The sequence below is a fragment of the [Actinomadura] parvosata subsp. kistnae genome, from assembly GCF_900323885.1.
GTDB classification, from domain to species: domain Bacteria; phylum Actinomycetota; class Actinomycetes; order Streptosporangiales; family Streptosporangiaceae; genus Nonomuraea; species Nonomuraea composti.
In genome coordinates, this window is the sequence record NZ_OOHJ01000030.1 from 619,695 (window position 1) to 675,321 (window position 55,627).

At 71.3% G+C, this 55,627-nt stretch carries 55 protein-coding genes and 2 pseudogenes (2 of these 57 only partly in view); 24 read left to right on the plus strand and 33 right to left on the minus strand.

Annotation, left to right across the window (positions count from 1 at the left end):
• Positions 1–639: the 3' portion of a vWA domain-containing protein gene (locus tag KIS93_RS58610; RefSeq protein ID WP_080039689.1), read on the plus strand. The gene continues 918 nt to the left of window position 1, outside the view; the window shows 639 of its 1,557 coding nt (coding positions 919–1,557); its start codon lies beyond the left edge, outside the window; the stop codon is at positions 637–639.
• Between the two features lie 28 nt (positions 640–667).
• On the opposite strand, the gene KIS93_RS58615 is transcribed toward KIS93_RS58610, so the two are convergent.
• Complete coding sequence (locus tag KIS93_RS58615; protein ID WP_246005534.1) at positions 668–1,363, minus strand: response regulator transcription factor; 696 nt, start codon at positions 1,361–1,363, stop codon at positions 668–670.
• Between the two features lie 478 nt (positions 1,364–1,841).
• Positions 1,842–2,516, minus strand: a pseudogene (locus KIS93_RS69450) (DUF7134 domain-containing protein); the annotation flags it as partial.
• A 165-nt stretch (positions 2,517–2,681) separates the two neighbouring features.
• Between KIS93_RS69450 and KIS93_RS58625 the strand changes: the two are divergent.
• Positions 2,682–3,506, plus strand: coding sequence for a class I SAM-dependent methyltransferase (locus KIS93_RS58625; RefSeq protein ID WP_080039692.1), 825 nt, complete (start codon positions 2,682–2,684; stop codon positions 3,504–3,506).
• Between the two features lie 367 nt (positions 3,507–3,873).
• Here the strand turns inward: KIS93_RS58625 and KIS93_RS58630 are convergent, their stop codons facing one another.
• On the minus strand, positions 3,874–5,283 hold the full coding sequence (locus KIS93_RS58630; RefSeq protein ID WP_080039693.1) for an MATE family efflux transporter: 1,410 nt from the start codon (positions 5,281–5,283) through the stop codon (positions 3,874–3,876).
• A 155-nt stretch (positions 5,284–5,438) separates the two neighbouring features.
• Here KIS93_RS58630 and KIS93_RS58635 point away from each other — a divergent pair, with 155 nt between their 5' ends.
• The 3 genes from KIS93_RS58635 (at position 5,439) to KIS93_RS58645 (ending at position 8,287) form a co-directional block, all read left to right on the plus strand.
• Entirely contained in the window at positions 5,439–6,215 is a 777-nt protein-coding gene (locus tag KIS93_RS58635; RefSeq protein ID WP_080039694.1) for a methyltransferase domain-containing protein, read from the plus strand.
• 302 nt (positions 6,216–6,517) lie between these two features.
• On the plus strand, positions 6,518–7,252 hold the full coding sequence (locus KIS93_RS58640; RefSeq protein ID WP_080039695.1) for a phosphotransferase enzyme family protein: 735 nt from the start codon (positions 6,518–6,520) through the stop codon (positions 7,250–7,252).
• Between the two features lie 732 nt (positions 7,253–7,984).
• Positions 7,985–8,287, plus strand: coding sequence for a hypothetical protein (locus KIS93_RS58645; RefSeq protein WP_080039696.1), 303 nt, complete (start codon positions 7,985–7,987; stop codon positions 8,285–8,287).
• Positions 8,288–9,077: 790 nt separating this feature from the next.
• Here the strand turns inward: KIS93_RS58645 and KIS93_RS58650 are convergent.
• Positions 9,078–9,590: a transposase gene (locus KIS93_RS58650; RefSeq protein WP_080039697.1), complete on the minus strand. Its 513-nt coding sequence runs from the start codon at positions 9,588–9,590 to the stop codon at positions 9,078–9,080.
• Positions 9,587–10,615 (minus strand): ISL3 family transposase, encoded by a 1,029-nt coding sequence (locus KIS93_RS58655; RefSeq protein ID WP_080039698.1) that lies wholly within the window; start codon positions 10,613–10,615, stop codon positions 9,587–9,589. The genes KIS93_RS58650 and KIS93_RS58655 overlap by 4 nt, the downstream gene beginning before the upstream one ends.
• A gap of 614 nt (positions 10,616–11,229) precedes the next feature.
• Here KIS93_RS58655 and KIS93_RS58660 point away from each other — a divergent pair.
• The 6 genes and pseudogenes from KIS93_RS58660 (at position 11,230) to KIS93_RS58690 (ending at position 15,331) form a co-directional block, all read left to right on the plus strand.
• Entirely contained in the window at positions 11,230–12,204 is a 975-nt protein-coding gene (locus tag KIS93_RS58660) for a hypothetical protein (protein ID WP_080039699.1), read from the plus strand.
• Positions 12,205–12,455: 251 nt separating this feature from the next.
• Positions 12,456–12,959 (plus strand): SAF domain-containing protein, encoded by a 504-nt coding sequence (locus KIS93_RS58665; RefSeq protein ID WP_186405093.1) that lies wholly within the window; start codon positions 12,456–12,458, stop codon positions 12,957–12,959.
• A 343-nt stretch (positions 12,960–13,302) separates the two neighbouring features.
• Positions 13,303–13,779, plus strand: a pseudogene (locus KIS93_RS58670) (ATP-binding cassette domain-containing protein); the annotation flags it as partial.
• On the plus strand, positions 13,674–14,198 hold the full coding sequence (locus tag KIS93_RS58675) for an SDR family oxidoreductase (protein WP_080039701.1): 525 nt from the start codon (positions 13,674–13,676) through the stop codon (positions 14,196–14,198). The pseudogene KIS93_RS58670 and the gene KIS93_RS58675, both read left to right, overlap by 106 nt.
• Position 14,199: 1 nt before the next feature.
• Entirely contained in the window at positions 14,200–14,889 is a 690-nt protein-coding gene (locus KIS93_RS64130) for an antibiotic biosynthesis monooxygenase family protein (protein WP_222108104.1), read from the plus strand.
• Positions 14,882–15,331, plus strand: coding sequence for an anthrone oxygenase family protein (locus KIS93_RS58690; RefSeq protein WP_080039702.1), 450 nt, complete (start codon positions 14,882–14,884; stop codon positions 15,329–15,331). The genes KIS93_RS64130 and KIS93_RS58690 overlap by 8 nt, the downstream gene beginning before the upstream one ends.
• A gap of 109 nt (positions 15,332–15,440) precedes the next feature.
• Here the strand turns inward: KIS93_RS58690 and KIS93_RS58695 are convergent, their stop codons facing one another.
• Entirely contained in the window at positions 15,441–16,304 is an 864-nt protein-coding gene (locus KIS93_RS58695; RefSeq protein WP_080046845.1) for a carbon-nitrogen hydrolase family protein, read from the minus strand.
• A gap of 35 nt (positions 16,305–16,339) precedes the next feature.
• Complete coding sequence (locus KIS93_RS58700; protein WP_080039703.1) at positions 16,340–17,338, minus strand: saccharopine dehydrogenase family protein; 999 nt, start codon at positions 17,336–17,338, stop codon at positions 16,340–16,342.
• Between the two features lie 39 nt (positions 17,339–17,377).
• Between KIS93_RS58700 and KIS93_RS58705 the strand changes: the two genes are divergently transcribed.
• Both KIS93_RS58705 and KIS93_RS66920 read left to right on the plus strand, forming a co-directional pair.
• The gene (locus KIS93_RS58705; protein WP_246005536.1) at positions 17,378–17,920 is read left to right on the plus strand and encodes a TetR/AcrR family transcriptional regulator; all 543 of its coding nucleotides are present in this window, start codon (positions 17,378–17,380) and stop codon (positions 17,918–17,920) included.
• Positions 17,842–18,060: a hypothetical protein gene (locus tag KIS93_RS66920; protein ID WP_246005537.1), complete on the plus strand. Its 219-nt coding sequence runs from the start codon at positions 17,842–17,844 to the stop codon at positions 18,058–18,060. Before KIS93_RS58705 ends, KIS93_RS66920 begins: the two co-directional genes overlap by 79 nt.
• A 9-nt stretch (positions 18,061–18,069) precedes the next feature.
• Here KIS93_RS66920 and KIS93_RS58710 read toward each other — a convergent pair whose 3' ends face one another.
• Positions 18,070–20,604, minus strand: a complete 2,535-nt coding sequence (locus tag KIS93_RS58710) for an aminotransferase class I/II-fold pyridoxal phosphate-dependent enzyme (RefSeq protein ID WP_186405094.1) — start codon at positions 20,602–20,604, stop codon at positions 18,070–18,072.
• An 82-nt stretch (positions 20,605–20,686) separates the two neighbouring features.
• Between KIS93_RS58710 and KIS93_RS58715 the strand changes: the two genes are divergently transcribed.
• On the plus strand, positions 20,687–21,241 hold the full coding sequence (locus tag KIS93_RS58715; protein ID WP_222108105.1) for a CGNR zinc finger domain-containing protein: 555 nt from the start codon (positions 20,687–20,689) through the stop codon (positions 21,239–21,241).
• Between the two features lie 6 nt (positions 21,242–21,247).
• Here the strand turns inward: KIS93_RS58715 and KIS93_RS58720 are convergent, their stop codons facing one another.
• The gene (locus KIS93_RS58720) at positions 21,248–21,832 is read right to left on the minus strand and encodes a DUF305 domain-containing protein (protein WP_246005538.1); all 585 of its coding nucleotides are present in this window, start codon (positions 21,830–21,832) and stop codon (positions 21,248–21,250) included.
• A gap of 106 nt (positions 21,833–21,938) precedes the next feature.
• On the minus strand, positions 21,939–22,331 hold the full coding sequence (locus KIS93_RS58725) for a DUF6153 family protein (protein WP_080039708.1): 393 nt from the start codon (positions 22,329–22,331) through the stop codon (positions 21,939–21,941).
• A 241-nt stretch (positions 22,332–22,572) separates the two neighbouring features.
• Between KIS93_RS58725 and KIS93_RS58730 the strand changes: the two genes are divergently transcribed.
• Positions 22,573–23,451, plus strand: coding sequence for a F510_1955 family glycosylhydrolase (locus KIS93_RS58730; RefSeq protein ID WP_080039709.1), 879 nt, complete (start codon positions 22,573–22,575; stop codon positions 23,449–23,451).
• 16 nt (positions 23,452–23,467) lie between these two features.
• Here the strand turns inward: KIS93_RS58730 and KIS93_RS58735 are convergent, their stop codons facing one another.
• Complete coding sequence (locus KIS93_RS58735) at positions 23,468–23,821, minus strand: ArsR/SmtB family transcription factor (RefSeq protein ID WP_080046847.1); 354 nt, start codon at positions 23,819–23,821, stop codon at positions 23,468–23,470.
• 163 nt (positions 23,822–23,984) lie between these two features.
• Between KIS93_RS58735 and KIS93_RS58740 the strand changes: the two genes are divergently transcribed.
• Positions 23,985–26,105, plus strand: a complete 2,121-nt coding sequence (locus KIS93_RS58740; RefSeq protein ID WP_080046848.1) for an HAD-IC family P-type ATPase — start codon at positions 23,985–23,987, stop codon at positions 26,103–26,105.
• Between the two features lie 439 nt (positions 26,106–26,544).
• Here KIS93_RS58740 and KIS93_RS66925 read toward each other — a convergent pair whose 3' ends face one another.
• Genes KIS93_RS66925 through KIS93_RS58755 form a run of 4 tightly spaced genes read right to left on the minus strand, consistent with a single transcriptional unit; the run spans position 26,545 to position 28,598 of the window.
• Positions 26,545–26,961: an MFS transporter gene (locus KIS93_RS66925; protein WP_246005539.1), complete on the minus strand. Its 417-nt coding sequence runs from the start codon at positions 26,959–26,961 to the stop codon at positions 26,545–26,547.
• Positions 26,916–27,728 (minus strand): MFS transporter, encoded by an 813-nt coding sequence (locus KIS93_RS66930; protein ID WP_246005540.1) that lies wholly within the window; start codon positions 27,726–27,728, stop codon positions 26,916–26,918. Before KIS93_RS66930 ends, KIS93_RS66925 begins: the two co-directional genes overlap by 46 nt.
• Positions 27,725–28,285, minus strand: a complete 561-nt coding sequence (locus KIS93_RS58750; RefSeq protein WP_080039710.1) for a Chromate resistance protein ChrB — start codon at positions 28,283–28,285, stop codon at positions 27,725–27,727. Before KIS93_RS58750 ends, KIS93_RS66930 begins: the two co-directional genes overlap by 4 nt.
• A gap of 31 nt (positions 28,286–28,316) precedes the next feature.
• Entirely contained in the window at positions 28,317–28,598 is a 282-nt protein-coding gene (locus tag KIS93_RS58755) for a metal-sensitive transcriptional regulator (protein WP_080039711.1), read from the minus strand.
• 325 nt (positions 28,599–28,923) lie between these two features.
• On the opposite strand from KIS93_RS58755, the gene KIS93_RS58760 reads away from it, so the two are divergent.
• Positions 28,924–29,853, plus strand: a complete 930-nt coding sequence (locus KIS93_RS58760; RefSeq protein ID WP_230466264.1) for a C40 family peptidase — start codon at positions 28,924–28,926, stop codon at positions 29,851–29,853.
• Between the two features lie 22 nt (positions 29,854–29,875).
• Here KIS93_RS58760 and KIS93_RS58765 read toward each other — a convergent pair whose 3' ends face one another.
• The 9 genes from KIS93_RS58765 to KIS93_RS58805 form a co-directional block, all read right to left on the minus strand.
• Complete coding sequence (locus KIS93_RS58765) at positions 29,876–31,243, minus strand: NADH-quinone oxidoreductase subunit N (protein ID WP_155127730.1); 1,368 nt, start codon at positions 31,241–31,243, stop codon at positions 29,876–29,878.
• Between the two features lie 5 nt (positions 31,244–31,248).
• Positions 31,249–32,721, minus strand: coding sequence for a complex I subunit 4 family protein (locus KIS93_RS58770; protein ID WP_230466265.1), 1,473 nt, complete (start codon positions 32,719–32,721; stop codon positions 31,249–31,251).
• The gene (locus tag KIS93_RS58775) at positions 32,718–34,517 is read right to left on the minus strand and encodes an NADH-quinone oxidoreductase subunit 5 family protein (protein WP_080039714.1); all 1,800 of its coding nucleotides are present in this window, start codon (positions 34,515–34,517) and stop codon (positions 32,718–32,720) included. The genes KIS93_RS58770 and KIS93_RS58775 overlap by 4 nt, the downstream gene beginning before the upstream one ends.
• Positions 34,514–34,819, minus strand: coding sequence for an NADH-quinone oxidoreductase subunit NuoK (nuoK, locus tag KIS93_RS58780; RefSeq protein ID WP_080039715.1), 306 nt, complete (start codon positions 34,817–34,819; stop codon positions 34,514–34,516). Before nuoK ends, KIS93_RS58775 begins: the two co-directional genes overlap by 4 nt.
• Positions 34,819–35,367 (minus strand): NADH-quinone oxidoreductase subunit J, encoded by a 549-nt coding sequence (locus KIS93_RS58785; RefSeq protein WP_080039716.1) that lies wholly within the window; start codon positions 35,365–35,367, stop codon positions 34,819–34,821. Before KIS93_RS58785 ends, nuoK begins: the two co-directional genes overlap by 1 nt.
• Entirely contained in the window at positions 35,367–36,251 is an 885-nt protein-coding gene (locus KIS93_RS58790) for a complex I subunit 1 family protein (protein ID WP_186405095.1), read from the minus strand. The genes KIS93_RS58785 and KIS93_RS58790 overlap by 1 nt, the downstream gene beginning before the upstream one ends.
• Positions 36,244–37,254 carry a hypothetical protein gene (locus KIS93_RS58795; RefSeq protein ID WP_080039717.1) on the minus strand — a complete coding sequence of 337 codons (1,011 nt, stop codon included), beginning with the start codon at positions 37,252–37,254 and terminating at the stop codon, positions 36,244–36,246. Before KIS93_RS58795 ends, KIS93_RS58790 begins: the two co-directional genes overlap by 8 nt.
• A complete protein-coding gene (locus KIS93_RS58800; protein ID WP_080039718.1) occupies positions 37,245–37,592 on the minus strand; it encodes an NADH-quinone oxidoreductase subunit A in 348 nt (115 codons plus the stop codon). The genes KIS93_RS58795 and KIS93_RS58800 overlap by 10 nt, the downstream gene beginning before the upstream one ends.
• 70 nt (positions 37,593–37,662) lie before the next feature.
• A complete protein-coding gene (locus KIS93_RS58805; protein WP_155127733.1) occupies positions 37,663–39,375 on the minus strand; it encodes a VanW family protein in 1,713 nt (570 codons plus the stop codon).
• Positions 39,376–39,543: 168 nt separating this feature from the next.
• Here KIS93_RS58805 and KIS93_RS58810 point away from each other — a divergent pair, with 168 nt between their 5' ends.
• On the plus strand, positions 39,544–40,563 hold the full coding sequence (locus KIS93_RS58810) for an LLM class flavin-dependent oxidoreductase (protein ID WP_080039720.1): 1,020 nt from the start codon (positions 39,544–39,546) through the stop codon (positions 40,561–40,563).
• 15 nt (positions 40,564–40,578) lie between these two features.
• On the opposite strand, the gene KIS93_RS58815 is transcribed toward KIS93_RS58810, so the two are convergent.
• The 4 genes from KIS93_RS58815 to KIS93_RS58830 all read right to left on the minus strand — a co-directional run bounded on the left by KIS93_RS58815 (position 40,579) and on the right by KIS93_RS58830 (position 44,641).
• The gene (locus KIS93_RS58815; protein WP_080039721.1) at positions 40,579–41,379 is read right to left on the minus strand and encodes an ABC transporter ATP-binding protein; all 801 of its coding nucleotides are present in this window, start codon (positions 41,377–41,379) and stop codon (positions 40,579–40,581) included.
• A complete protein-coding gene (locus KIS93_RS58820) occupies positions 41,355–42,179 on the minus strand; it encodes an ABC transporter permease (RefSeq protein ID WP_080039722.1) in 825 nt (274 codons plus the stop codon). The genes KIS93_RS58815 and KIS93_RS58820 overlap by 25 nt, the downstream gene beginning before the upstream one ends.
• The gene (locus KIS93_RS58825) at positions 42,179–43,216 is read right to left on the minus strand and encodes an ABC transporter substrate-binding protein (RefSeq protein WP_230466267.1); all 1,038 of its coding nucleotides are present in this window, start codon (positions 43,214–43,216) and stop codon (positions 42,179–42,181) included. Before KIS93_RS58825 ends, KIS93_RS58820 begins: the two co-directional genes overlap by 1 nt.
• Before the next feature lie 84 nt (positions 43,217–43,300).
• Positions 43,301–44,641 carry an LLM class flavin-dependent oxidoreductase gene (locus tag KIS93_RS58830; protein ID WP_080039724.1) on the minus strand — a complete coding sequence of 447 codons (1,341 nt, stop codon included), beginning with the start codon at positions 44,639–44,641 and terminating at the stop codon, positions 43,301–43,303.
• 183 nt (positions 44,642–44,824) lie between these two features.
• Between KIS93_RS58830 and KIS93_RS58835 the strand changes: the two genes are divergently transcribed.
• From KIS93_RS58835 to KIS93_RS58845, 3 genes are all read left to right on the plus strand, one after another.
• Positions 44,825–45,883, plus strand: a complete 1,059-nt coding sequence (locus tag KIS93_RS58835) for an LLM class flavin-dependent oxidoreductase (RefSeq protein ID WP_080039725.1) — start codon at positions 44,825–44,827, stop codon at positions 45,881–45,883.
• 474 nt (positions 45,884–46,357) lie between these two features.
• Positions 46,358–47,080 (plus strand): hypothetical protein, encoded by a 723-nt coding sequence (locus KIS93_RS58840; RefSeq protein WP_080039726.1) that lies wholly within the window; start codon positions 46,358–46,360, stop codon positions 47,078–47,080.
• A 200-nt stretch (positions 47,081–47,280) separates the two neighbouring features.
• A complete protein-coding gene (locus KIS93_RS58845; protein WP_080039727.1) occupies positions 47,281–48,123 on the plus strand; it encodes an SDR family NAD(P)-dependent oxidoreductase in 843 nt (280 codons plus the stop codon).
• Positions 48,124–48,130: 7 nt separating this feature from the next.
• On the opposite strand, the gene chrA is transcribed toward KIS93_RS58845, so the two are convergent.
• From chrA to KIS93_RS58860, 3 genes are all read right to left on the minus strand, one after another.
• Positions 48,131–49,489, minus strand: coding sequence for a chromate efflux transporter (chrA, locus tag KIS93_RS58850; RefSeq protein WP_080039728.1), 1,359 nt, complete (start codon positions 49,487–49,489; stop codon positions 48,131–48,133).
• 61 nt (positions 49,490–49,550) lie between these two features.
• Positions 49,551–49,982, minus strand: a complete 432-nt coding sequence (locus KIS93_RS58855) for a chromate resistance protein ChrB domain-containing protein (RefSeq protein ID WP_080039729.1) — start codon at positions 49,980–49,982, stop codon at positions 49,551–49,553.
• A complete protein-coding gene (locus KIS93_RS58860) occupies positions 49,979–50,458 on the minus strand; it encodes a Chromate resistance protein ChrB (RefSeq protein ID WP_222108108.1) in 480 nt (159 codons plus the stop codon). Before KIS93_RS58860 ends, KIS93_RS58855 begins: the two co-directional genes overlap by 4 nt.
• 98 nt (positions 50,459–50,556) lie before the next feature.
• Between KIS93_RS58860 and KIS93_RS58865 the strand changes: the two genes are divergently transcribed.
• Positions 50,557–51,339, plus strand: coding sequence for a helix-turn-helix domain-containing protein (locus KIS93_RS58865; RefSeq protein ID WP_080039731.1), 783 nt, complete (start codon positions 50,557–50,559; stop codon positions 51,337–51,339).
• Here the strand turns inward: KIS93_RS58865 and KIS93_RS58870 are convergent.
• Positions 51,321–51,899, minus strand: coding sequence for a dihydrofolate reductase family protein (locus KIS93_RS58870; RefSeq protein ID WP_080039732.1), 579 nt, complete (start codon positions 51,897–51,899; stop codon positions 51,321–51,323). The two genes, KIS93_RS58865 and KIS93_RS58870, sit on opposite strands and share 19 nt — an antisense overlap.
• A gap of 179 nt (positions 51,900–52,078) precedes the next feature.
• Positions 52,079–53,170, minus strand: coding sequence for a glycoside hydrolase family 53 protein (locus tag KIS93_RS58875; protein WP_080039733.1), 1,092 nt, complete (start codon positions 53,168–53,170; stop codon positions 52,079–52,081).
• 436 nt (positions 53,171–53,606) lie between these two features.
• Here KIS93_RS58875 and KIS93_RS58880 point away from each other — a divergent pair, with 436 nt between their 5' ends.
• Positions 53,607–54,164, plus strand: coding sequence for a hypothetical protein (locus tag KIS93_RS58880; protein ID WP_155127736.1), 558 nt, complete (start codon positions 53,607–53,609; stop codon positions 54,162–54,164).
• Positions 54,164–55,627, plus strand: the 5' portion of a protein-coding gene (locus tag KIS93_RS58885) for a S8 family serine peptidase (protein WP_080039735.1). The gene runs 504 nt beyond the window's last position; 1,464 of the gene's 1,968 nt are visible here — the first part of the coding sequence; it begins with the start codon at positions 54,164–54,166; its stop codon lies off the right edge, out of view. Before KIS93_RS58880 ends, KIS93_RS58885 begins: the two co-directional genes overlap by 1 nt.

Below are 55,627 nucleotides of genomic sequence, written 5' to 3' on the forward strand. Positions count from 1 at the left end.
GACCCGCCCAGGCTGCTCAACATCCCCCGGGACCAGACCGTCGTCGACCGGCTCGTCGCCGTCTACCTGGGCCGCTACCGCTACGCCACCCGCACCGTGTTCCTCCTCGACGTGTCGGGCTCCATGCGCGGCGCCAGGACCGCGGACCTGCGCCGCGCCGCCGAAGCCCTGGCCGACGCGCCCGCGGTCCACCCGTCCGGGGCCGCCGCCGACGAGCAGGCGATCTTCCTGCCGTTCGCCTCCTCCCCCGCCAAGCCGGTGATCATCGAGCTGCCCGCCGCCCGCGACGCCGTCAGCGCCTTCCTCGCCCGCCTCACGCCCGGCGGATACACCGCCACGTACGACGCCCTCGTGGCCGGCCTGCGGAAACTGGCCAGGATCGGCACCGGCGACCGCATTCTCTCGATCGTCCTGATCACCGACGGCATGGCCAACCGGGGCCGCACCCTCTCCGAGTTCATGAAATATCACGACACTCTTCCGCCCGATCTCAAGCGGGTGCCGGTCTACCCGGTGCTGGTCAAGGGCGCCGACGCCCGTTCCATGCGGGAGCTGGCCGACCACACCGGCGGCCGGCTCCTCGACGCCCGCCACTCCGACCTCGCCACCGCCTTCACCACCTTCCGAGCCCAGCAATAAGGTCCAGCGGCATGAGGTGACGACGTCGTCACAAGTCCTCGCCCGGGATCAGACCGGCGCGGTAGGCGGCCAGCGCGGCCTGCACCCGGTTGTCGAGCCGCAGCCGCGTCAGGATGCGGTTGACACGGCTGCGCACGCTCGTCTCCGTCAGCCCGAGGGCTGCGGCGATCTCCGGGTTGGTGTGGCCCTTGGCCAGGAGGATCAGCACGTCGCGCTCGCGTTCGGTGAGCCGGTCGACGAGGTCGGCTTCGCCGGCCGTCGCGCCGGGACCGGCCACGGCCGAGCGGGTGAAGGTCTCGATGAGGCGGCGGGTCGTGGACGGCGACAGGATGGACTCCCCCTCCGCGACGGTGCGGATCGCCTCCGCGAGCTGGTCGGGCCGGCTGTTCTTGAGGAGGAAGCCGGCGGCGCCGGCGCGGAGGGCGGCGTGGACGTACTCGTCCAGGTCGAAGGTGGTGAGGATGAGCACCTTCGGGTGCGGGTCCGCGTGCGGCCACTGCCTGGTGATCGCCCTGGTGGCGTCCACCCCGGTCATCCCCGGCATGCGGACGTCCATGACGACGACGTCCGGCCGGTGCTCGAAGGCGGCGGCGACCGCCTGGGCGCCGTCGGCGGCCTCGGACACCACGTGGAAATCCGCACGGCGTTCGATCACCATGCGCAGCGCCGTGCGGACGACCGCCTGGTCGTCGGCGAGCACGATCCTCAACGGCGGCCTCGTCACGCGGCCTCCGCACCGAGGGGCAGCGTGGCGAGCAGCCGCCAGCCGCCTTCGCCGGTGGGCCGGCGCGCAGGGTGCCCTCCAGGACCTTGACCCGTTCGCGTAATCCGGTCAGCCCCATTCCCGCGCCGCCGATGCGGCGCGGTGTGGCGCGGGACGGGCCGTTCGTGAGGGTGATGCGCAGCTCGGGGCCCTGGCGCCGGATGCAGAGCGTGACGTCGGTGGGGGCCGCGTGCTTGATGACGTTCGTCAGTCCTTCCTGCACGATCCGGTACGCGGTGAGGTGCAGCGAGCGCGGCAGCGGGCCGAGGTCGTCGTCCATGCTCACCGTGAGGGTGCAGCCGGCGCTCTCCGCGGCCTGGGTGAGCTGCCGCAGGTCACCCAGGGTGGCCTCGGGCGACGGTTCGGCGGCTTCGTCCTTGGCGGCGAGCAGGCCGAGCAGGCGCCGCATGTCCGACAGCGCGGCGTCGGCGGTGCGGGCGATCGTCGTCAGCCCCTTGCGCACCGGGTTGTCGTCCGTCGCGGCTTCGACGTGGGCGTGCGCCACCACCGCGATGGCGCTGAGATGGTGGGCGACCACGTCGTGGAGGTCGCGGGCGATGTGGGCGCGTTCGGCGATGACCGCCCGGTGGGCGCTCAGCTCCCGCTCCGCCCGCAACTGCCCGGTCAGCTCGCGCAACCGCCGGACGTCCTCGTCGATGCGGCGCCGGCCCTGGCCGAGCAGCCAGACGCAGACCGGGAAGGCGAGCAGGATCAGGGTGCTCAAGGCCGAGGACAGCCCGACCGGCCAGGACGAGGTGGCGACGTCGGCGACGACGACGCCGCACAGCACGACCAGCCCCGCCAGCGACCGCGCCGGCGGGGCGTACCGGGCGAGCGAGTACAGCGCGACCGCCAGGAACACCGGGACGATCCGCACATCCGTGGCGGGGCCGATCACCATCGACCAGGCCACGCACGCGACGGCCACCGCGACGAACGACAGCTGCGGATGAGTGCGGCGCCACAACAGCGGCACGGTCGGCGCGATCCACATCAGCACCGTCAACGGCGGCGCGAATGGTTGCCGCTCACCGTCCGCCATCCACACCAGCAGATTGCACATGGTCGCGCCGGCGGCGAGGAGAGCGTCGCCGGCCCAGCGAGGAGGTCGCATAGCGTCCTTTGCTGAGGGCCTATGGATCGCGTACGTCGAGGATAACGCCGGCCCGCGCCCCGGGTGCTCCTCCGCGAGAATGACCCGGCACGCGACACCCGTTGCGCGGCAATTCCTGCTGTTCGCCGAAGAAAACGCCGTGCGGGCACGGCTACGTTCGTCGGTATGAGCCTGAGCGACATCGGGAAAGACTGGACCGAACTGGGAAAGAGCGACCCGCTGTGGGCCGTTCTCACCGAGCCGGGAAGACGCCACGGCAAGTGGTCCGACGCGGAATTCATGGCCACCGGAATCATCCAGGTGAACGACGACCTGGACTGGCTCGAAAGGCACGGGATATGCGTTCCGCGCGGGCGGGCGCTCGACTTCGGCTGCGGTGCGGGCCGATTGACGAACGCGCTGGCCAAGCATTTCCCGGAGGTCGTCGGGGTGGACATCGCCGAGCCCATGCTGCAGGAGGCGCGTCGCCTGGATCGCAGCGGCGGCCGGGTGCGCTTCGTGCACCGGGCGGCGCCCGATCTGGCCTGCTTCGAGAATGACAGTTTCGACCTGGTTTATACGGATCGGGTGCTGCAACATCTTCCGCCGGACCTGGCGCGCGGATATCTGCGGGAACTGCTCCGGGTCGCCCGGCCCGGCGGAGCGGTCGTGGTGGGCATTCCCGACCGGGCGAAACATCCGCTGGTGGGGTTGGGCGCGCGAATGATTCCGCCAGCAGTTCTGCGTTTCGTTCAGCGAAGGGTGCTTCGTTATCCCGCTCCCATGCGTATGCATCCGATGCCGCGGCACGACATCGCGGCCGTCGCGACCGCGCACGGCGGATTACTGCGCGGCACCAAACAGTACGGTCGTGACCCCATATGGCGGCACGTCAGGCACGTCATCCTGATGGGCGGCGGCGCGGAAACGGGTCTCCTTTCCGCCGCGTCCGCACCCGCCGCAGCGCCGGCGCGTCCTCCCGGGCGACGCCGGCCGGTGACGCAGCCGTAGAGCATGCGGCGAGGGCCAGGTGCTCGGCCTCACAGGAGCACGCAGCCCCGCGATCTCCCTGCCGGACACCCGCCGCTCGCGCAGGGCGAGCCACGTTCCGAGGTGGAACCGCGCGTTGACGGCGAACTGCCGCCGGAACGCGGTGGCCGGCACTGCCCAAGCGCGGTGCGCGTCCTGCCGCACAGCGCGCCACAAGACGGCCGGCACCAGCAGCATGAGCGGGACGCGGTCTGCGGCGAACATGCTCGTGGTCTCCGACCCAGGAGGGGAAGCCAGGCAGTTCCTCCAGCGTGTGCAGGACGTAGACGCCGAACGGCTCCTGCGGCTCGGCACCGGTTGGCCGCGCCGGCTCGGTGCCCCGGGAGTTCTACACGGCTGCCTGAGCGGCACTGCCCCTGGCCGACAGTTGTCGTACGTGCCGTACGGCGACGAACGGCACCGTCACGCCGATCAGGTTGCAGCACGCCACCGCGGCGTAGAAGCCGTCCGCGCGGCCGGTGGCGTGTGCGGCCGCCGCGCCGGTCGCGACGATCAGGCCGAAGTAGATGGCGTTGAGCACGATGGCACGGAAGCCGCCGCCGGTCTCCTCCATGACGGTCAGCGAGGCGAGCACCGGCCCCTGGACGGCGTAGGTGAGCGCCACAGCGCCCAGGTAATTACCCGCCTCCACGGCCACCCCGGCGTCGCCCCCTATCAGCCGCGCCACCACGTCATGCAGCGACCACACCAGCACCGCGATCACCACGTAGGTCGCGACGGTGACCTCGATGCCGCCGCGCATCGACGCACGGATCCGCCCCCATGCGCCCGCGCCGCGTTGCTGGTTGATGGTGATCGCCGTGGCCGTGCCCAGGACCATGCCCGGCAGCAGCACGAGGCCCTGGAGGGTGGAGACGACGGTGAACCCGGCCACGGCGTTCTGCCCGTACTTCCCGAGGACGGCGATGACCGCGAAGTTGTAGGCGGAGAGCACGAGAAAGGACATCGCGATCGGTACGCCGATGCGGCGCAGGTCGGTGACCACCTCGCGCCGCCAGACCCGTACGGCCGCCGGATGCCACAACTCGGTGCGGCGCAGCAGCACCACACCCATGGCCAGGCCGATCACACCCGCTGCGGCCTCGGCGACGGGCACCGCCGCGATCCCGACGCCGGCCCCGAGCCCGAGGCCGGCCACGACCCCGATCCGCACGCCCGCCGTACAAATGACGAGGAGGGTGGCCTGCCGCACATACCCGTAGCCGCGCAGGCTGGACGCGCACAACTCCGCCCCGACTGCCAGCAGGCCGGCGGCGCTCGTCCAGCGCAGGAAGGAGGCGACGGTGTCGCGCAGCCCGGCGTCCACATGGAGGAGCCCAAGCAGAAAGGGGGCCGCGACCGCGAGGACCAGGCACAGGGCCGCGCCGAGCCCGAGCCATACCCGGGCCAGGCTCGCGGCGTTCGACAGCACGTCCTGGGGGCGCCCGGCCCCTTTACTGATGGCGGCGGCGACCTGGTTGCAGACCGCGAAACCCACACTCAGAGCGAGGACGATGAGGCTGACCGGCTGGTACAGGGCACGCACATAAATGGCCTCGCCTCCCATGCGTCCGAGAATGGCGACGATTCCGAGCTGAGCGGCGAAATTGAGGGACTCGGCCACAAAAAGAGGAACAGCGAGGCCGGAGATGGCCCGCCACACCCCGCTTCTTTTATGCGCGGCAAAGAGAGGAAACATGCGGACCTCCAGGAACGCGACGACTCGACGCGCCAATTGACTGTGGGACCATAGCGACATTCCTCAAGAAATGTCCACAGAGGGATGAAGATTCGCGCAATCTCGACCAGCACCGGGGCCTTCACCTCGGATACACCCGCCCTCAGAACCCGATCTCCACAAGATCTCGACAACTCTTCCTCAAGAGCTGCATCTGCCTCTGATTGGCTGTCCGCATGATCGACAACGACTCTCGTTCTCGCCCGGACCCGATCGCCTACCTCGACCACGTCGCCGCCAGCACAGCAGGCCGCGACTACAAGCAGCAGGTCCTGGAACTACTGGATCTCCACCGGGGGCAGACCGTGCTCGACCTCGGTTGCGGACCGGGAACCGACCTGGCGGCGATGGCCACCGCTGTCACCCCGGCGGGCCAGGTCATCGGGGTGGACCGGGACCCCCTGATGATCGCCGAGGCCCGCGCCCGCCTGGCAGGACAACCCTCGGTCGAGATCCGCTCGGGAGACGTCCAAGCGCTGCCGCTGGACGATGAAAGCGTCGATCGGGCACGCACCGACCGGGTGCTCCAGCATGTGGCGGATCCGACGCGGGTCCTGGCGGAGTTCCGCCGGGTGGCCCGCCCTGGAGCGCGGATCGTCATGGCCGAACCCGACTGGGAAGGGCTGCTGATCGACTCCCCGCAACCGGCCATGGGCCGGGGACTGGTCCGGTTCCTGACCACGGAGATCATCCGCAACCCGGCCATCGGCCGCGGCCTGGCCCGGCTGTGCCGGGAGGCAGGACTGGTGGTGCGGTCCGTGGTGACAGCCGTGCCCGTGTTCCGCGACTTCACGACCGCCGACCACCTCTTCGCGCTCCGCCGCAACGTCACCTGGGCCATCGACGCCGGTTACCTCACGCAGGACGCCGAAGAATGGATCGACGACCTCAGCTCTCAGCCATTCCTGGCCTCGGCCTTGCTGTTCTTGGTGGTGGCCGAGATTCCCTCGTGAACAAGTCGGCGCCCGCTTGCCGGTGCGATTCGAGCCGCACCCGCTCGGCGCCGACCGTCAGGCTCCGGCGAGGGCGACTTGCCCGGTCGAGGGCGCGGCGGGCGTCAGTGACACGTGGACTTACTTCAGCGGCCCCACAATCCTCAGGAGGGGCTCATGATGGGCGCCTAATCAATCGCGGGGTGAGCGGGTTTTGCTGCCGCGATGATACTACTCAGCTTCCTGTTATGAGGATTGACGCTACGCCAGGCCTCTACTGCGGACGGGCGGAGACGATGTGGAAACCCCGTAAGATCTCGTGAATGGGGTGGGAAGCACTGGCGCAGTGGGGTGACGACGTCGCCCGTATCGAACCGCTCACGGGCGGAGTAGCCAACGACGTGTGGAGCGTGCGCATCGACGGGCACCGTGCCGTCGGTCGTCTCGGCACCAGGAGCGACGCCGATCTCGCATGGGAGACCGAGCTCCTCGTGTACCTCGACCGTGCGGGCATGACCGTGCCGGTGCCGATCCCGACCAAGGACGGCCGGCTCTTCGCCGACGGCCTGGTGGTGATGACCTACGTGGAGGGCGGGCCGCCCGAGTCGCAGGCCGACTGGCGTCGCGTGGCCGACACGCTCCGTGAGCTGCACCGGTTGACGCGGGGCTGGCCGCAGCGCCCAGGGTGGCGATCGTCGACCGACCTCCTGCACGCCGACACAGGGACCAGGATCGACCTCGGCGCGATGCCCGCGGAGGGCGTTGCCCGGTGCCGGGCAGCGTGGGCGCGACTGTCCGGACGTCCGACCTGCGTCGTGCACGGCAACCCCAACAATCCCGGCAACGTCCGCATGACCGCGAGCCAGGTCGCGCTGATCGACTGGGACGAGTCGCACGTCGACGTCCCCGACCTCGACCTCGTGCTGCCCGGCAACGCCGCCGGCCTCGACGACACCGCGCACGACATCGCCGCTCAAGCCTCAGCCGCCTGGGAAGCCGCCGTCTGCTGGGACGACGACTACTCGGTCAAGCGGCTCGCCGAGGTTCGCGCCGTCTGAGCACTGCAGGCGACGAATGGCTGAGATGCTCCCACCGCGCACGTGGACGTTCCGGGCGGACGACGTCGCATGCCATCGCCTCTTGGGCCGATAAGCCCGCTGACACCTCTGCGCGATACTTCACCGAGGGCGAGCGGTGGTCCGGTAGCCGACCATCCCCGTCATGACGCGGAACTGCGACAGTCGTCGACGCATTCGCACCCTCCCCTGGGAACGCAGGGCTATCCGAGGGAATGCCCATTGTTCACGGAGATGCGTCTCCGTGAAGAGGCGGCGCGGCCATGCGCCGATGAAACTTTCATCAATGCCGGTGCGCGCTGGTCGAACCCACCATCCCAGAACGTGCCCGTCCGACCGAAAAGGTGCGGCATAGCGCACAGAAGTTCGCCAAGCACGGACGCGGCGACAATGGCCTTTTCAGCTCTCGCTTCTGCGCAGAGTTCGGAATATGGACCAGAATAAATCCCGCTCCCTCCGAGCCCGAAAGCTCACCACAGAAAGGGCCTTGTCACAACCGTTGACAGCGGTTCCCGGCAACGATCAAAGTATGCATGCTTGTCAAGCACTCGAGGGCGACTCAGCAGCGCAGTCAAATGTCCGAGCCGGTCGGTATTCGGGCCGGCCGACCCGAGGTGAGCGGAGGCAACGGCCGACAGCTTCTCGTGACAAATGGTCAATACTGCCGCTGCATTCGTATGGATCGACCCAATACCCTTCCCTGTAAGGAGAAGCATGCGAAACGTCACGTTGCTCCGCCGATTCGGCCTCGTCTCAGCGCTGGCGGTCGGCCTGGCAACCGCGCCGGCGGCCGCGCACGCCGACGGCTACGACACTCCCCGCAGCGCCACTGCTGTGGGGGCGGGCAACACCTACGCGGAAGGAATAGCGGCGGCCGAACGACGGGCCCGGCAGGCCGTCCTCGCGGTCGGCCACGACTGCACCCCGGGGACCTACTACACTTCCGGCGTCTACAGCTCTCCGGGTGGCGGCACCTGGGTCTTCCAGTCCACCCACGAGGCGATGTGCGTGGACTGATCACGTTCCAGCTGATCGGCCTCCGCCGGCGCTGCCCGGGCACTGCAGCCCCGCTGCCCGCAGCGGAGGCCGTTCCATGAACCCCTCGATGTTGCCTCTAGGAGATCCCGACCAAGGCGTCCTCAGCACCAGTCCACAACACGTCCACACGCCCACGACGAGCACCGTGCTCCCCATTCCCCGGTCCACTACAGTCTTGGACACGCGGCCGACTGCCGCAACCTGAGAGGAGAGCCTCCGCACCATGTGCCGGCAGCGACCCGATCTTGAGCTCGCCGCCCGCCTGGACCGGATGTAGAAAGCCCGGGCGGCGGCATCCGCCACAGCACCTACCGCCATTTCGCAGAAGGCAGCTCAGACGTGGGTCCAGGCCGCGCTCGACACCCTCCACCGCACTCGCAGCGGCTCCTTCGGCCACCTGTTCACTGCGCTGTTCGCCCCGCCACTCCCTCCTGGGTCTGCGAACGGACCTGCGTCCTACATGGCCGCGTCGAAGGGCGCCTTTCGAACTCGACATCGCCCATCCGCCAGAGCGCATCAGGTGAAGACCGCCCTCAGGCCAGGAGAATCGATCTTCACGAGAGATACCGCCGCGGCGCGGGCAGGCTGTTGTTGGCAAGGTCGCTGTGCCAACGGGCGCAGGTCATTGTCTGCTCCAGATCCTCGCGTACCTGGAGCAGGCGCTGCCATGGAACCGAATGGTGACAGGCAGATCGCCGCGAACCGGTCCCTCTGGGGCGGTATGGGGGGTATCACTCCAGGGGCTCTGCCAAGATTCCCGTGGTAACGCTCAATTACTAGCGATGGTGAGAAGTATCCGTTTTCGGAGCCGGGCCAGACCGGCTCGCCCGTACATCTGCCGTTTCAGCAGTTTGATCTTGTTGACCACGCCTTCTGTGGGGCCGTTGCTGTAGGGCAGGGTGAGACCGGCGACGACGGCGTCGTGGTCGATGAGCAGTCCTTCGGCGAAGGAGCGCAAGGGGTGCAGATCGCCGGCGCGAACGTCGGCGATCCAGTCGTCCAGCCGGTGTCCCTGGCGCTGGGTGAGCAGGTCGGCGAAGGTGCGTACATGCTCGGTGGCCTGCTTCAGCTCCAGGCAGCAGTCCAGTACTTCCTGCAGCCGGGTCGTGCGGCCGGGGCTGAGGTGGGCCGGGTCGGTCATGATCCAGCTGGCGACGCGGCGGGGTGAGGGCGGCGCCGGAGCGTCCTCGGCGCGTCCTTGGCCCAGGTAGCGATACAGCAGCGTGGAGCCGCCCTGGTACCCCATCGACTTGATCTCCCGCAGCAGGGCCCACACGGTCACGCCGGGTTCGGCGGCTCGGCGGCTCGGCGGCTGCGCAGGTAGTCACGAAACGGGTCGACCAGCGTGGCACCCCGTTTCGAGCCGCCGATCAGCTGCTCGACGTGTGGGGCGCGGGCGTACTTCTTGACGGTGTTCAAGGCGAGGTGGAGCCGGCGGGCGATCTCGTTGTTCGTCACGCCCTGGCCGAGCAGCGCGTGGATGGCCGCATACCGGCTGCGGGTGCGCCGTACGGTGGGGCCTTCGTCGCGGCCCTGGCCGGTGGCGATGTCGCGGAAGCAGCCCCGGTGGGCCAGGGCGAGTTTCTCGACGGCCTCGCTGAGGTTGTTGAGCAGGTGCCAGCGATCGGCACACTGCACCGCCTGCGGCGCGCCGTCGCGGGCGCCGGCCGCGTACGCGGCCGAGCGGTCCCGGCAGATGAGCCGGACTCCGGGATGCGCTTGCAGCCAGTGGGCGAAGGTGACGCCGAGCCGATCGGGCAGCACCTCCAGGCAGCGATGCGTGACGGCATCGATGATGACGGTGGCATACCGCTGACCCCGCTTGATCGCGAAGTCGTCCACGCCGATCACCGCCGGGACGGTCGACGGCGGCTCCGGCAGTGCCATCAAGGTGCTCAGCACGCTGGTGCGGCTGAGCAGGAGCCCGATCGTGGCCAGGAGAGATGCGCCGGCTCGCTCGGCCAGCGCCAGCGCACACGCGATCACCAGCGCCGTCGCGCCCGGCGTGCGACGCCCGTAGCGGCCGGCCAGACCCGGCACCTGCTCGTGGAAGGTCTGCCGCACGCAATCCAGGTTCACACACACCAGACGACGTAACCTCAGCTCGATCACCACGGGCAGCCCATCCACCGGACGATCGGCCAGGCGGCGCCGGTGATAGCCGTGCACCTTGCCCGTGGCCGTCCCGCACGAGGGGCAGCACACCGGATCGCCTCGCGTGCGGGCCACCACCCGGATCTGGCCGTCCTGACGATCCACCTGCTCGATCTCCACCGCGGCCAGGTGCGGGAAGAGCACGGTCACCATGTCACGGTTGCACACCGTTCACGGTCTCATCCAGAGCAGCGGAGTGTGGATGGAACAGCACCTTCTGTCACCACAGGAATCTTGGCAGAGCCCCTGAAGTGACAACCTCAGCGCATTGACAGGCAGCACACCTTGGCTCACTGTTCCCTCAGAACCATCACGCTCGCTGCGGGGAACGGGGCGTGCCCGGCGAACGGTGGGAAAGCGTCGAACGTCAGTTGCCGGCCGGGCAGCTAGCCATGGAGATGGGAGGATCACACGCCGACTGATCGCCGTTGCACGCTCCAGGAACCGCGTCTCTACCCAGGAAGGGAGAGGCGGATGAGCCCTGGCAGAATTATGATCCCCGGCAGCAGGCAGGGCGGTGACAAGCCCTGGTACATACTCGGATGCTTCGTGGGGAGATGCACCTATGTGGTGCCGAGCCTGGACACACGCGGCTGGTGCCCGAACGGTCATGTGCTGCAACAGGCGAGGGCGAGCATTCGCTGCATAGTGTGCAACTGGGGGACGCCGCCGACCACGCCTCAGCGGGAGTGGCCAGACGTCTTGCAACCTTGTCCGAATGATGAAGCAGGCGACCATCTGTTGGAGCTTTTGGAATACTGCGAGCTATGATCGACAGCTTGATGGATCGGGCCAGCTCAATCCTCGAGCGGCGTTTCCTGCGTAACGCCTTTCTCCCCGTTCTGCTGTTCCTTCCGGTGCTGCTCCTCCCATCGCTGTTGCAGGGAGATCGCCTGGGACAAGGGTTGGCGGCCTGGGATGCCCAGACACTCACCTTCAAGGTTGTCACTGCCGTGGGGTACTTCACCGTCTGCTGGTTCGGGGCGGCCGTCGTGGCAAGCCAGTGGCGGAACATCGTTCGTCTTTTTGAGGGGTATCCGCTGGAACGCCTACCTTGGCTACAGGGACTGGGAGTGAGGTGGCATCAAGCTCAGCGTGAAGAATTGTCAGCCTTCATCTCAGCCGACTCTGCAGTTGAGAGGGCCTATGAGCTGCGCTATTGGCACTATCCCGACGTCGAGGTGGCAGTACCGCTCCCGACGCGCCTGGGGAATGTGCTGCTCGCCGCCGAGCTCTACCCATTGGCCAGGTATGGCACTGCACTGGTTCCAGTGTGGTCACGGTTGTGCGCGGTGCTTCGGACTGAGACACAGCAGGATATCGAGGATGCCCGCGCCACCATGGAGTTTCTTCTTGTGCTGTGCCTTTGGCTGACGGGCTTCGCAGTGTGCAACCCTGTCATCGCAGCCATGTGGGGCACTTCTCTCCCGATAGCCATCGCGGTTTCGGCATCGGGTCTACTCGCTGCCTACTGGGCCTACCTGTCCGCCATCCCCGCAGCACAGGAGTATGGCGAGCAGCTCCGAGTGGCGTTTGAGACGCACAGGTTCGACCTGTTGCACCGGATGAGGCTCCCCATTCCGCAGAGTCTTGCAGCTGAGCGCGCTCAATGGCAGCGATTGGACAGTTTCATAGCGAAGGGCGCGCAGCCCGGTTGGGAGTACGAGGCGGACGAGACATTGCGTGTGCACGTGCGGCTCCTAACCGGCCCACGCGATGACGGGACGGAGATGGCTCCATGAGCTCGGAAGGAGATGAAACCGCTTCCCAAGAAGAGAATGGCGCTGGGGGTGCGGAAGCCGCACAGACCGGTGTACGGCGCGCCCAGCCAGGGGCGGTGTTTACAGTCGGGCGGGAAGCCCCCGCCAGGAGTCAACAAGCTCAACCAGTCCGTCCTCGGATCAGACGTGGCCCCTTTTCGGGAATAATCACCATTCTGATCGTTTCAGGGCTTATTGTCGCCGGATTATGGGGTTTGGCAACGAACCAGCGGGTGGCCGTGCTTGTGGCCACCACCGACCTGCCCGCCTACCACGAAGTGAAGATGGAACAGTTGACCATGGACACGCGCGTGGCACTCGATGGCGGCGGCTATGCGAGCGTACCGGTAGAGGGACGTTTGACGCTCAAGGCGATCAAGAAAGGTGAGCCGCTCCTTGAATCCGATCTTTCCCCTAGTGTGCGGGGGATACTCCAAGGTCAACTGATGGTCGTAGGACTCGACGTGTCACGGGGCGATGTGCTGGGAGGCAGACTGGAAGGCGGGGATCCAGTGCGGGTGCTCCTGCTGCGGAAAGGTCGAGGCCCGGTCGAGCTCAAGGCGTTCGTACTGTCCTCATCCCCCGCAGCACCTGCAGGTACCGCTTGGTCGCTAGTGGTGGCCATGAACGGACATGACGCCCGCAAGTACGCTGTAAGTTTGGCCGGGGGAGATTTGCTCATACTCAAAGACCCGAGAGCGGCCATCGCCACCATGCCAAACAGGCAGGCGCCGTGATACGGCCACTTCCCGTCGCCTTGAACCGACAGGACACCACGGCTCATAGTTCGATCGGCTGGGACAGCCGTAGTAGCGGGAGCATGCCACGAGCAATGGCTAAGGCTCACGGGCGACATCGGCTTTGTGCACGGTGGCGTTCTTGACCTCGTTGATCAGGGTAAGAAGAATGCGTTTCAAGGTGAGCAGACTCAGCCCTGCGACGGCCAGCAACCAATGGGACTTTCTGAATCACCGTCCCCATGGCCAGGGAAACCGGATTGGCAGCGCGTAGCTCCGTGATCACCATCGCGCGCCCGACGCCCACGCTAAGGGCCACGATGATGGCTGCGGCTTCGCCCTCGACCCCGGCCAGACCCAGGGCATCGTCGGAGAGTCCGGCAGCGGCAAGACGATGACCGCCCGCGCCGTCCTGGCCGCCCTGCCTCCGGGCGTGACCGCGTCCGGCGAGATCACCTTCGACGGGACCCCGCTGATCGGCCGGCGCGAACGCGAGCTGCGGCCCCTGCGCGGCACCCCCATCAGCATGGTGATGCAGGACCCGTTCACCGCGCCCAACCCCCTGCAGACCATCGCCGAGCACCTGCGCGAGGCTCTCTCCCACCCGGTCCGCCGCGACCGCGCGGAAATCGCCCGGCGGCTGGTCGAAGTCGGTCTGGACACGGGCGAGGTGGCCGGCAAGTACTCCTTCCAGCTGTCCGGCGGCATGCGTCAGTGCGTCGCCATCGCCGCCGCCCTCGCGGCGGACCCCGACCTCCTGCTGGTCGGCGAGCCCACCACCGCCCTCGACGCCACAGCCACGTCCCGTTCTCCGAGCTGACGAGCGCCGAATGGCATCGGGTCGTCGACACCAACCTCACCGCCGCGGCCTTCGTCGTCGGCAGGACGCTGCCCCTGCTCGGCCCGGGAGCGTCCATCGTCAACGTGGGATCGCGGGTGGCGACCGTGGGCGCGCCGTTGCGTGCCCACTACACCGCGGCCAAGGCCGGTCTGATCGGGCTCACCCGTTCCCTGGCCAAGGAGCTCGGGCCGAAGGGGATCCGCGTCAACGTCGTCGCGCCCGGGCTGGTCGACACCGGGATCGACATCCCGGCCGAGGTGCGTGAGCGCTACCGGAACCTCATCGCGCTCGGCCGGCTCGGCACCGAGGAGGAGATCGCCAACGTGGTGCTCTTCCTGGCGGGCGACCTGTCGACCTTCGTCAACGGCGCGACCATCCACGTGGACGGAGGCATCTGACGTGGCGAGCGGTGTCTTCCGGGTGATGCTGCGCATGCGGATCAAGCCCGGCATGACCGAGGAGTTCGAGCAGGCCTGGTTCCACGTCAGCGACCTGATCAGGCACCACCCCGCCAACCGCGGCCAGTGGCTGTCGAGGAGCGCGGAGGAGCCGGGCGTCTACTACGTCGTCAGCGACTGGACGGACGAGCCGCGCTTCCGCGAGTTCGAGAAGAGCGACCGGCATGCCGAGCATCGCGCCAAGCTGGCCGCGTTCCGCTCGGCCAGCTCGATGACCACCATGAGCGTCGTCCACGACCTGCCCCGTGACGCTCGGGCGCACCAGGGGCCTCCCAAGAACGGAGGACCAGTGAGCGGACAGGTACGGGTCCTCCTCCACATCACCGCCGAACACAGCGGCGCCGCCGCCGTCGAAGACGCCTACCACCGGACAAGCCGCGCCCTGCGCGGCATCCCCGGCCTGCTGGGCAACGAGCTGCTGCGCTCCGCGCACGACCCCACCAGCTTCGCGATCCTGAGCTGGTGGCGCGACATGGACGCCTACCTCGCCTGGGAGCAGGACCCCGCGCACCGGACGATCACCGCGCCGCTGCGGCCGATGCAGGACACCTCGCGGAGCTCCTCCTTCGCCGTCTACACCGCGCACGCCGCCTACCACGACGCACACGAGGGGGAAGTCGGGCATGGATGAGTCGATGCGCGTCCTCGCGATCCTGGGCAGCGGCCTGACCGCGGGAGTGATGTTCTTCGTGGCGCTCGGCGTCGTCCCGACGATGCGCGCCCTGCCGCCCGACCGTTACGTGCGGACACATCAGCTGCTCGGCCGCAACGCCGACCGCGCGATGCCGATGATCGTGCTGACCACCGTGCTGGTGGACGTGCTGCTCGCGATCCTGACGCGGGCGGCGGGGCCACGCACCCTCTTCGCGTCCGCCGCCGCGCTGATGGCGGGGGTGGCGGGGATCTCGCAGCTCGGCAACGTGCCGATCAACCGCAGGGTCAGAGCTCTCGACCCTGCGGCGATCCCCCAGGACTGGGCGGACCCGCGCCCGGCGTGGCGCAGATGGCACCTGCTGCGCACCGTCCTCGCCCTGGCGGCGCTGGCCGTCACGGCGACGGCCGTCGTCCTCTGATCCGCAGACGCACCGCGGCCCGGGTGACTCCGCGGCTATGGTCGTGGGGACAATGCCGCTCAGAACGAGATCACCATCTCCACCCTCGACCGCTCCGGCCTCGCCTCCCTCAGGTCAGCTGGTGACGGTCGCGAGGATGGGTGGTCGTGGCGGGCAGGTCGCGCAGCATCGGCTCGGCGTCGCGGACGGCGTGCAACGTCCGAGGGTCGAGGTCTGCCGTGATCAGCTGGGGCTGGTCCGGGCCCGCCTCGGCGAGCGGCCGTCCGTCCGGGCCCCAGATGGCGCTGGCTCCGCAGGTGTTCCAGCCGCCGGTGGTGCCGATGTGGTTGGCCATGACGGCGTAGCAGGTGTTGTCCAGGGCCCGGGCCGGGAACCAGGTGCGTGATTCGTGGTAGCCGTTGCCGACGCTGAACAGCGCGCCGACGACGTAGGCGTGGCAGCCGTCCAGCGCCGCCGCGCGGGCGTGCTCAGGGAAGCCGGAGTCGTAGCAGATGCCCAGGCCCAGGCGCCAGCCGTCGAGTTCGAGAGTGCAGCCTGCCGTGCCCGCGCGGTAGATCTTGCGTTCCGACTTGAACAGGTGCTGCTTGTCGTAGCGGGTGACGAGCTCCCCGTGCGTACCGATGACCAGCGCCGAGACGTACAGATCACCCTGGTCGTGGAATGCGGCGCCGACGACGGCGGCGACGCCGGTCTCCCGGCACGCGTCGGTGATGGGGCTCAGCCGCGGGTCGTCCGGCTGGACGGCGTGGCGCAGTGGGTCGATCTGGATGAGGTCGGGCTCATAGCCGCTGAGAAACTTCTCCGGGAAGACCACCAGCCGGGCGCCGGCCCCGGCGGCCTCGCGGATCATGGCCGCCGCGGTTGCGGTGTTGGCCTCGATGTCGCCGGCTCGCGCCTGTGCCTGCGCAGCGGCTATGCGGATCGGGCGGGCGGGAAGCGGATGGTGGCCCGGCCCGTCGGCGTGTTCTGGCATGATGTGCATGCTAGTTCCCGGCGGGCGAGTGACGTTCAGTGGCCGGTGTCGAGGGCGAACGCGTCGGCGGCCAGCTCGGTCAGGAAGGCGATCGGGTCCACCAGCTGCTCGATGTGGCGTACGCCGGCCGGCAGTCCCGGCAGGTGGCGGACGATCAGCGCGGCCGCGCGGCCGGTCGCGCGGCTCTGGGAGTGCCCGCTGAAGGACGCCTGAGCCGCCCCCGCACTGACCGTCACGGCGAAGCCGTCACCGCCGAGGTGGATCTTCGTCAGCGCCGTGAGCAGCCCGCGTGTCCGGGGACGGCGTAGCAGCCCCGCGATCGCGGGCCGTCGGGCGGCGGCCAGCAGCGTGGTGAACAGGGGGGAGTCGAGGCACAGGCCCGTGCGGGCGGACGGCACGGCGGTCGTGCGGGGCAGCGTGTACTGGTCGGAGAAGGGGAAGCGGTGCACGGTACGGGTTCCGTACGGCTCGGGGAAGGCCATCGTCCACGATCCGTCGAGCACGCCGAGCCCGTCGAGCGTCCAGGCGATGGCCGCGGAGCCGTGCTGCTCCCCCGAGCCGAGCAGCACGCCGATGCGCAGGTCGCTGCCCGGTGACCGCTCGGCGACGAGGCGGGCCAGCAGGTTGGTGACGCCGGGGACGAGGCCGACGCTCAGGGCGGCGGTCGTGCCGCGTGCGGTGGCGAGGTCGTCCAGCTCCTCGATCGAGGCCAGCACGTCGGGGGAGGCCGACACGTCGACGTAGCCGATGCCGCGCTCCAGGCAGGCGCGGGCGACGGAGGCGTTGCCGGTCTCGGCGCACATGAGCACCGTCGTGACGCCTTCCAGCGCTCCGGCCAGGTCGGCGGGGTCGGCGGCGTCCACGCGTACCGGCCTTGCGCCGGGGACGGGCCGGGCCCGGCCGGGATGGCGGCCGGCGACGATCACCTGCGTGCCGGGACGTGCTGACAGGGCCAGCGCGGCCTCGCGGCCGACCGCGCCGTATCCGCCGATGATCAGGACGACGCCACCGCTTCCCGCATTTTTCGTAGTCACACTACAAGAATGTTTTCGTAGTGCCGCTATAGTCAAGCCGTGAGCGCACCACGACACGACAGCGGCCGTACCCCCGAGAAGGAGGACGGGAGGGCGGCGCGGGCCAGATCGACCCGCGCCCGCATCATCGCGGCCGCCACCCGGCTGTTCACCACGAGCGGCTACGCGAGCACGAGCATCAACGCCATCGCGGCCGAGGCGCGCGTCGGCGAGCAGACCGTCTACTACGCCTTCGGCACTAAAAGGGCCATCCTGACCGCGGCCCTCGATCGGGCCGTCGCGGGCGACGACGAGCCGGTGCCCACCCTCGAACGCCCCTGGGCGCGGGAGGCGATCGCCGACCCCGACCCGCTCGGGCAGCTCCGCCGCCAGGTGGCCGGCGCGGGCGAGATCTACTCGCGGGCCGCGCCCCTCCTCGACGTCGTGCGCAGCGCCGCCAGCACCGACCCGACCTCGCCGGGGTCTGGGCCGCGAACGTCCGGCAACGCCTCACCGTGCAACGGGTGTTCGCCGACGCGCTGGCCCGCAAGACGCCCCTGCGCGACGGGCTCAGCAGCGAGCTCGCGGCCGACGTCGCGCTGACGATCCTGTCCCCCGAGACGTACAACCTGCTGGTCCACAGCCGCGGCTGGAGCCGGGCGCGCTGGCGCGGCTGGGCCTTCGACGCCCTCGTCGGCCTGCTCACCACCCTGCCCCGCCCCGATCGGACGTTCGACGGCTGACCGACCGGCCTAGCCGTCCTGCCTCCGGCGCGCGGTGGTCATGCGGTGGACGGCCTCGGTGAGCCGGTCCGGGGCGGTGGCGAAGTTGAGACGGACGAACCCGTGCCCGGGCGGCCCGAACCGCGTACCGGAGGAAAGCCCGACCCTGCCGTGACGCAGGAACACCTCGGCGGGGTCGTCGTCCCAGCCGAGCGGGCGGCAGTCGAGCCAGGCCACGTATCCCGCCTGGGGCGGGTGGTAGCCGATGGCGGGCAGGTGCTCGGCGAGCAGGTCGGCCAGGAGGCGGCGGTTGCCGTCGAGGCCGGTGAGCAGCCGCTCAAGCCAGGGGCCGCCGTCGGTGAAGGCGGCCTCGGAGGCGAGCACGCCGAACAGGCCGGCCCCCTCGCTGACCTCCTCGTGGATCTGCGCCACATCGGTACGGGCGGCGGGCCCGGGCACGGCGAGCGCGGCTTTGAGCCCGGCGATGTTCCACGCCTTGGAGGCCGAGACGAGGGCGACCGAGCGGGCCGCGGCCTCGTGGTCCAGGGGCGAGAACGGAACGTGCCGGACGCCGGGATAGGTGAGGGGCGCGAGGATCTCGTCCGTGACGACCCGCACGCCGTAGCGGCCGGCCAGCTCGGCGACCTGCGTCAGCTCCTCGCGGGTGAGGACCAGGCCGGTGGGGTTGTGCGGGTTGCACAGCAGGTACGCCCGCGCGCCCGCGGCGAAGTCGAGCTCCAGCCGGTCGAGGTCGAGCCGGTGCCCGTCGGGCCCGTGGGCGAGCGGGCTGGGGACGATCCGGCGGCCGATGCGTTCGATCCAGTAGAAGAAGGGCGGGTATCCAGGGGTGTTGACGACGACGCCGTCGCCGGGCGCGGTGACGATCCGGAGGATCTCCACGATGCCGGACATGACATCCGGGACCAGCCGGGCGGCGGCGGGGTCGGGGTGCCAGCCGTAGTGTCGTGCGGCGAAGCCGGCGAAGGCCTCGGGGAGCCGGCCGGCGAGCGCGTATCCAGTGTCGCCGCGGCTGATGGCGGCGGTCAGGGCCGCGGCGACGGGTTCGGCGAGCGGGGTGTCCATTTCCGCGATGCGCAGGGGCAGGACGTCCGCGGGGAACTCGCGCCACTTGACGCTGCGCCGGTCGCGGAGCTCCTCGGTGCTGCAGGCGGTGAGGACGTCGTGCTGGTCCGCAGCCAAGGTGACCTTCCTTGATGGCGGGGGGGTGATCGTACGCGGCCGGGCGGCTCGGGAAACGGCCTGGCCGCATACAATACCCCCGTTGGGTATAGTGACGACGAAAGAGGCTACTCGGGCCCCATCAGTCGTCGCAACACCGGAACCACCCGCCGCTGCTCCCGCGGGATCGCGCTCACTCGGGCACGGCGGCCGGCGCCACGCTGGGCGAGGCGAGCCTGCCGGCGACGGCCGCCAGGAGCGCGCCCGCACCGGCCGCCGCGGCGGCCACGGCGAGGGCGGTGGCGCCGGTATCGTGGGGGCCGGTGAGGTGGCCGGCGACGGCGGTGCCGAGGCCGTAGCCGGCCCACATGAACGTGTTGAGCCAGGCGAAGACCTCCGTACGGTAGCGGGCCGGGGCGTGGTCGGCGAGCAGGGCGGGCACGGCGGCGTCGCGGGGCCGGTGACCAGGCCGGCGAGAGCGATCAGTACGGCGAGCGTTACGAAGCCGGGCGCCCAGGCCGCGCCGAGCAGGACGGCGGCTTCGGCGAGGGAGAGCAGGACGAGCAGGCGCCCGCCGCCGAGGGGCCAGGCTCGGGCGCCGTAGCCGAGGGTGCCCAGGAGGGCGCCGGCCGACAGCAGGCCCATCAGCAGGCCGGCGGAGGCGGCCGAGCCGGAGGTGGTGGCCGAGGCGACGGTGGCGATGCGCAGGCAGCCGAAGGTGAACGTGCCGAAAGCGGCGATGGCCAGCAGCAGGAGGGTGTGCCGGTGGGTGAGCGGCCCGGCCAGTCGGAGTCTGCCGGGCGGGGCCGGCTCGGCCTGGCGGACCGCCGGGCAGGCCAGTAGCAGGGCGGTGCCGGCCAGGACGGCGGCGCCCGCCACAGCCACCGCGCCCTGGGCGGGGACGACCCAGATCAGGACCGGCACGAGCAGCGGCCCGGCGATGAACATCAGCTCGTTGACGGCGTTGTCCACGGCGTAGGCGGCAGGGAGGGAGGCGGCGGGGACGAGGCGTGGCCAGGCGCTTCTGACGACGGACCCGGCGGGCGGCGTGGTGGCGCCGAGGAGCACGGCGGCGCCGATCATCAGGGCGGGCGGGGCGAGCAGCAGCAGGGCGTAGGCGAGGGTGTGGGCGGCCAGGTAGCCGGTCAGGGCGGGGCGCGGGCCGTACCGGTCGGCGAGGCGTCCGCCGAGCGGCGCGCACAGGGCCAGGGCCAGCGCGTGGCCGGTGAGCACGAGCCCGGCGGTGGCGTAGGAGCCGAGCCGGTCGACGGCGGCCAGCAGCAGGGCGAGGCTGAGCACGGGCGTGCCGAGCTTGACGAGGAGGGCGGCGGCGAGCAGGCGGGGGACGCCCGCGTGGGTGAGCAGGCGGCGATAGGGCGTGAACATGGCGACTCCGTTACCATCTAACTGGATTACGCCTATGACACGCAGAAGGAGGGTTACTAGTCAAGTGGAGATAGCCTGTAACGTGACCCGGCAGGCCCCGCTGATCGCCGAGCTGGTCAATCTCGCCACAGCACACCAGCGGGGCGGCGCCTCGGTGCGGCCCCTGACCGGCGAGGACCTGACGGCCGCGTTCGCCGCCCAGCTCGGCGAGCGCACCGGCGCCGCCCTGCGCGCCGTCCCCGACGCGGGCCGCCGCCTGGGCGAGCTGGCCGCCGAGCTGCGGCAGGCGCTGCTGGCCGAGCATCCCGCCGACCAGGCCGGGCGCATCAACGCCATGATCCGCAAGTACGGGGCGCAGCCCTACCTGGTCGAGGATGTCGGCCAGCCATTCCACCTGCACTTCCACGGCTCGGGCGGCACCGAGGTCGAGGCGCTGGGCGGCGAGTTCGCCACCGCGCTGGCCCTCATCGTGGACGGCTACGGCCCCGGCCGGTTCGGGCGGTGCGAGGCACACCAGTGCGAGGCCGTCTACATCGACCTGACCCGCAACGGCTCGCGCCGCTACTGCGGCGCGGCCTGCACCGCCCGCGCCAAGACCGCCGCCTACCGCAGCCGCCGTGGCGGAGGGACGACCTGATCGGCCTCAGAGCCGGTCGAGGATCTTCCGCAGCTGCTCCACCTCGGCCTGCTGCGCCGTTTCGATGGTCTTGGCCAGCTCCTTCGCCTCGGGGTTCGAGCCGCTCGACTGCTCGGTGCGGGCCATCTCGATGGCCCCGTTGTGGTGGGCGATCATCTGCTGCGCGAACAGCTTGTCGAACGCCGCCCCCTTGGCCGCCTTGAGCTTGGTCATGTCCTCCTCGGACATGACGCCGGGCATGTCATGACCCATGCCGCCCTCGGGCGCGGCCTTGCCCCACGCGGCCAGCCAGCCCTTCATGGTCTGGATCTCCGGGTCCTGGGCGGCCTTGATCTTCGCCGCCAGCTCCTTGATCTCCGGGTCGGCGGCACGCGACGGCGCCAGCTCGGCCATCTCGACCGCCTGCTCGTGGTGCGGGATCATCATCTGCGCGAACATGACGTCCGCGTCGTTGAACGCGGCCGACGGCTGCGCGCTCGCGGTGGTGGCGGCGGGCGCACTGGTGCCGCCCATTCCTTCGTGCCCGGCCATGGAGTCGCCGTTACCGCCGCAGGCGGTGACGAGCGCGAGTGCTCCTGCGGCTACAGCCATGGACGTCTTGCGGTTGATGCGCATTTTGGGGTGTTCTCTCGATCGTGGTGAAGGTCAGGACCTGTCCGCGGGCAGGCGGGAAGCCTGCTCCGCACGGGCCGCCGGCCTATATGCGCAGCACCGAGAGAATCGCCAGGCGCCGGGACGTGAGCTTCGGCGGAGGTCTGGCGACCTGGCGGGCGGACGCGTGCGTCTCGCCGTTGCCGTCGCCCCGCCGCCCCACCCGGGCCCAGGTCGCGATCAGCAGCAGGACCATGAACGTCATGAGCACGGCCAGGCAGACGTCCGTGGGGTCGAACCCGGGCATCGTGCCGTCGGGGGCCAGCGCCTCCATGCCCGCGGGGACCACGGACACGACGGCCGGGGCGGCCTGCATGCCATGGGAGGAGCCGCCGTGCCGGCCGTCGAGGTGCCCGAGCGTGTGCATGCCGCAGACGCCCAGGGCGAGGGCCACGAGCAGGACGGCCCGCAGTACGTGCACCGCACGGCGCTGCCCCATAGATCCCACCGCCCCTCGCAGACTTCCGGCACCTACCAGTGTACTAACGCTGATCGTAGGGCTCGCCAGGAGCCCGGCGACCAGCCGGGCTCCCTGACATGACGAGCAGGTTCTACGATCCCCGGTCATGACCGATCGGGCCGGTCTCGCGACGGTGTTCGCGCTGGGCGCGGGCGGCGAGACGGCCGTGACTCGCCACATTCTACGATGGGCGATAGTAGTAAGCGGTAGACTCGCCGCCATGAAGTTCGCGGGACAGCGGCTGCTTACGAGTGCCGCCGGAATCGCCCTCGGCGTCACGCTGGCCGCCTGCGGTCAGGCGGCGCGGGAGCCGGGCGGCACGGCCGGCGCGGATCCGGGCATCGGACATGTGCACGGCCTCGGCGTCGACCCGGCCGACGGAGCCCTCTACGTGGCGGGCCACTACGGCCTGTTCAAGATCACGTCCCCTACGGTCGCCACCCGGGTCGCCGGCCGGAACCAGGATCACATGGGCTTCACCATCACGGGCCCGAAGACGTTCCTGGCCAGCGGGCACCCCTCGGCCGAGGACGCCTCCCCCGGACGGCCGCCGCATCTCGGCCTCATCAGGTCGACGGACTCCGGGCTCACCTGGAAGACCGTCTCGGAAGACGGCTCGGCCGACTTCCACTCCATCCAGCCCGCCGGCGACAACCTGTACGCCTACGACAGCCAGACCTCGAAGGTCTGGCGCAGCATCGACGGCGGCGCCACCTGGACGCGGGGCACCGAGGAGAAGGTCATCGACCTCGCAGCCGGCCCCGAGCCGTCATCACGCCTTTACGCCACCACTCCCGACGGGCTGAAGGTCAGCGAGGACGGCGGCCTGAACTACACCGGCCTCGCCAAGGCTCCCCCGCTCACCCACATCGACGCCCTGCCGGGCGGGGTGCTCGTCGGCGCCGGACCGGACGGCCGGATCCACATCGGTCAGGACGACGGCCAGAGCTGGTCGCCTGCCGGGAAGCTGCCCGGCCGGGCGGCCGCGTTCACCGCCGTGGACCGCCGGCATCTGCTGGCCGCCATGGACGACGGCACGGTGCTGCAGTCGAAGAACGGCGGCAAGACCTTCGTCACCGTCTTCTCGCCCGCCGCCTGAGCCCGGCGGTGGTGCGTCACGCGGGCCCGGTGGCGGTGAGGGAGCCTTCGCCGCGGTCGATGTGGTCGGCATGGTACAGGCCCTGGGTCAGCAGCCGGCGCACATGCTCGTCGGCGGCGCTGTAGTAGACGAAGGTGCCCTCGCGGCGGCCCTTGACCAGGCCGGCCAGGCGGAGCTTGGCCAGGTGCTGGCTGACCGCGGTGGGCGCGGCGTCGGCGAGCTCGGCCAGGCAGGCGACGTTGGACTCGCCCTGCAGCAACGCCCACAGGATCTTGATCCGGGTGGGATCGGACAGGAGCCGGAAGGACTCGGCGGCCAGGTGCACCTGTTCCTCGTTCGGCATGTCGAAGTCGGGCAGCGACGTGTGCATGGTCGCCAGCATACCCCGCAATCCTGCTGCTTGCGTATCTGCGTGACTGCGCATATATGCTGCCAAGGTGACAGCTGACGTGAGAACCTTCCCCGGCCCGCAGACCGGCGACGCCGCCCCGCCGACGCTCCCCGCGCCGGCCGGGTCGCCGTGGCGGGCCGGCATGTGGTCGTTGCCCGAGGTGCGCTGGGCCACGGCCGCCACCCTCCTGTTCGCCGCCGGCGGGATCTGCCAGCTCGCCGGCGCGCCGCCGTGGCTGTGGTGGAGCCTGTACCTGACCTGCTACGCCGCCGGCGGCTGGGAGCCGGGCCTGTCGGGGCTCAAAGCGCTGCGGGACAGAACCCTGGACGTCGACCTCCTCATGGTGGTCGCCGCTATCGGCGCGGCCGCCATCGGGCAGGTCTTCGACGGCGCGCTGCTGATCGTCATCTTCGCCACCTCCGGGGCGCTGGAGGCGCTGGCGACCAAGCGCACCCAGGACGCCGTCCGCGGCCTGCTCGACCTCACCCCCGACCAGGCCACCCGCCTGTCCGAGACAGGCGGCGAGGAGCGGGTCGCCGCCGCCGACCTGGCAGTCGGCGAGGTGATCCTGGTACGGCCCGGCGAGCGTATCGGCGCCGACGGCCACGTCGTCGACGGAGCCAGCGCGGTCGACCAGGCCGGCATCACCGGCGAGAGCGTGCCGGCCGACAAGAGCGCGGGCGACGAGGTGTTCGCCGGCACGGTCAACGGCACCGGAGTGCTGCGCGTGCGCGTGTCACGCCCGGCGGCCGAGACCGTGATCGCCCGGATCGTGGCCATGGTGGAGCAGGCCGGCGCCACCAAGGCACGGACCCAGCTGTTCATCGAGAAGATCGAGCAGCGCTACTCCGTCGTCATGGTGGCGGCCACGGTCGCGCTGTTCGCCGTTCCGCTGGCCTGGGGCGTGCCGCTGCAGGACGCCCTGCTGCGGGCGATGACGTTCATGATCGTCGCCTCGCCGTGCGCGGTGGTGCTGGCCACCATGCCGCCGCTGCTTGCCGCCATCGCCACCGCGGGCCGGCACGGTGTGCTGGTCAAGTCCGCCGTGGTGATGGAGCAGCTCGGCACCGTCACCCAGGTCGCCTTCGACAAGACCGGCACCCTGACCGAGGGCCGCCCGCACCTGACCGGCATACACGTCCTGCCGGGGGCCAAGCTGCCCGAGGCCGAGCCGACCAGAACCGAGCCGACCGGGCCCGAGCCGGCCAAGGCCGAACCGACCAGCGCCAAGCTGCCCGAGGCCGAGCTGCCCGAGGCCGAGCTGCCCGAGGCCAAGGTGCCCGAGGCTGAGCTGCCCGAGGCCAAGGTGCCCGAGGCTGAGCTGACCGAGGCCAAGCTGCCCGAGGCTGAGCTGCCCGAGCGGCGCCTGCTCGCGCTGGCTGCCGCCGCCGAGCGGGGCTCCGAGCACCCTCTCGGTCGCGCGGTCGTCGAGGCCGCCCGCGCGGAGGGCCTGACGCCTTCCCAAGCCCAGGAGTTCGGCTCCGAGCCGGGGCGCGGCGTGCGGGCCCGGGTCGACGGCCTCCTGGTGGAGGTGGCCAGCCCGGCCCACCTGCTGGGCAACGACGGGAACGGGGACGGCAGCGGGAACGAAGCTTCGGCCGCGCGGCTCGTCGCCCGCCTTCAGGAGGACGGGCACACCGTGGTCGTGGTCCGCGTGGACGGCGAGGTGGCCGGCGTCCTGGCCCTGGCGGACCGGATGCGGCCCGGCGCCGCCGGGACGGTCGCCCAGCTGACAGCACTGACCGGGACGGCGCCGGTGCTGCTGACCGGTGACAACCCGCGCGCCGCCCGCCGCCTGGCCACCCAGGCGGGCATCACCGACGTGCGCGCCGGCCTGCTGCCGGCCGACAAGGTGACGGCCGTTCAGCGGTTGCAGGCACAAGGCGCCCGGGTGGCCGTGGTCGGCGACGGCGTCAATGACGCGCCCGCGCTGGCCGGCGCGCACGTCGGCATCGCCATGGGCCGCGCCGGATCGGACCTGACGCTGGACACCGCCGACGCGGTCATCACCCGCGACGAGCTGGCCACCGTGCCCGCCGTGATCGCCCTGGCCCGGCGCGCCCGCCGCCTGGTCGTGGCCAACCTCGTCATCGCCTTCACCTTCATCGCCGTGCTGGTCGCCTGGGACCTGCTCGGCGACCTGCCGCTGCCGCTGGGCGTGGCCGGGCACGAGGGCTCCACCGTCATCGTCGGCCTCAACGGGCTCCGCCTCCTCCGGGACGCCGCCTGGCGACGTGCTGCCAGGCTCGCCAATCCCTCATGACCACTCGCCACACCGCAGGCTTGGCAGCGATCGGCCCACCGCTCGCGGCACCCGGTGGCCACCGGCGGCCGACCTCTGTTCGTGCCGGCGGGGATGCCCAGCTCCACGCCGACGCCGAGGACGCCGCCCGGGCGCTCATACAGCGATCAGGCGCAGACGATGCCGGAAACGACCATCCCGGCGCTCGCTCGGCGACCAGGCGGAGACGATTCCGGGAACGACCGCCCGGGCACTCGCCCGACAACCAGCCGAAGACGATCGGCGGCGCCCCGGCGCAGGCGCACATCCCGTGCCCACTGCCGCGCGGGACGACCTGGCGGAGACGAGCCGGGAACGGCCGCCCCGGCGCTCGTACGACGACCAGGCGGAGACGATCGGCGGCGCAGGCGCTCGTCCGTGCGCACTGCCGTGCGCGGAGGCCTGCTCGGCGGCGCGGGCGTCATCGTGGCGGAGCGGTGGCACGAGCCGAGCGGAATCGGGCCAGGGCGAGCAGCAGCGGGCCCGTGGCCAGCAGCGCGGCCAAGGCGGCGTAGCCGTGGGTGAGGGTGGTGGTCGCGGCGATGGCGCCGACCAGGAGGGGGCCGCCGGCGTCGCCCAGTTCGCGGCCGAGCTCGGCCGAGCCCATCGTCTGGCCGAGCCGTTCCGGGGGTGTCGCGGCGGCCAGCGCGGCGAACCCGAGCGGCGTGATCAGGCCCGTCCCGGCGCCGATGAGGGCGGCGGCGAGCAGCACCCCGGGCAGGCCGGGCAGCATCGCGGCGGCCAGCCCGGCGGCGGCCAGCGCGAGCCCGGCGGCCAGCCCGGCACGGGTGGTCAGCCTTCCGGCGTCCAGTGCCTTGCCCGCCCAGGGCTGCACCACGGCCGCGCACAGCGCCAGCACGGAGACCGCGGCCCCCGTGGCGATGGTGCCCAGCCCGGCGGCGGCCCGGACACCGGCAGGAACCCGACCCCCACCGACAGGGCGGCGGTGGCCGCGGCCAGCGCGCCGGTCGGGCCGAGGAAGGCGGGGTCGCCCAGCCGGCGGGCCAGGTCGCGTACGGTCTGCCGGGCCCGCGGCAGCGGCGGGACTCCTGGCACGACGGCCAGCGCCCACCCGGCGACGGCCGCGCCGAGCACCGCCATCACCGCGAACAGCAGCCGCAGCCCGCCGGCCCACACCAGCACGCCGCCCAGCAGCGGGCCGAGGGTGTAGCCGATCGACTTGTAGAAGCCGTAGCTGCCGAACGCCCGCCCGTGCCGGGCCGCCGGGTTGAGCCGGGCCACCAGCGAGGAGGCGGCCGGGGAGAACGCCGAGGCCGCCGCGCCCTGGCCGAGCCGGGCCGCCCACAGCCAGCCGGGCTCGCCGGCCAGCGCGTACGCGGCCGAGGCGAGCGCGAAGGCGGCCAGCCCGCCGATCATCACGGGGCGGGCGCCGATCCGGTCGGCCAGCGTGCCGAACAGCGGCTTGAGCAGCACTTCGGCACCGTCGTACAGGGCCAGCAGGAGGCCGAGCGCCAGGAGGGAGCCGATGGCGTCGTCGGAGAAGCCGCCGAGGTTGGCGGCGATGCCGTGGGCGCCGAAGGCGGTGGTGAACCCGGCCGCGTACAGCGGCCACATGACCCGCCGGGGTGTGGCCGGCGTGCTCACCGGTCCTCCCCCGGGGCCTGGTGGAGGGCGGCGAAGACCCGTTCGGCGTAGTCCTCGCAGGCGGCCGCGCACTGCTTGAGCCGTTCGCCGGCTTCGGCCGACTGCGGCGAGCCGAACACGTCGCGTGCCATCAGCTCCCGGTGCCAGCGGCGCAGCCGCTCCAGCGACTGCTCCTCCTCTTCCAGCTCGGCCAGGGTGAACTTGGCGTTGCGGATCTCCTTGGCCAGCTCCGCCTCGTACTTGGCGCAGTCGTCCAGGAACTCCGCCCAGTCGTCGGCGCGGGCGGCGGCGAACAGGTCCCTCAGCCGTGCGGCGTCGGCGTCGGTGCGGCCGCCGGCTACCAGCGTCACCACCTCGCCACCGGCCTCGCCGGCCAGCCGGGTCGCCCGCGCCAGGCCGTCGGCGAACACCGGCACGTCGGGAACCGCCCACGTGCCCTGGCCCAGGGACAGCGCGCCGACCCGGCGCAGCTCGCGCCACACCGCCACACGATGCCGGGAAGGAGCGGCCGGAAGCCGCACCAGCAGCACCACCCAGCCACGAGTATCAGCAGTCACATGGGCGAATGTAGCACTCGTTACATCCGGGTCAGGAACGCACCAGCCTGGCGATGGCCTCGCTGGCCTCCTTGACCTTCGCCTCCGCCTCCGGGCCGCCCTGCCGCGTCGCCTCGGCGACGCAGTGGGCGAGGTGCTCCTCCAGCAGGGCGAGGGAGAACGACTTCAGCGCGCTGGTGGCCGCGGAGATCTGCGTCAGGACGTCGACGCAGTACGTGTCCTCCTCGACCATGCGCTGCAGGCCGCGGATCTGCCCCTCCACGCGACGCAACCGGGTGATGTGGTTCTTCTTGCCATGGCTGTATCCGGCCATCTCCGCCCCTCCATCAGCGCCACCGCCCCGACCTTATCCCTCTGATGAAGGGACGGCTGCACGCCGTTCGACGTGGAGCCCGGCGAGCCTGGCGTTCGTCGGCTTCGCGCCGGCCGCTGGCGGTGCCCGGAGGTCGGTGGGCTCTGGATCGGATCAGCTACGGCCGATAGTAGCCAGCCGGCCTGGCGGAATTACCCGGATCAGGCCGGGCGCCTCCATGATTTCTGTACTATTTCCGCCCAGGCGCAGCGATTTACGAGGAGGCATCGTAGTGGCCGTGTGGACGACGAGGCTCGGGCGAACAGCGGGAACCGCGGCGTTAGCCTTGATCGCACTGGCCGCGACCCCGGGCGGCGCCCTCGCCGAGCCGTCTCCGGCCAAGGTACGAGCCAAGTTGGTGAAGCTCAACGAGCAGGCCGATCAGCTCGTCGAGCGGTACAACCAGGCGAACGAGGCGTACAAGTCGGCCAAGAAGAAGCACGACGCGCTCAACGCCGAGCTCGGCCGCAAGGACGCGCAGGTCGCCGACCTGCGCGAGGAGCTGGCCGCGATAGCGAGCACCAGCTACCAGACGGGGCCGTTCGGCGGCTGGCCGGCGTTCGCGCTGCGGGACGACCCGGAGACGGCTCTGAGCAGCATGGCCTCCCTTGAGCAGCTGGCGCAGGACCGGGCGGCCAAGATCCTCGCCTACGAGGCGGCGACGAAGGAGCTGCGCGACCGGCGTGCGGAGGCGCAGCGGGTGGTGTCGGCGGCCGACGACGCGCGCGACAAGGTCCGCGACGAGAAGGCGAAGGTGGACAAGCTAGTCAAGGAGCAGACCAAGCTCCTGCGCCGGCTGGGCACTTTCCGGGCCGGTGACCCCAACAGCCCGGGTATCGAGTACACCGGCCCGGCCTCCGGGAACGCCCGCCGGGCGCTGCAGTTCGCGTTCGCCCAGGTGGGCAAGCCCTACCGGTACGGCGGCACCGGCCCAGGATCCTACGACTGCTCCGGTCTGACACAGGCCGCCTGGCGCAGCGGCGGCGTCGAGCTGCCGCGCACGACCTGGACCCAGTGGTCCTGGGGGGCCAGCCGCCGCGTCCCGCTGGACGCGCTGCAGCCCGGCGACCTGCTGTTCAGCAAGGGGCTGGGGCACATGGGCATGTACGCGGGCAACGGGAAGATGGTGCACGCTCCGCAGACGGGGGACGTCATCAAGGTGGTCGACCTCGACGACTACTGGCGTACCCGCCTGCTCGGCGCCGTCCGCCCGTGATCCGCGCGGCGGCGATATCCTGCTACGCGCCGTAGTAGAGCAGGGCGCCGCTGCCCGCGCCCAGGAGCAGGGAGAGGGCGACGGCCAGGTACGCGACGCGCGCCGCCGCCCGGCTGACGGTGGCCGGGCCGGCGCCCTGGAGGGCGGGGCGGATCCAGCGGAGGTAGTAGAAGACGCTCGCCACGGTATTGACCACGGCGACCACGGCCAGCCAGGCGTAGCCGCCGTCCCAGGCGGCGGCGAGGACGAGCACCTTGCCGACGAAGACCGCCGTGGGCGGCGTGCCCACCAGGCCGAGCAGGCAGACGATCAGGGCGAGGACCAGGCCGGGAGCGGAGCGCGCGAGCCCGGCGTAGCCGGCCAGCAGGTCCTCACCTACGGCGAGGACGACCGCGAAGGCGCCGAGGTTCGTGATCGCGTAGGCGGCGACGTAGAAGAGCAGGGCCGGCTCGGCCAGCTCGGTGCGGCCGGCGACGACGATCGGCACGAGCAGGTAGCCGGCCTGGCTGATGGTCGAGTACGCGAGCAGGCGTCGCACGTTGTCCTGGTGGAAGGCGGCGAGGTTGCCCAGGGTCATGGTGGCCGTGGCGACGATCGCGATCAGTGGCCGCCATCCGGTGTCCAGGCCGGCGAAGACCTCGGTGGCGAGGCGGAGCAGGGCGACAAAGGCGCCGATCTTCGGGACGGTGGTGACGAAGGCGGCCACGACGCGTGAGGCGCCCTCGGTCACGTCCGGCACCCAGAAGTGCGCCGGGACCCCGCCCGCCTTGAACAGCAGCCCGGCGAGCAGGAGCACCACGGCGAGCCCGGCCGCGCCGCTGCGGACCGGGCCGAGGTCCTGGTAGGCGGTCGTCCCGGCGAGGCCGTAGAGGAGGGTGACGCCGGCCAGCATGAGCACGCCGAGGAAGGCGCCCATGAGGTAGTACTTGAGCGCGGCCTCGGTGCCGGCGGCGTCCTTGGCGAACCCGGCCAGCGCGTACGCGGGGATGCTGGCGAGGAGGTACGCGGCCACGAGCACGAGCAGGTCGCCGGCCCCGGCCAGGATCACCGTGCCGAGCGCGGCGAGCAGGACGAGCACGTACAGCTCGGCCTCGCGGTGGTGGTCCCGCGCCCAGCCGGCGGCCAGGACGAGGACCAGCAGGGTCGCGACGATGACGGTGGCCCTGGCCACGTGCGTCGGCAGGTCCACCGCGTATGCCTCGAAGGCCATCAGGTCCGGGCGGAAGGCCGCGACCGCGGTGGCGGCCAGCGCCGCCACCAGGGCGGTGCCGCAGATCCAGCCCACGAGCCGTTGCCGACGCCGGGGCAGGAAGAGCCCGGCGAGCAGCCCCGCGACCGCGCCCAGCAGGATGAGCAGCTCCGGCAGGAGGTCGAGGGGGTTCTCGTTCATGCCCGTCATCGGCTCACCCAGGTCACGAGTGCCGCCGAGAACGGCTCGATCAGGTCGAGCAGCCAGCGCGGCGCGATGCCGATGACCAGGGACAGGGCGAGCAGCGGGGCGATCGAGCCCACCTCGTACGCCCGGGCCTCGCTCACGCGCAACTCGCCGGGAGCGCCGAGGAAGGCCCGCTGCAGCACCCGGAGAAACAGCGCGGCGGTGATGAGGATGCCGGCCACGCTCAGCCCGCCGGCGACGACCGCGCCGGGCAGGCCCGTCCCGATCACGCCGGCGAAGATCTGGAACTCGGCGATGAACCCGGACAGCCCGGGCAGGCCGAGCGAGGCGAAGGCGGCCACGACCGTCATCAGCGTGAACGTCCGGGCGGTCGCGGCGATCCCGCCGAAGCGGCGCAGGTCGTAGCTGTGTGCCCGGTCCCAGAGGAGGCCGGTGAGCAGGAAGAGCGCGCCGGTGACCAGGCCGTGGCTGACCATCTGGGTGACCGCGCCGGTGACCGCGAGCCGCCTGGCCGGCTCGTCGCCCGCCGCGAGGCCGGCGGCGCCCAGGGCCAGCACGATGTAGCCCATGTGGTTGACGGAGGTGTAGGCGATGAGGCGTTTGACGTTCTGCTGGGCCAGGGCGACCAGGGCGCCGTACAGGACGCTCACGACGCCGACGGCGACGATCACCCAGGCGTACTGCCGCCACGGCCCCGGCAGCAGCGGCATGGCGATGCGGGCGAAGCCGTACGTGCCCATCTTGAGCAGGATGCCGGCCAGGATGGCGGAGCCGGCGGCGGGGGCGTCGGTGTGGGCGGGCGGCAGCCACGTGTGGAAGGGCACGATGGGCGTCTTGACGGCGAGGCCGACGCCGACGGCCAGCAGCACCAGCGCGCCGGCCCGCGGCGGCGCGGCGGTGAGGTCCACGATGTCGAACGTGCGCGGCTCGCCGCCCAGGTAGAGGCCGATGAAGCCGAGCAGGAGGGCGAGCGAGCCGAGGAAGGTGTAGAGGAAGAACGTCAGCGCCGAGCGGGCCCGGTCGCCGTGCCCCCAGCCGACGATGACGAAGTACATGCCGACGATCGACAGGTCGAAGAAGACGAAGAACAGCAGCAGGTCCAGGGCGGCGAACAGGCCCGTGGAGACGGTCTGCAGGAACAGGAAGAGCGCGGCGTACGACTTCGGCCGTTCCTCCTGCGTCAGCGAGTAGATGGCGCAGGCCAGGAACAGCACGGCGGTGAGCGCGATCAGCGGCAGGGACAGGCCGTCGACGCCGACGTGGTAGCCCGCGCCCACGGACGGGATCCAGCGCAGCCGTTCCTCGTAGCCGATGGAGTCGGTTCCTCCGCCGTACCCGAGCCACATGATCACGACGAGCGCCAGGTCGGCGGTCGCGGCGCTCACCCAGACCCACCGGGCGGGCAGCCGCGGCACGGCGAGCAGCGCGGCGGCCAGGAGCGGCAGGAAGACGGTCAGCGAGAGCACGGTCACCTCACCAGCACGATCACGATCGCCAGGACGGCGGCGGCCACCGTCGCCTGGGCGAGATAGGTGTGCACCTGGCCGGTCTGCGGCTTCCGCGCCAGCGCGCCGAGCCGCCCCACGCCGCCGGCGGCGGCGCGGACGAGGCCGTCCACGCCTGACTCGAAGGGTGAGCGGGCGATCCTGGCCGCCGCCTTGGCAGCGCGGGCCACGGTACGGACCGCGCCGTCGATCACGTGGTCGTCGAAGCGGGCCAGCGCGCGGGCCGCCGCCGTCAAGGGCCGCCAGATCGCCGCGACGGCGAGCGGTTCGAGGCGCAGCCAGCCGGTCAGCACGCCGATCTCACCGAACGCGCCACGGGCCCGGATGACCAGCAGCACCACGGCCAGCGCCAGCAGCCCCGACCAGGCCAGCTCGCCCGCCTCGGGCACCGGCCCTGGCGCGCCGAGCAGCCGGGCCCACGCGTCGAACAGGGCCGGGAGCCCGAGGATCCCCAGACTCGCGGCGAGCAGGGCGAGCGGCGGCAGCGGCAGGCGTTCGAGGAGCCCGAGCGGCGCCGCGTCCCGCTGCTCGGGCGCGGGGAGCCAGACGGTGATCAGTGCCTTGGCCGCGTACGCGGCGGCGAGCGCGCCCGCGGCGAGCGACACGACGGACAGGACGGGGTCGTCGACGGCGGCCAGCACCGCGTCCTTGGTCACCCACAGCGACAGCGGCGGCAGCCCGGCCAGCGCCAGGGCGCCGATCCCGAAGGTGACGCCCACCAGCGGATACCGCCGCGCGGCGCCGCGCAGCTCGGCAAGCCGCTGGGTGCCGAGCGTGCTCAGCCAGGCGCCGGCCCCGAGGAACAGCAGGCTCTTCACCGCCGCGTGCGCGACGAGCTGCGCCGTGCCGCCGGCGACCGCCGGGACGCCCGCGGCCAGCACCATGAACCCGAGCTGCGCGCACGTGGAGGCGGCCAGCAGTTGCTTGAGGTCGCGTTGCGCGACGGCGACGGCGCCGAGCAGCAGCGCGGTCGCCGCGCCCGCCCAGGCCACCAGCGGCCCCGCCCAGCCGGTCGCGGCCAGGACGGGTGCGGTCCGCAGGAGCAGGTAGGCGCCCGCGGCGACCATCGTGGCCGAGTGCAGCAGCGCGGAGACGGGGCTCGGGCCGGCCATCGCGCGCGAGAGCCAGAAGGAGAACGGCAGTTGCGCGGACTTCCCGAGCGCGGCGGCGACGAGACCGGCGGTGACGAGGTGCAGCCAGGGAGCGTTCAAGGTGGTCAGACTCGCCAGGGTGAGGGTGTGGGCGCCGGCGACGGCGCCGCCGGCGGCCAGGTAGAGGCCCAGGTCGCCGGCGCGGGTGGTGACGAAGGCGAGGGTGCCGGAGCGTACCCGGCCGGGGTCGCGCCACCGGAAGCCGATCAGCGCGTACGACATGGCGCCCATGACCTCCCACGCCATGAGCAGCAGCACGAGGTCCGTCGCGGTGACGGTGAGCAGCATCGCGCCGGTGAAGATGAGCATCAGCCCGAAGAAGCGGCCCTCGGACTCGTGGATCTCGCCCGCCGCGAAGACGAGCACGGCCAGCGCGATCACCGCCACGGTGACGACCATGACGGCGGACAGGCCGTCGACCGCGAGCCCGGCCTGGTAGCCGGTGAACACCTCGAAGGTCAGCGCGGGGCGTACGACCGCGGCCAGCACGGCTTGCACCACGGTCACCGCCGCGACGAGCAGCGCGACCGCCGGGGCGGCGCGGCGGACGAGGAGCAGGGCGCCGCCCGCGACGACGGGCAGCGCCGGGAGCAGCGGCGCGAGCAGGGTCATCCCTTCAGGTCCCGGGCGTCGTCGGTCATGTCCACCTCCCGCGCCCGGAACAGCGCGGTGACGACGGCGAAGCCCATCGCCATCTCCAGGGCCATCACCGTGACCGCCACCAGCACCAGCACCTGGCCGTCGGCGCTCCCTGGTGCGAGGAAGTACCAGAACGCGCCGCCGGCCACGATCAGCCCGTTGATCATGAGTTCCAGGCCCATCATCAGCATCACGATCGACTGCTGGGACAGCGCGCCGTACAGGCCGACGGAGAAGAGCGCGGCGGCCAGGACGAGGAAGGCTTCCAGCGGCATCAGCTCTCCTCACCGGGATCGAGCGGGCGCTTCCGCTCCAGGTCGTCCCCGTAGCGGGCGTAGCGTCCGCGATGGGTGGCGAGCACCACGGTGGAGATCATCGTGGCCAGGATGGCCACGCCGATGACCATCATGACGAGCATCTTCGGCCCCATGACGGCCAGGCCGAGCTGGTGGGTGGGATCGGCGGGCGGCTCTCCCCCGCGGGGCGGCCAGGAGGTGAGGAAGATCCCCGCGACGAGGAGCACGAAGACCGCAGCCGAGATGATCATGGCTGCGCGGTGGTTGTGGACCATCTTCATCGGCATGAGGCCCGCCGGGTTCATCATGTACATGATCATGAAGACGGCCATGACGAGCATCTCCATGACCATCATCAGGATGATGAGGACGCCGAGATACTCCAGGTCGATGAGCAGGAACGCGAGCCCCACCGCCAGCAGGGAGGCCAGCAGGGCGAATGTCGCCCGCGCCATCGAGTCGACCACGAACACCGCGATCCCGGCCGCCACGGAGACGACGGCCAGGATCCAGAAGGCGACGGCCATCACACCACCACGATTCCGACGACGAGCAGCTGGACGAGCGCGAGCGGGATCAGCACCAGCCACGACACCTGGGTGAAGCGATCCATCCGGACGGCCGGCACGCGGTGCCGTACCCAGACCAGCAGCGCGAGCACCGCCACCGTCTTGACCAGCGCCCACAACCAGCCCGGCAGCACCGGGCCCGCGCCTCCCCCGAGGAACAGCGGCACCGCCGCCCCTGCGGCCACCACCAGCAGCGCGTACCGGCCCGCCTGGAACAGCAGCCGGTCGGGCCCCGCCAGCTCGGCCCGCACGCCACCCGCCAGATCGCTGCCGACGGGCTGGCTCATCGGCCCCCAGAACGCCATCGCCAACGCCGACACCAGGTAGATCAGGAAGGCGAGCGGCATCCACACCACGAACCAGAGCCCCTGCTGGGCCTGCACCGCCTCGCTCATCCGCAACGACCCCGCGCCCAGCGCCACGGTGATGAGCGCGAACATGTGCGGCAGCTCGTAGGCCAACCCCTGCGCGACGAACCGGTAGGCGCCGACCAGCGGGAACACCGAGTTGACCGACCAGCCGGTGAGCCAGAGGGCGCCCCAGACGCACACCTCCATGGCGTTGAACCAGACGATGCCCGCCGACAGGTCCGCCACCGGCGCGTCGCCCAGCGGGATCACGACCGCGGCCAGCAGCGGCGCGGCCACCAGGCTGATGACGCCGACCCGCAGGAGCAGCACGTCGGGCCGGGTCGTGCGGCGGCGCTGCTGGACGAGCAGCCGCGCGATCTCGCCGAACGGGGCGCTCGCCCGGCCTCCGCTCAGGACGGCGTCGAGACCGGCGGCGGCCAGCCCCAGCACCACCAGCGCCAAGGGAAGGGCGAGCAGCCCGAGCTCAGGCATGGGCGACCGCCGGGCCCGGGTCGAGGCTCGCGACCATCAGCCGGGCGGTGGCCAGCTCGGCGCCGACGAGCAGATCGGGGTTGAGAAGGTTCCCGGCGGGGCGGTCCTCGTCGAGCGGCGCCTCGTCCGCGATCGAGCCGATGGCCGCCCGCGTCGCGGTGAGCCGTGCCTCCAGCCTGGCCAGGGCGTCGCCGTCCCCGGCCGGTCCGACGCCGCGCAGCATCCAGCGCAACGTTCCGGAGCGGCGTACCTGCCGGGCGAGGCGCTCGTACGGTGCCGTCAGCGCCTCGCGCGGCGCGTCCGCGAGCAGGCGGTCCCGCACCGTCCTGGCGCTGCGAGCGGCGGCGGGCCAGCCCGCGACCGACAGCAGCCGGCCGAGACCGTCGAGATGGGCCGCCGCCCGCCGCCGCCCCGCCTCGCCGCGCGTCACGGGCCGGCCGGCCGCCGCCCTGTCCCAGGGCTCGGCCCAGAACGGCTCGCCGTCCTCCAGCCACCTGACGGTGGCCTCCTGGATCACGTCCCCCTGCAGAACGGTCTCCACCACCAGCCCGGACGGCCAGTCGGGCAGGACGGGGCCGAGAGGGACGTGCAGCCGGTCCAGGCTCAGCCCGTCACGGTCGGGGCCCCGGTCGGCCATCGGCAGGTCGCCCGGATCGGGCCCACCGTGGGGTCGCCCTGGCGCCGCCCCGTCGGCCAGGCGCGCGACCGCACGGTCCAGGGCGTGGGCGACCAGGTCGTGGGAGGCGTCGCCGGGCAGGTCGGCTCGCGCGCGGGGGCTCGGCAGGCCGTCCCAGATCGTGCGGACGGCCTCCGAGAGCTCGTCGCCCGGAGCGCCGCAGACGACGAGCAGGCCGGCCTCTGCCGGAGAGAGCGCGGGCCGCCACCGCCGCCGCGCGATCTCGGCCTCGCACCGCAGCCGGGCCCGCGTCCCGTCCGCGGCGCTGACGAGGAACGGCCGCGGATGACGCGCGGCCCGCCGCAGCAACCACCCGGTCACGACCACCGCAACGCCCCCTCCCGCCAGGCGTAGACCACGCCCACCATGAGCAGGCCGAGGAAGGCGAACATCTCCACCAGCGCCACGGCGCCCACCTCGGCGGCGACGAGCGCCCAGGGGTACATGAAGACCATTTCCATGTCGAAGGCCAGGAAGACCAGGGTCACCGCGTACCAGCGCACGTGGAAACGCGAGAGGGCGTGCTCCCGGGGGTCGTGGCCGGACAGGAACGGGCGGGCGTCGAGGACCTCACGAGGGCTGAGCAGCAGCGAGACCAGGTAGATCGCGAGCACGCCGACGGCGAGCAGGGCGATCAGGCCGAGAACGGCCGTCCAAGGCGACATGGGCCTTCTCCCGGGGCAGGACTACTAAGATCGATAGTTCCCCTGCCGGGTGACGGCAATCATCCGGTTGTCAAGATCCTTTACAGGTGAGGCGCGGCTCCGGGTCGTACACGGTGTGGAAGCGCTGCTTGCGGACGACCTTCCCGTCCTTCTTGAAGATCCGCCACACGTCGATGGCGAACCCCTCGACGCCGCCCATGGGGATGCAGTCGGGGCCGGATTCGGTGAGCTCGGGGACGGGCTTGATGGCGTAACGCCCGGAGCTCTTCGACTCGATCTCGTAGCGCTTGGTGCTCCAGAAGTCCACGGTGATGGAGGTGCTGGTGTAGGACGTCTTGATGAGCACGCCGTAGCGGGAGTCGTTGCGCCAGCGGAAGTCCGGCTGCGGGTAGGAGACCGTCGATTCGCGGCCGGCCGGGTAGCGGGAGATGTAGTACTGGTGGGCGCGGTGCTGCACGTCCTCGAAGCCGCCGAAGAAGACGGCGTTGAACATGGTGGTGGCGAACTGCGAGACGCCGCCGCCGACGTCGTTGACGAACCGGTTGTTGAGGATCATCGGCGCCTCGACGAAGCCGCGCGCCTTGTCCCGCTTGCCGACCACGCCGTTGAGGGAGAACGTCTCGCCCGGTCTGACGACGTAGCCGTCGACGATGTCGGCGATGCGGTGGATGTTCGTCACGCGGGGGGCGCAGCAGGGGTGCCGGGTGGTGAACGAGCTGACCTTCTCCTTGACGCCCAGCTTCCTCGCCTGCGCCGTGGTGACGCGCGGCTGCCGCGCCACCGCGGGCAGCTCGACGCGGCGACTGCTGTCCGCCACGGCCCGGGCGATCGCCGGGCCGAGCGCCTTGACGTCGATGCCACGCCCGGCCCGGGACGGTATGACCTGCGGCCTCCCCTTGACGATCGTGAAGGAGGCGTCCTTCGGCGCGGTGATCAGCAGGGCCTTGGCGAGCCCCGGGGCGACCTCGGCGGCGTCGAAGGACGGGCGCAGGCCGCCCTTGCCATCGCTCACGAAGCGCAGGCCGGCCGCCAGTTGCTCCCGTGACACGGTGGCTTCCTTGCCGCCGGTGACGACCTTGAGCGGGGCGGCGACCGCCGTGCGGGCCGTGGTCGTGACGGCGCGGCGGACCACGTCGGCGGTGAGCACGGCGGGCTTCTCCTTGACGTCCAGCTCGGCGGAGGTGCGGCCGGCCACGAAGGCGGCCCGCACGGCCCTCGACGCCGCGCCGACGTCCAGCGCGCGGCCCGGCTTCGGCAGGACGGGCCGCGGCTCCAGGCCCCGATAGCGGACGGCGCCCTCCACCGGCTCGGTGTCCACGCTCTTGGCCAGGCTCGCCAGCCCGGCGGCCAGCCGCCGCTCGTCCACGCTGACCACGGGCCGCATCTCGCGGCTGCCGAAGAGGGAGCGGAACACTCCCGCGGGAGTGGCGGCGCCGGCCATCGCCTGCTCCACGGTGGCCCCGGTGTCGAAGCCGAGCCCGAGTCGCGCCGGCGTGAGCTGCTTGCGCTCTCCGCCCGCGCTGAGCGTCAGCTTCCGTTCCAGCCGCTCGCGCAGCCCGGCGTCGAGCCGCGTGCGGGCGGTCCCGGGCGGCAGGCCGCCGATGTCCACGCCGTCCACGCGGGTGCCCGGCGGCACCTTGCCCGACAGGAGCAGGGCGGGCACGGCGTACGCGAGGACCGCGACGACGACCACGACGGCGGCCGGGACGAGCACGCGCCGCGAACGGGCCGGCCTCCTGGTGTCACCGAACGGAGCACGACGATGATCTTGGCGAACGCTCATGAGACCTCTGGGGAAAAGGTGCCGAAGTCAGAATGTAGTGGTTCAGCCTGTTCGTCCGGGACAGAATGCCGGATCGCCCGCGCACCACACTACTACTCAACATAGTAGAACGCGCCCGCGCGTTTCCGGCTATCTTGGTGTGAAATGCAGGACTAAGGAGGAACGTCCATGCCACTGCCCTCGCGACCGCTGCGCAAGCTGGGCTTCTTGACGATCGGGCTGTTCGACGAGGCGGACCCGCGCCGGGGTCACGAGTCGACGCTCGAGATCATCCAGCTGGGCGAGCAGCTGGGCTTCGACAGCGCGTGGGTGCGGCACCGCCATCTGCAGTACGGGATCTCCTCCCCCGTCGCCGTCCTGGCGGCGGCCTCCCAGCGCACCAGCCGCATCGAGCTGGGCACCGCGGTCATCCCCCTGGGCTGGGAGAATCCGCTGCGGCTCGCCGAGGACCTGGCCACCGTGGACGTCCTGTCCGGTGGCCGCCTCAACCCGGGCGTCAGCGTCGGCCCGCCCCTCCACTACGACCGCGTCAAGGACGCCCTCTACCCCGACACCGGGGACGCCGAGGACTTCAGCTACGAACGCGTCCGGCGGCTCCTCGGCTTCGTCCGCGGCGAGCCGGCCACCGGCTTCCGCGGCGCCGACGGCTTCGAGGTCTTCTCCGACCGGGTCCAGCCCTACTCCCCCGGCCTCGGCAGCCGCATGTGGTACGGCGGCGGCAGCCTGCGCTCGGCCCGCTGGGCGGGCGAACACGGCATGAACTTCCTGACCAGCAGCGTCGTGAAGGCCGAGGAGTCGGAGGACTTCGCCGAGATCCAGCTCTCCCACGTACGGGAGTTCCGCGCGCACCACCCCGACGGCGAGCGTGCCCGCGTCTCGCAGGGCCTGGTCGTCATCCCCACGGACTCCGCCTCGTCCGGGCAGCGCGCCAAGTACAAGGAGTACGCCGACCGGCGCACGCCCCGCACGTCCTCACCGCAGGGGCCGGCCCGGATGATGTTCGCGCCCGACCTCGTCGGCAGCTCCGCCGAGATCGCCGAGCGGCTCTACGACCATGCCGCCTTCCGGGAGATCGACGAGGTCGCGTTCGCGCTGCCGTTCACCTTCGAGCACGAGGACTACGTGCAGATTCTCACCGACCTCGCCACCGGGCTCGGCCCCGCGCTCGGCTGGCGGCCCCGGCACTAGAGCCTCTTCCGCCGATCATCCGTCGCGGTGCGGGCGGCCGTCCCTCCTGCCGGCGGGCACCTCTCCGACGCCGAGCGCCCGCAGCAGCTCGGACCGGACCTCCGTGGCGCTCCGGGCGGCGTCCAGGCGCTGCTCGGCGGCGATCCTGCCGTGGTCGAGCACGAGCACGCGGTCGGCCAGCGCGATGGCCTCGTCCACGTCGTGGGTGACCAGCAGCACGGCCGGCCGGTGCTCCTCGAACAGGCGGCGCAGCAGGCCGTGCATCTTGAGCCTGGTCAGGGCGTCGAGCGCGCCGAACGGCTCGTCGGCCAGCAGCAGCCGGGGCTCGCGGACGAGGGAACGCGCCAGCGCCACCCGCTGCTGCTCCCCGCCGGACAGCTCGTTGGGCCAGGCCCGCTCCCGGCCGGCCAGACCCACCTCCGCCAGGCTCTGCCGCCCTCGCTCCACGGCGCCGTCGAGACCGAGGATCACGTTGTCCAGCACCCGCTGCCAGGGCAGCAGCCGGGCGTCCTGGAACACCACCGACACCTGCTCGGGCACCTCGACGAGACCGGTCCCGGCGACGTCCCCGTCGAGGCCGGCCAGGGCCCGCAGCAGCGTGCTCTTACCGGACCCGCTCTGCCCGAGCAGGGCCACGAACTCCCCCGGCGCGATCTCCAGGTCGAGGCCGTCCAGGACCGCGCGCTCGCCGTACAGGCGGGTCAGGCCCTTGACGCGGATCGGCTCGCCGGCGCCCTCCTTGCCGCTCAGCTCGCCGGCGTGCGTCGCCACGACGACGCCCTCCTTCCGGCTCAGCTCGCCAGCGTGCGTCGCCATGACAGCGCCTTCCTTTCCACCAGGCGCACCCCGGCGTCGGAGAAGAGGCCGAGCAGGCCGTACAGGACGATGCCGACGAGGATCACGTCGGTCTGCCCGTACGTCCGCGCGAGGTCCATCATGTAGCCGATGCCGGTGGTGGCGTTGATCAGCTCGGCCACCACCAGGAACAGCCACGCCGTGGTGACCGCGAAGCGCATGCCGAGCAGGAACCCCGGCAGCGCGCCCGGCAGGACCACCTTCCTGATGAACGCGCCCCGCCCCAGGTCGACGGTCTCGGCCAGCTCGACGTAGCGGCTGTCGATGCTGCGCAGCCCGTTGTGGGTGTGGATGTAGATCGGCACGAGCACGCCCAGGGCGATCATGGTGATCTTCATGCCCTCGCCGATGCCCAGCCACAGGATGAGGAGCGGCATGAGCGCGAGCGCCGGGATGGCCCGCTTGATCTGGATCGGGCCGTCGATCAGGGCCTCACCCCACCGGCTCAGCCCCGACACCAGCGCGAGCAGGGTGCCGAGCGGCACGCCGAACGCCAGCCCGAGCGCCACGCGCTGGACGGAGGCCAGCAGGTTGGTCTGCAGGCGGCCGGACTCGACCAGGTCGGCCGCGGTGGTGACCACGGTCCACGGCGCCGACAGGAAACGCGGATCCAGCAGGCCGGTCGCCGAGGCGGCCGCCCAGATCGCGAGCAGCAGGAGCGGGCCCGCCAGGAAACCGAGCCTGATCCGCGGGCCGGGCCGCAGCCGGCGCCGCTTGCGCGTGCGGACGTCCACGGCCGGGCGGGAGGCGACGAGCGTCATCACGCACCACCCTTGATCGCGTCCGCGCCCACCGTCTCGTAGCGCAGGTCGTACAGGTCCTGAGCCTTCAGCGGCGGGTTGCCGGTCTCCTTGGCCAGGATGTCGATGGTCTCCTGGTGCCTGGCGATCGCGCCGGACCAGTCGGCGGGGATGTCCGGCTCGCCCGCCAGCTCGGCCAGGTACCGGCCGTCGGCGGCGCTGAGCCCCTGGTCCTTGACGTAGTACCCGGAGATCCACTCCTCCGGGTGCTCGTAGACCCAGCGGGAGGCCCTGGCCCAGGCGGCGACGTACTCGCGGATCGCGGCCGCCTTGGCCGGGTCCTGGAGGGTCTTCGTCCGTACGTACAGGTGGCTCGGGTCGTCACGCAGGCCGTGGCGGATGGTCGTGGCGCCGTCCTTGCCGAACTTGGCGGTGTAGCGGCGGATGTTGACGCCGCCGATCGGGGCGACGTCCACCTGCCTGGAGGCCAGCGCGTTGGGGTAGACGTCGCCGGTGCTCGGCAGCTCGACCAGGGTGACGTCGTTCTTCGTCAGGCCGGCCTGGTGGAGCACCTTGAGGACGAGCGCGCCCTGCGCCTGGCCCGGGCTGTAGGCGATCTTCTTTCCGCGCAGGTCGGCCAGGGTCTTGACGGTCACGCCCGGGGCTATGCCCAGCTCGTACGTCGGGTGCTGGAGCGGGTCCTTGCGGAACTTGGACGCGACGATCTTCACGGGCAGGCCCGTCCAGGTGGCGTGGATGGGCGGGATCTCCGCGACCGCGCCCACGTCGAGCGCGTCGGCCCGGAACGCCTCGCTGGTCTGGGGGCCGCCGCTGATGTTGGCCCACTCGATGTCGAACGAGAACGTGTCGATCTCGCCGGACAGCTGCAGCGCCACCTTGGTGGTCGGGTCTCCGACGATCAGCTTGGTGCCCTTGGGGACGGTGGCCGGCAGCGGCGCGTCGGCCGCGAGCGCCGCCGCCGCGGTGTTCCGCTGCTCGCCGCCTCCGGCGCATCCGGTCAAGGCCGCCAGCAGGAGCACGGCGAGCGCGGGTCTCATGAGAGCGGGAACAGGCATACGGCGTGGCCTTTCACGTACGAACATGCGGATCCTTCGATGCGGGCCGGGCCCGCCGTTCCTTCACTAGGGCAGCGCGGCCACCAGCTCCGCGCCGCCCCGGGTCGCGTAGCGGGAGGCGGGGCGCGGCAGGCCGTAGTTGCCGCGCAGGGTGCGGCTCTCGTACTCGTGCCGGAACAGGCCCCTGCGCCGCAGCTCCGGCACGACGTGGTCGACGAAGTCGGCCAGGCCGCTGGGCAGGAGCGGAGGCATGATGTTGAAGCCGTCGGCGGCCCCGCCCTCGAACCACTCCTGGATCTCGTCGGCGATCCGCTCCGGCGTGCCCGCCACGACGCGGTGGCCGCGGCCGCCGGCCAGGCGGGCGAGGAGCTGCCTGACCGTGAGGTCCTCCCGCCTGGCCAGGTCGACGACGAGCTTGCGGCGGCTCTGCGCGCCCTCGGTCTCCAGGGGGACGTCCGGGAGCGGGCGGTCCAGCGCGTCCTCGGTCAGCTCGATGCCGGTCAGGTGGGAGAGCTGGCTCAGTCCGTACGCGGGGATGATGAGCTCTTCCAGCTCCCGTTCCAGCAGGCGCGCCTCGTGCTCGGTGGAGCCGATGATCGGCGAGATGCCCGGCAGCACGAGCAGGTCTCCGGGCTGCCTGCCGTGCGCGGCCAGGCGGCGCTTCAGGTCGGTGTAGAACTCCCGGGCCTCCGGCAGGGTCTGCTGGGCGGTGAAGACGGCCTCGGCGAACCGCGCGGCGAACTCCTTGCCGTCCTCCGACGAGCCGGCCTGCACCAGGAGCGGGTGGCCCTGGGGCGGGCGCCGGGTGTTCAGGGGGCCGCGCACCCGGAAGTGCTCGCCCGCGTGCTCGATCGGGTGGATCTTGCTGGTGTCGGCGTAGAGCCCGCCCGCGCGGTCGTCCAGGACCGCGTCGTCCTCCCAGCTGTCCCAGAGCTTGGTGACGACGTCCAGGAACTCGGTGGCCCGGGCGTAGCGGGTGGCGTGTGGCGGCCGTTCGACGCCGAAGTTGTGCGCCTCGGCCTCGCTGGCGGAGGTGACGATGTTCCAGCCGGCCCGGCCGCCGCTGATGTGGTCGAGCGAGGCGAACTTGCGGGCGACGTGGTACGGCTCGTTGTAGGTGGTCGACACGGTGGCGATCAGGCCGACGTGCTCGGTGACGGCGGCCAGCGCCGACAGCAGCGTCAGCGGTTCCAGGCCGCCGAGCGCGTTGTGCCGGACGTTGCCCCGCAGGGCGACGCCGTCGGCCAGGAAGACCGAGTCGAGCCTGCCGCGTTCGGCGATCCGGGCGAGGTCCTGGTAGTGGCGGACGTCGGCGATTTTGGCCGGCTCCGTGCGGGGGTGCCGCCAGGCGGCCTCGTGATGGCCGACGCCCATGAGGAAGGCGTTGAGGTGGAGCTTTCTCGTCATGTGGTCCTCCGGGTGGAGAAGCGACGCTCGATCCTGCGCGGGAGCGGGCTGAAGAGCTCTGCCGGCGGGCCGGCCGGGTGCGGTTCCCGAACTTACGAGCCCGGTTTCCTAAAGTCAATATTTCCTACTTGATATACATGGTTTATGGTGACCCGTAGAACCACCGAGCAGGAAGAGCGACCGATGACCCTCCAGCTCCTCTGGTACATCCCCAACCAGGCGCAGCCCGGCCACCGCGGCGACGCCGTCACCGCCGACCACAACAGCCTGGAGACCCTCACCGGCCAGGCCAGGGCCCTGGAGGAGCACGGGTGGGGCGGGGCGCTCATCGGCACCGGCTGGGGACGGCCCGACACCTTCACGGTCGCCACCGTCCTGGCCGCCCGCACCACGACGTTCCAGCCGCTGATCGCGGTCCGGCCCGGCTACTGGCAGCCGGCCCAGTTCGCCTCCGCCGCCGCCACGCTCGACCACCTCACCGGGGGCCGGGTGCTGATCAACATCGTGTCCGGCAAAGACGACCTCGCCGCGTACGGCGACCGCGAAGGGGACCAGGCCCACCGCTACGCCCGTACCAGAGAGTTCCTCCGGATCGTCCGCAAGCTGTGGACCGAGGAGAACGTCACCTATGACGGCGAGCACTTCACCGTCACCGGCTCCACCGTCGTGCCGCGAACCGTCGTCCGAGGCGACCGCCGGCACCCCCGGCTCTACTTCGGCGGCGCCTCCGCGGCCGCCGAGCGGGTGGCCGCCACCGAGGCCGACGTCCAGCTCTTCTGGGGCGAGCCGCTCGACGACGTCGCCGAGCGGATCGACCGCCTCAAGCGGCTCGGCGAGAAGCTGGGCCGCGAGCACCCGCCGCTGGAGTTCGGCCTGCGGGTCACCACGGTCGTGCGCGACACCACCGAGCAGGCCTGGGCCGACGCCGAGGCCAAGGTCGCCCAGATGGCGAGCGGCGGCATCGCCCGCGACCCCAACCGGTTCACCGCCGTCGGCCAGCAGCGGCTGCTCGACCTGGCGGCGCGGGGAGACGTGCTCGACGACAACCTCTACACCGCTCCCGGCAAGGTCGGCGGCGGCGGCGCGGGCACCACATGGCTGGTCGGCTCGGCCGAGGACGTGGCGAAGTCGCTGCGCAAATACCAGGCCCTCGGCATCACCCACTTCGTCCTCTCCGACACCCCCTACCTGCCGGAGATCAAGCGTCAGGGAGACCTGCTGCTGCCCCTGCTGCGCGGCTGAGCCCCTCGGCAGGTGCTCGACGAGCAGGACGACCTCGCGTCCACCAGGTAGGCGCAGGTGACGCCGTTGGCGGCCTTGATCGCCAGATTTGCTTTAGATGATGATCAACATCTAACCTGTACGACAAATAGATGACGGCCATCATCTTTACGCATGAGGTGATGGGACGGGTTCCCAGGGCGGAAGCCGAGGCGCACCGGGCGGCACGCACGCGCCGAACAGCCCGGCCGGGCTCGGCGACCGCCCGCAGGACCCTGCCGCAGCACGTCGCCACCTGGAGATTGTCTTGATCACTCATGCTCACGCGGATCGCCCCAGCGCGGTCCACCCCTTCCCCGAGCCGCCGCCCGGCATCCGGCACCCGGGCGCGCCACGGAAACCGTCGAGATCGTCGGCGAAGTCGGGCTCGAAATGTCGCCACGCGGCTTCGGCCGCGCCGCCGGACGACCAACCGCTGACGGATCAGGAGTGACCATGACCAAGCTGCTTGACGAGATCATCGAGGCCTACGGCGGAGCCGACCGGTACGACGCCGTGTCGACGATCAAGCTGGACATCGACTACCAGGGGCCGTTCTGGGAGTTCAAGGGGCACGCGGACTTCGCCGGCGTCGAGGAGGTCGTCGCCGACCTGCACGCGCAGAGGATCACCCAGCGCAGCCGGGCCACCGGCCGCACGGTCGCGTTCGACCAGGATAAGCGCCTCGTCACCGTGACCGCGGCCAACGGCACGGTGCTCGACACGCTCACGAACCCCCGCGACACCTTCGAGGGCTACACCCCGGACACGAAGTGGAGCCTGGCGCAGATCGCCTACTTCCGCAGCTACGCGACCCACTTCTACCTGCCCGAGCCGTTCCTGTTCACCTGGCCGGGAATGGTCGTCGAGGAGATCGAGCCGTGGGTGGAGAACGGCGAGGCCTGGCGGGGGCTGAGCATCACGTTCCCGGAGAACATCGACACGCACAACGAGACGCAGAAGTACTACTTCGACGGCAAGGGCCTGCTGCGCCGGATGGACTACCAGCCGGTCGTCAACGGCTACTCCCCGACGGCGCACTACGTCTCCGGGCACACCGAGGTCGACGGCATCGTCGTGGCGACGACGCGCGAGATCTTCATCCGGCAGGAGGACGGCACCCCCGACCGGTCGTGGACGCCGATCCGCCTCGACCTGAGCGACATCTCGTTCGAGTGAGCGGCGGCCGCTTTTCGCGTCGACGACCACGGTCTTGAGCCTGCTGGAGGAGATGCCGAGGCTCTCCTGGAACTGATCGACGCGGCTGTAGCCGTCGAAGGCGTCGTGCAGGATCAGCAGCGTCCACCACTCGCCGATGTGCTCGATCGTGGTCGACAACGGCCATTCGCGGGCAGAGGCAGCTATCACGAAGGACATCCATGAAGACCTGGTTCATCACCGGAGGCACGCCCGGCGGATTCGGCGCGGCCTTCGCCGACGCCGCACTCGACAACGGGGACCGCGTCGTGCTGACCGCCCGCCGCCCGCAGGAGCTGCGCGAATGGGCCGCGCGGCACGGCGACAGAGCGCTCGTCCTGGAGCTGGACGTGACCGACGCCGAGCAGGTCCGCGAGGCCGTCGCGACCGCGGAACGGCGCTTCGGCGGCATCGACGTGCTGGTCAACAACGCCGGGCGCGGCTGGTACGGCTCCGTCGAGGGCATGGACGAGGCCCTGGTCAGGCAGACGTTCGAGCTGAACTTCTTCTCCGTCCTGACGGTCACCCGCGCCGTGCTGCCCGGCATGCGCGCCCGCCGCAGCGGCTGCGTCGTCAACATCTCCTCCGTCGCCGGGCTGGTGGGGACGCTCGGCTTCGGCTTCTACACCGCCGCCAAGCACGCCGTCGAGGGCCTGACCACCGTGCTGCGGCAGGAGGTCGAACCGCTGGGCGTCAAGGTGCTGGCCGTCGAGCCCGGCGCGTTCCGTACCCGCGCCTACGCCCACTTCGACGACCAGCCCGTCACCGAGACGATCGAGGACTACCGGCCGATGCTCGACGCCGTCCGCGCGGCGATGGTCGAGCAGGACGGCAAGCAGCCCGGAGACCCGGTCCGGGGCGCGCGGGCGGTGGTCGCGGCGGTCGGCGGCGCGGACGTGCCCCGGCGTCTGGTGCTCGGCGGCCCCGGCTACGAGGCGGTGACGCGCGAGCTGGAGGCGACGCTCGCCGACGTGCGCGCCCGCGAGCAGGTCTCCCGCTCGGCCGACCATCCCGCCGATTCTTGAGCGGACGTCACCAGGGCAGGAGCACCGTGCCGATGCCGAGCAGCGCGCAGATGCCCAGGATGCGGAGCATCGGCCATTTCAGCACGAACGTCATGACCAGCGCGGCCACGGTGATGACGACGGCGACCAGGTTGAGGGTGCCGAGGTCGGGGACCTGCGTGTCGAACGGCCCCCACGCCCAGGTGAAGGTCCGGCCGAACAGGGTGTGCTGGGCGAAGTACACCGCGAGATTCGCGATGACGCCGACCACCGAGGCGGTGATGCCGGTCAGCGCGGCGCTGATGGCGGCGTTGTGGCGCAGCTTCTCGACGTAGGGGGCGCCGAGGAAGATGAACAGGAAGCACGGCACGAACGTCACCCACGTCGTCAGCAACGCCCCCAGCAGCGCGCCCGCCCACGGCGTCAGCGCGCCGGGGTCGCGGTAGGCGCCGAGGAACGCGACGAACTGCACCACCATGATCAGCGGCCCCGGGGTGGTCTCGGCCAGGGCCAGGCCGCGCACCATCTCCCCCGGCGTCAGCCAGCCGTAGACCTCCACGGCCCGCTGGGCAACGAACGCCAGCACCGCGTACGCGCCGCCGAAGGTGACCAGCGCGGTGCCGGAGAAGAACAACCCCTGCGTGGTGAACACGCTGTCCGTACCGAGGAACAGCGCCACCGCCGCCACCGGCACCCACCACACGACCAGCCCGATCGCCAGGATCCGGCCGGCCGACCGCCAGCTCGGCCGGGCATGGTGCAGGGCGTCGTCGGGGATCAGCGGTGCCGGGCCGCCGTCGCCGCCGTGCCCGTTCGAGCGCTTGAAGACGTGCGGCGCCAGCCGGTGCATCAGCCATCCGGCCAGGCCCGCGACGGCCACCACGACCGGGAACGGCACCCCGAACAGCGCGAGCGCGACGAAGGCGGCCACGGCCAGGGCGACGAACAGCGGGTGGGTGAGCGAGCGCTTGGCGACCCGGATGACGGCCTGGGCGACGATGGCGAGCACGGCCGGTGCGATGCCCGCGAACAACGCGGTCACCACCGTGGTGTCCTGCCACAGGATGTAGACGACCGACAGGAGCAACAACGCCAGCATGCCGGGCAGCACGAACAGCGTCCCGGCCACCAGCCCGCCCCGGGTGCCGTTGAGCAGCCAGCCGACGTAGATGGCGAGCTGCTGCGCCTCCGGGCCGGGCAGCAGCATGCAGTAGTTGAGCGCGTGGTTGAAACGCTGCTGCCCGATCCAGCGTTTCTCCTCCACGAGCGTGCGCTGCATGACGGCGATCTGCCCGGCCGGGCCGCCGAAGGTCTGCAACGAGATCAGGAACCAGGCGCGGACGGCCTGCCGGAACGGGATCACATCACGGGTGGCTTCGATCGTCATGGCAACCTCTCGGAGGGCAGGTGAACGGGTGGCAGGATCGCCGGGGAGGGCGGCCGGCGGGTCACGCCGGCTCCCGCCCCAGTAGCAGGGCGCGTCGGTGGAACTCGTACAGGCCGTCGAAGAGCGGCCCGGTGATCTCCAGCACCCGCTCGTCGTCGCAGATCATCGACAGCCCGCGCAGGATCACGTCCACCCCGGCCGCCTCGGGCGCGTCGAAGCGCTCGTCGTCGAGGTCGGCCTCGTGCACGATCTCGGCCAGCTTCCACAACACCGGATCATCCAGCTCGTACCGCCGCAGGATCGTCTCGAAGCTGCAGTCGCCGCCGTGATGGGACAACTCGGCCCCGCGCATGTCGAACGGCGTCGCGTCCGCGGGCACCAGCGCCGGATCGTCGACGAACACGAACTCCGCCTCAGCATCGAGGTGCCGCCGGATCAACCAGGCGCACGCCGCCCGGTCGATGTGCACCCCTGCCCGCGTCGCCCACCTCATCCGGCGCCCTCCACCACCCGCACCAGCGCACGCACCGCCCGCTGCGCCGCCTCCCGCTCGATCGGCGGGAAGTAGTCACGCCGGCCGATCCGGCGCAGCTCGGCCTGCAACCGCTTGATGGTCCGGCTCCGCTCCCCCGGCCGCGCGGACGCGGCCGCCTCGGCCTGCTCGGCCACCGCCCGGTACTCCGCCGCCCGCGCCCGCCGCATCTCCTCGGCGATCGCCCTCTCCTGCGCGGCATTGCCAGGGACGGCCAGCCACACGGTGGCGCTGCCGCCCATCTCGCCGATCTCCTCGGCGATCCAGTCCAGCTGCTCCCGGGTACGGGCGTCGGCGGGCAACGCCACCAGCCCGTCACCGAGCCGCGCCACGCCGAGCCGGTCGAGCTTGCGCCAGATCGTGATCCGCAGCGTGGACGGCTGGCGCGGGATCCGGTACGCGAGCAGCACCCACTGCCCACCGCCAGTTGTAACCACGGTTACATACTAGTTCGCGTGCGGCGCCTCGTCACCACCCCGCGAGGTGCCGCGCTCAAGAGCATCGCGGCCGAGCGAAGGGACGTATCGTTCGTCCCGTGGAACTGCGCTTCAAGACGCGCGAATCGGACTCGCCGTGGGTCGACACCGTGTGGACCTGCACGAGCGAGCAGGTCACCACGATGACGTCCGTCGCGGGAGTGCGGTGGGGCCTGGTGTTCTGGGAGCAAGCCGGCCAGGCGTACACCACCATCACCGGCCCCGAGACCCGGGCCGGGACGGCGCCGGTGCCTGAGGGCGCGAAGTTCACCGGCATCGACTTCGCCGTGGGCACCTCGTTGCGGGCCGTGCCCACGCCGGCGCTGGTCGACGGCGGCATCGTGCTGCCCGACACCACGCGCCGGACGTTCCGGCTGGACGGTTCGCGCTGGGAGACGCCCGGGCCCGACGACGCCGAGGCGCTGGTCGAGCGGCTCGTGCGGGCCGGGATCGTGGTGCGTGACCCGCTGTGCGGCGAGATGCTGCGGGGTCACCGCCCGGCCGTGTCGGGGCGCACGGTCGAGCGCCGGTTCCGGGCCGCGACCGGGCTGACGCAGGGCGCCGTCCGGCAGATCGAGCGGGCCCGCACGGCGGCGCGGCTGCTCGCCTCCGGCTCCGCCGCCGCCGACGTCGTCGCCAAGCTGGGCTACTGCGACGAGCCGCACCTGGCCCGCGCCTTGCGCTCCTATGTCGGACGTACGGTCAGGCAGCTGCGCGAGGGAACCGGCGGCGCGATCGGCCTCGACCTGGATCCGCGCCTCGACCTGGGCCAGCGTCTCGATCCGGGCCAGCGCCTTGATCTGGGCCAGCGCCTTGATCCGGGTCAGCGTTTGACGTCGTAGACCAGCTTCAGGATCCCGTTCGCGTAGCTGTCCGACTCCCGCAGCGTCAGCATGTACTTGTCCCGGTCGGCCCGGCCGAACAGGCTCTTTCCGGCGCCGAGCAGCACGGGGAAGACGAGCAGGTTGTACTGGTCGATCAGGCCCTCGTCCGACAGCCGCCGGGCCAGCTCCGCGCTGCCGTGGATGAAGATCGCGCCGCCCTCGCTCTCCTTGAGCGCGGCGACGTCCTCGGTCGAGCGGAGGATCGTGATCGGCCCCCACCCGTCGATGACGGCGTCGTCGGACAGCGTGGCCGACACCACGTACTTGGGCAGCTCCTTGTAGTCGGCGTGGTCGGGCGAGTTGGGCCAGGTCTGCGCGAACGACTCGTAGCTGTGGCGGCCGAACATCAGCGCCGTCGTCTCGGCGAGCTCCTCGCCCTTCAGCGTCCAGGCTTCCGGGACGAACTCGAGATCCTTGAACACCCACCCGCCGCTGCGGTGCTCCTCCCCCGGCCCGCCGCCGGGAGAGTCGACGACGCCGTCGAGCGACATGAAACCGGTGTAGACCAACTTACGCACTGTGTCTCCTCATGCTCGGGCGAGCTGCCGGGTCCACGCTAGATGATGGCCGTGGTCGCCGTCTTGAACGAAAACGACAACAGCGCCGCCGGTGCCGGGGACAGCGCCTGGTCGCGGGCCGCCTCGGTGACCGGTCCCGCGGTCCGGTGGGCCCCGGGGCCAGGACGGGGGCGTGGAGGTCACGGTGTCCAGCGGACGCCGGGGTTGATGTGGCCGGTCCAGTTGAAGACGGCCATGTTGTCCCACCCGTCGCCGCTGGTGGCGAGGTTGGCCGGGTCCCAGCCGTTGCCGGGGACGGCGTACCAGGTCGGCTCCCAGTAGAAGACGCCGATGGCGCCGGCGTTGCGTGCGGTGTTCTGCACCGCCGCGAACTGCGCGCCCTGCCCCTGCCAGGTGAGGCCGTACCCGGAGCAGCCCGAGGTGACCGCGTTGGGGGTGGAGTCGGCGTCGTCGGCGGTGAACGGGTAGGCGGTCTCCGCGACGACCACGCTCTTGCCGTAGCGGGCGCGCAGGTCGGCGATGACGGTGGACAGGTTGGACAGCGTGCCGTGCCACATGCAGTAGTACGACAGGCCGGTGATGTCCCAGGGGACGCCTTTGGCGCGGATGCCGTCGTAGAACCAGCGGGCGGAGGTCAGGCTCCCGGCCATGGCCGTGTGGATGATCACCTGGGTGCCGGAGTCGCACGCCTTGGTGGCGTTGTAGCCGGCCTTCAGCAGCAGGCTCAGGTTGGTGAAGTCGTTGTTGACGACCTTGCCGTCGTTCCACAGCATGCCGGTGTTGATCTCGTTGCCGATCTGCACGCTGTCGGGGGTGGTGCCCTGGGCCTTGAGCGCGGTGCACACGTCGTAGGTGTGGTTGTAGACGTCGGTCTGCAGCTGGCTGATGCCGTGGCTCGACCAGGCGGCTGGTTTGTCCTGCTTGCCGGGGTCGGCCCAGGTGTCGGAGTAGTGGAAGTCGACCATGAGTTTCAGGCCCTTGGCCTTGATCGCCCTGGCCTGCTGCAGCACCTTGGCCTTGTTGTTGTAGCCACTGGCCGGGTTGTGCCAGATCCGCAGCCGGGCGTAGTTGACGCCGACGCCCTTGAGGATGTCGAGGGGGTCTCGCCGGGCACCGCCGGCGTCGTAGTACGGGGCGCCCAGGTCGAGCGCGCGTTGCAAGGTGGAGACGTCGGCGCCGAGCATGCTGAGCGATGCGGCGGCGTGGGCGGGCGGCCCGGCGGGGACGGTCGCGGCGGCGCACAACGCCAGCACCAGCAAGATCCTTCTCATGGATCCTCCGAGGTGAGGACAGGGCTGCGATCAGGGCGCTCTGTGAACGTGCACAGTAACCCGGGAAACGACCCGGCTGAAAGGAATCGCCTGCAACACGTGCAGACACCCGCTCATCGCCCAGGAACCCCCGATGGAGGGCACATGTGCCGCCATCTGCACGTAAAGGCTCCCACAGCGATCAAGGCGCCCATGCCGGATGGCCATGAAAGTTCCATCGGACGCGCAGCCACCGTGCACGTTCACAGAGCGGGACGCATCAGCGTTTCGGCCAGGCGCGGATATGTCACCAATTGTGACACTCTGTATTGCTCTGATCGGTCATAAACCCACTGCACGGGCGATACAGGACTATAAGCGCTACAGAAAGTAACCAACATGCCGAGAAATGGAAATAAAAGAGGTGACCCTATCGGCAATCCAAGGAGACACCTCCATGGCTCCCCCCAACCCCGTGCACGGCTCACCTCCCACCGACCAGGAGCTGCTGCTCATCCACCAGGTCACCGGCACGTTCCTGCAGTCGGAGAACCAGACTGACGACACCCTCAACGACGAGGTGCAGAACGAGAACCACTGGCCGCTGCCCACCAACAAGTCCGTGGTGTGGCAGCTCCACAAGGTCGACCTGGGCGAGGGCCGGACGACGTACCTGATCGAGAACCGCGCCAAGGGCCACTACCTCACCTTCCGCCCCGGCAACACCCCGGCGGAGATCCCCACCCTCTCCCCCGTGCTGCGGCAGCGCAACGGCGACACCGGCAGCTCCGACCAGCGCTGGGACTTCCACCCGATCCCCGGCACCGACGCGGCCTACTGGGCGATCATGCCGCACGACTACGACACCTACGCCCTGAGCGTCTACAACAACCACCTGGCGGACGACCAGTGGATCGTCCCCACCCCCACCTGGAACGGGCCGCCGGCACTCGCGCACGCGTGGGGCGTCGTCCTGCGGCACCGCTCCGGGACCGAGGCGAGCAGCAGGACCTGATGACGAGCATCTCGATCAACGGCTACTCCTTCGACCCCGTCCTGAACGCCGCGCGGCTGCCAGGGCCCGCCGCCGCCGGGGGCGAGCACGTCCTGGTGCAGGTGGAGGGCCTGCTGACCGGCCCGCGCCGGGCCGAGCTGACCGGCATGGGCGTGGAGATCGCCGAGTACGTGCCCGACGACGCCTACCTGTGCCGCTACCGCGCCGCGGACCTCGGCGCCCTGCGCGCCCTGCCGTACGTGCGCTGGGCCGGCCACTACCACGCCGCCCTGAAGATCGAGCCCGCCGTGCCGGGCGGCCTGCCGGGGGCCACGCCCCCGCTGCCGCCCGGCCCGGTCGAGGTGGTCTTCCACGAGGGCGTGGACCCGGCCGCGCCCGGCCTGTCCGAGCGGCTGGCCGCCTGGACGCCGCGGGTCGGCGCGCACAAGGCCCGCATGACCCTGACCGGGGACGCGATCCGAGAGCTGGCCACCTGGGACGAGGTGCGCCTGATCCGCCGCGTCCCCCGGTACGGCCCGGTCAACAACGTCGCCCGCGTGGTGCTCAACGCCGACGTCCGCGTCGCCGACGCGACCTACCAGGGCGAGGGCCAGGTGATCGGCGTGGCCGACACCGGCCTCGACAAGGGCTCCACCACCGACGTGCATCCGGCCTTCGCCGGACGGGTGGCCCGGCTGTACGCGCTCGGCCGGCCCGGCAGGGCCGACGACCCGCACGGCCACGGCACGCACGTGTCCGGGTCCGTCCTCGGCAGCGTCGACTCGCCGCGGATGGGCGGCCGGATCGAGGGCACCGCGCCGCGCGCCCGCCTGGTGCTGCAGTCCGTCCTCGACGAGGACGGCGAGTGGAGCGGCCTGCCGGAGGACATGCGCGAGCTGTTCGCGCCGGTCTACGACGCCGACGGAGTGCGCGTGCACAACAACTCGTGGGGCCTGCGCGAGCCCGGGCTGCCGTACGACACGGCGGCCTGGGAGCTCGACGACTTCGTCTGGCACCACCCCGACATGGTGATCTGCTTCGGTGCCGGCAACGACGGCGTGGACGCCGACGGCGACGGCGTCGTCGATCCCGGCTCGGTCGGCTCGCTGGCGGCGGCGAAGAACTGCATCACGGTCGGCGCCACCGAGAACGCCCGCCCCGACATCCCGATCGCCTACGGCGACCAGCACGCCGACCACTTCCCCGCCGAGCCGATCCGCTCCGACCGGATCGCCGACGCCCCGCACGGCATGGCCGCCTTCAGCAGCCGCGGCCCGACCAGAGAGGGCCGCTACAAGCCGGACGTGGTCGCCCCCGGCACCAGCGTCCTGTCCGCGCAGTCGCGCGTCGCCGAGCCCACCACCTCGGCCGGCGTCTCCCGCGACCCGCTGCTGTCGTTCAAGAACGGCACCAGCATGGCGTGCCCGCTGGTCAGCGGCTGCGCCGCGGTCGTGCGGGAGAGCCTGATCGCGAACGGCACCCCG

What these genes read in the sequence shown, in the direction of transcription:
- KIS93_RS58625 (WP_080039692.1), top strand. Translation starts at nt 2,682, where the DNA reads ATGAGCCTGAGCGACATCGGGAAAGACTGGACCGAACTGGGAAAGAGC.
- KIS93_RS58630 (WP_080039693.1), bottom strand. Translation starts at nt 5,283, where the DNA reads ATGTCGCTATGGTCCCACAGTCAATTGGCGCGTCGAGTCGTCGCGTTC.
- KIS93_RS58635 (WP_080039694.1), top strand. Translation starts at nt 5,439, where the DNA reads ATGATCGACAACGACTCTCGTTCTCGCCCGGACCCGATCGCCTACCTC.
- KIS93_RS58640 (WP_080039695.1), top strand. Translation starts at nt 6,518, where the DNA reads ATGGGGTGGGAAGCACTGGCGCAGTGGGGTGACGACGTCGCCCGTATC.
- KIS93_RS58645 (WP_080039696.1), top strand. Translation starts at nt 7,985, where the DNA reads ATGCGAAACGTCACGTTGCTCCGCCGATTCGGCCTCGTCTCAGCGCTG.
- KIS93_RS58655 (WP_080039698.1), bottom strand. Translation starts at nt 10,615, where the DNA reads ATGGTGACCGTGCTCTTCCCGCACCTGGCCGCGGTGGAGATCGAGCAG.
- KIS93_RS58660 (WP_080039699.1), top strand. Translation starts at nt 11,230, where the DNA reads ATGATCGACAGCTTGATGGATCGGGCCAGCTCAATCCTCGAGCGGCGT.
- KIS93_RS58690 (WP_080039702.1), top strand. Translation starts at nt 14,882, where the DNA reads ATGGATGAGTCGATGCGCGTCCTCGCGATCCTGGGCAGCGGCCTGACC.
- KIS93_RS58695 (WP_080046845.1), bottom strand. Translation starts at nt 16,304, where the DNA reads ATGCCAGAACACGCCGACGGGCCGGGCCACCATCCGCTTCCCGCCCGC.
- KIS93_RS58710 (WP_186405094.1), bottom strand. Translation starts at nt 20,604, where the DNA reads ATGTTCACGCCCTATCGCCGCCTGCTCACCCACGCGGGCGTCCCCCGC.
- KIS93_RS58720 (WP_246005538.1), bottom strand. Translation starts at nt 21,832, where the DNA reads ATGGCTGTAGCCGCAGGAGCACTCGCGCTCGTCACCGCCTGCGGCGGT.
- KIS93_RS58725 (WP_080039708.1), bottom strand. Translation starts at nt 22,331, where the DNA reads ATGGGGCAGCGCCGTGCGGTGCACGTACTGCGGGCCGTCCTGCTCGTG.
- KIS93_RS58730 (WP_080039709.1), top strand. Translation starts at nt 22,573, where the DNA reads ATGAAGTTCGCGGGACAGCGGCTGCTTACGAGTGCCGCCGGAATCGCC.
- KIS93_RS58735 (WP_080046847.1), bottom strand. Translation starts at nt 23,821, where the DNA reads ATGCACACGTCGCTGCCCGACTTCGACATGCCGAACGAGGAACAGGTG.
- KIS93_RS58740 (WP_080046848.1), top strand. Translation starts at nt 23,985, where the DNA reads ATGTGGTCGTTGCCCGAGGTGCGCTGGGCCACGGCCGCCACCCTCCTG.
- KIS93_RS58755 (WP_080039711.1), bottom strand. Translation starts at nt 28,598, where the DNA reads ATGGCCGGATACAGCCATGGCAAGAAGAACCACATCACCCGGTTGCGT.
- KIS93_RS58765 (WP_155127730.1), bottom strand. Translation starts at nt 31,243, where the DNA reads ATGAACGAGAACCCCCTCGACCTCCTGCCGGAGCTGCTCATCCTGCTG.
- KIS93_RS58775 (WP_080039714.1), bottom strand. Translation starts at nt 34,517, where the DNA reads ATGACCCTGCTCGCGCCGCTGCTCCCGGCGCTGCCCGTCGTCGCGGGC.
- nuoK (WP_080039715.1), bottom strand. Translation starts at nt 34,819, where the DNA reads ATGCCGCTGGAAGCCTTCCTCGTCCTGGCCGCCGCGCTCTTCTCCGTC.
- KIS93_RS58785 (WP_080039716.1), bottom strand. Translation starts at nt 35,367, where the DNA reads ATGGCCGTCGCCTTCTGGATCCTGGCCGTCGTCTCCGTGGCGGCCGGG.
- KIS93_RS58790 (WP_186405095.1), bottom strand. Translation starts at nt 36,251, where the DNA reads ATGCCTGAGCTCGGGCTGCTCGCCCTTCCCTTGGCGCTGGTGGTGCTG.
- KIS93_RS58800 (WP_080039718.1), bottom strand. Translation starts at nt 37,592, where the DNA reads ATGTCGCCTTGGACGGCCGTTCTCGGCCTGATCGCCCTGCTCGCCGTC.
- KIS93_RS58805 (WP_155127733.1), bottom strand. Translation starts at nt 39,375, where the DNA reads ATGAGCGTTCGCCAAGATCATCGTCGTGCTCCGTTCGGTGACACCAGG.
- KIS93_RS58810 (WP_080039720.1), top strand. Translation starts at nt 39,544, where the DNA reads ATGCCACTGCCCTCGCGACCGCTGCGCAAGCTGGGCTTCTTGACGATC.
- KIS93_RS58815 (WP_080039721.1), bottom strand. Translation starts at nt 41,379, where the DNA reads ATGGCGACGCACGCTGGCGAGCTGAGCCGGAAGGAGGGCGTCGTCGTG.
- KIS93_RS58820 (WP_080039722.1), bottom strand. Translation starts at nt 42,179, where the DNA reads ATGACGCTCGTCGCCTCCCGCCCGGCCGTGGACGTCCGCACGCGCAAG.
- KIS93_RS58825 (WP_230466267.1), bottom strand. Translation starts at nt 43,216, where the DNA reads ATGAGACCCGCGCTCGCCGTGCTCCTGCTGGCGGCCTTGACCGGATGC.
- KIS93_RS58830 (WP_080039724.1), bottom strand. Translation starts at nt 44,641, where the DNA reads ATGACGAGAAAGCTCCACCTCAACGCCTTCCTCATGGGCGTCGGCCAT.
- KIS93_RS58835 (WP_080039725.1), top strand. Translation starts at nt 44,825, where the DNA reads ATGACCCTCCAGCTCCTCTGGTACATCCCCAACCAGGCGCAGCCCGGC.
- KIS93_RS58840 (WP_080039726.1), top strand. Translation starts at nt 46,358, where the DNA reads ATGACCAAGCTGCTTGACGAGATCATCGAGGCCTACGGCGGAGCCGAC.
- KIS93_RS58845 (WP_080039727.1), top strand. Translation starts at nt 47,281, where the DNA reads ATGAAGACCTGGTTCATCACCGGAGGCACGCCCGGCGGATTCGGCGCG.
- chrA (WP_080039728.1), bottom strand. Translation starts at nt 49,489, where the DNA reads ATGACGATCGAAGCCACCCGTGATGTGATCCCGTTCCGGCAGGCCGTC.
- KIS93_RS58855 (WP_080039729.1), bottom strand. Translation starts at nt 49,982, where the DNA reads ATGAGGTGGGCGACGCGGGCAGGGGTGCACATCGACCGGGCGGCGTGC.
- KIS93_RS58875 (WP_080039733.1), bottom strand. Translation starts at nt 53,170, where the DNA reads ATGAGAAGGATCTTGCTGGTGCTGGCGTTGTGCGCCGCCGCGACCGTC.
- KIS93_RS58880 (WP_155127736.1), top strand. Translation starts at nt 53,607, where the DNA reads ATGGCTCCCCCCAACCCCGTGCACGGCTCACCTCCCACCGACCAGGAG.